We start from the raw sequence: 57671 nt of genomic DNA, 5'->3' as shown, positions 1-57671 counted from the left end.
CTCATTGCGACGATGACCGGGACGATGATGGTCGTGCAGGACAGAAAAGGCTTGCAAGGATGATAAAGACGGTTGCCGGAAAGCGCCTGCTCTACGTTATGGCGGTGGATGCAGAATATGGGCGCCATCTGGCGAAGCTCTTCACGCCGGTCATGATCGGGGTAGGGCCGGTCGAAGCGGCAGCCAATCTCGCATATGCTCTCGGCAGCCTGATCCATGCCGGCGAAAAGCCCGATCTCGTGGTCTCGCTTGGTTCTGCCGGATCAGCCAGATTGCCGCAGGCGGAAGTGTTTCAGGTATCTTCCGTATGCTATCGCGATATCGATGCTTCGCCGCTTGGCTTTGAAAAGGGCGCAACGCCTTTTCTGGATATCCCAAAGGTGATTGAACTTCCGATTTCCGTGCCCGAAATCCCTGCTGCAACGCTTTCAACGGGCGCAAACATTGTTTCCGGCGAGGCTTATACGACAATTGATGCGGATATGGTCGATATGGAGACCTATGCTTGCCTGCGCGCCTGCCAACTTGCAGAAGTGCCGCTTTTCGGGCTGCGCGGTATCTCCGATGGCGCAAACGAGTTGCAGCATGTTGGCGACTGGACGCAATATTTGCACATTATCGATGAAAAACTGGCGGTTGCTGTGGAGCGATTGGAGACTGCTATCGCTGATGGACTCATCTGCTCCTGACAATGGTATGTCAGTATTGATCCTTTTTTAGCAACGCACTTGTTGAGCATGTCGTCTATACCCCATATAGGCATTGCATCCCGGCCACTTTTTAAATAGATGCTGCACATGAGTATCACGGCACATCCCGACACAATCCTTATCATCGACTTTGGCAGCCAGGTCACGCAGCTGATTGCGCGTCGCGTGCGCGAGGCCAATGTCTATTGTGAAATCGTTCCTTTTCAGTCAGCTGAAGAGGCTTTCACACGGTTGAAGCCGAAAGGTGTAATCCTTTCCGGCAGTCCGCATTCGACGACCGACATCGGCTCGCCGCGCGCGCCGCAGGCAGTTTTCGAGGCAGGCATTCCGGTTCTCGGCATCTGCTACGGTGAGCAGACCATCTGCGCCCAACTGGGCGGCAAGGTGGAAAGCGGCCATGACCGCGAGTTCGGTCGCGCCTTCCTGGATGTGCAGGAAGACAGCCCGCTTTTCGAAGGAATCTGGGCCAAGGGCACTCGCCATCAGGTCTGGATGAGCCACGGTGATCGCGTCACGTCGCTTCCTGATGGCTTCACGATTATAGGCACTTCGCCGAATGCGCCTTTTGCAGCCATTGCTGACGAAAAGCGCAAATATTACGGCGTGCAGTTCCATCCAGAAGTCGTCCATACGCCGGATGGGGCGAAGTTGTTGCAGAATTTCGTTCATCGCATCGTCGGCGTAAAGCCGGGCTGGACGATGGGTGCCTACCGTGAACAGGCCGTCGAAGCGATCCGCAAGCAGGTCGGTAGCGGCAAGGTTATCTGCGCGCTCTCCGGTGGTGTAGATTCGTCCGTTGCGGCACTTCTGGCGCATGAAGCCATTGGCGACCAGCTGACCTGCATCCTCGTCGATCATGGTCTTATGCGCAAAAACGAGGCGCAACAGGTCGTGGAAATGTTCCGCGAACATTATAACCTTCCGCTGATCCTCGTGGACGCATCCGACCGCTTCATCGGCGAGCTGGAAGGCGAAACCGATCCGGAAAAGAAGCGCAAGACGATTGGACGCCTCTTCATCGAAGTATTCGAAGAAGAAGCTAAGAAGCTCGGCGGCGCAGATTTCCTGGTGCAGGGCACGCTCTATCCGGACGTTATCGAAAGCGTTTCCTTTACCGGCGGACCTTCGGTCACGATCAAGTCGCACCACAATGTCGGCGGTCTGCCCGAGCGCATGAAGATGCAACTGGTTGAGCCACTGCGCGAACTGTTCAAGGATGAAGTGCGTCTGCTCGGCAAGGAACTCGGCCTGCCGGACAGCTTTATCGGTCGTCACCCGTTCCCGGGACCGGGCCTCGCGATCCGCTGCCCCGGCGGCATCACGCGCGAAAAGCTGGAAATTCTGCGCGAAGCGGATGCGATCTATTTGGACGAAATCCGCAAGGCTGGCCTCTACGATGCCATCTGGCAGGCCTTCGCGGTTCTGCTGCCGGTTCAGACTGTCGGCGTGATGGGCGATGGCCGTACCTACGAATTCGTTTGCGCGCTGCGCGCTGTGACTTCCGTAGACGGCATGACCGCTGATTTCTATCACTACGACATGAACTTCCTCGGCAATGCAGCCACCCGCATCATCAACGAAGTGCGGGGCATTAATCGTGTTGTCTATGACGTGACTTCAAAGCCGCCGGGCACGATTGAGTGGGAGTAAGAGAATCGGACATCGCCCCATTTTGCTTGTACCATGGGGGGATTGGCGCATCCCTGATGCTTAAAGCGGTTTGCTCGTTCGCCAAACGACTGAATATCGAATTTGCCGAGATTATTAGCCTCTCCCTCCGATTTTCGCGCGACCGCTGGGCGGGAGACTAGATCAGAATGTGTGCTTGGTACGTCAATGCTTGATATTTGATCGCTGCTCAATGGTGATGTTTTCAGCTTTTGTGACCGAGTACCGAATACGCCGTTCTTTACGTTGCTCTAGCTATTTGTTCCGGACCTGGGTGAAGTTGGCCTCCATATTGAAACGTTGCGTGACAGAAGGGTCGGCCGCGAGAAGGGTTTTCCCCTTTAACTAGCTTTTCCTCTCAAAAGCCGTGTCCGTGAAAACTGTCAGAAGATCGCGTATGTTCCTGACAGGAGAAAGATGATTACACGGCTGACCGAACAGTTTCTGGCACACGGCGGGCTTACCCGAAGGCGTCTCTGTATCCGCTAAGGGCGGGTCCATCTCTTGTTCTGTGTTTAGAGCGCAGACGCGACGAATTACAATGCTAGTCAGTTTCACGGCTACCAGAATACAAACATTGCGATGGCGGCTGCGGCCATGGCTACGGTCGCAATCCACCCAAACAATCTTGTTGCCAAACCTATTGTGAATTTGCCCATTTCATCGCGTCTGCTTGCGACGATCATCATCGCGGCCATTATGGGAACCGCAACGACGCCGTTGACAACCGCGCTCCAGAACAATGCGGCAATAGGATCGATTGGCGAAATCGCAATTGCCACTCCAACGAGAAACGCCAATGCAATCACGCCGTAAAAACCAATCGCCTCCCAAGGCTTGTTTGCCAAGCCGCATTTCCAACCATGAGCTTCGCCAAAGGCGTAAGCGACCGAGCCCGCAAGCACAGGCAATGACAGGAGACCCGTTCCAATAATTCCTAGGCTGAAAATGAAGAACGCGAAATCTCCTGCCAATGGCCGCAGCGCTTCTGCGACCTCGGCTGCGGAACTGACTTCAGTTTTCCCGGATGCGTGCAAGGTTGCCGCGGTGCTAATGATGATCGCGATTGCGACGATATTGGAAACCGCCATGCCGGCGAGAGTATCGATACGAATACGTCTCAATTCTTTCTTTGCTTCTGCGGGATCCCTGCGAAGCGGCTCCTCATCTTCTGAATTGTCGATTTCTTCGACTTCCTGGGAGCTTTGCCAAAATAGGAGATAGGGGCTTATGGTCGTCCCGAATATGGCGACGATCATCGTGAGACTTTCGCTCCGAAGCGGAAAGCTTGGCCAGAAAATGCCTTTTAAAGCTGCCCGCCAGTCGACATTCGCCACAAACAATACCGCAACGTAGGCAAGCAAAACCAATGTGAGCCACTTAAGATAGCGAGCGTAAGTTTCATAGGTTATGAAGAGTTGCAGAACGAGCGATAAGACACCAAAAGCCAAGGTGAAGATGACAGGAGAGCCGTCTGTCACCAGACTGGCGGCTGCGCCCATGGCGGATAAATTGGCGCCCATATTGATGGTGTTAGCGACAAGAAGGAGAGCCACAAGACAAAGGAGCGCCCAGCGGGGGATGATTTCGCACAGATTTGCAGCCAGCCCCTTACCGGTAACTCTGCCAATCCGGCCGCTGACCAGCTGAATCGCGGTCATAAGCGGAAAGGTGAACAACATGCTCCACAGCATATTGTACCCGAATTGAGCGCCTGCTTGCGAATAGGTTGCTATGCCGCTCGGGTCGTCATCGGCCGCGCCCGTAATGAGACCAGGACCTAGCTGTTTGAATAGCGCCGCACGACGCCAGCGTGGTAAGATCTGGCTGTTGCCTGATGATGAATTATCGCTGTCGTCTTCGGACAATAGCGTATCTCCGTTCCAAGAAAATCGCGTTTACGATCGTCAACGACGATATGCTTAAGCTTCAATCTAATTTACTAACCGTCTGGAACACTTCAAAGCTCTCATAAGAAGACGCCCGTTTCTTTGTCACCTAGCCCGCATTTTGTCGCTGACTTGGTGTAGCCGATGTTTCTCGAAAGCATTCTTCAGCTTCTCATCTGGGCCGCCCGGGCCAGTTTGGGAAGCGTCTTCAGGATATTGCGCTTAGCGTAATAAATGTCTTTCGGAGTATCGTAGAAAAGATCTTCAAGAGTGCCTTGTTTGGTACTGGTCATTTAAGGGCTCCCCTTTGTACTCGTCTGTCGCGCAGGGCGGGAAGTTGCGCGATGCGAAGATTAACCCTCCACCCGGGGTTTTGTTTCATGTACGCTGCAAAAACCTCGACGGTACAATTCAAACATACAACTTGAGATATTGTTTTCCGGTAGCCTGTGCGTTCTTTGCGATCGGTGTTCGGAATGGGCAATAAAAGCTATGGAACGAACGGAAAGGAAAAGCCTTATCTTAGATCCAGGTCGCTAAAGCCCAACGTAGGTTGGCGCCGAAGAGACAGCCTTTTTGACCTCAGCGCATCAACAGTCGTAGTTCACATCGGATGATTGTATGTTTTCATTTCTTTGGCAGGAAATCTTGTTGGTGCTGGCGTTCGGAGTCGGCGTTGTCGCGTTTGCTTTAGAATCAACAATAATGGAAAATGGACCCGCCAGTGCCTTGATCGCGACCTGCTGTCTTATCGCCGCTATCGTTGCGGTCTCCGTGCGGGTCGCTCATCGGGCCGAAGCGATCGCCTCTAGGGTCGGCGATCCGTATGGCACGATGGTGCTGACGATGTCTGCGGTCGGCGTCGAAGTGCTGATTCTTCTCATTCTCATGAACGGAAATAGCGGCTCACCAACGCTTGCACGCGACACGATATTTTCCGCAGTCATGCTGGATATTAACGGAATACTGGGTCTCGCCGCTCTTTTGGGCGGATGGAAATATGGAGAGCAGGCCTATAATGATGATTCCGGTAAGACCTACGGCGTCATGATACTGACCGCAATGGGAATATCCATGGTCGTTCCCGAGTTTATTCCTCACGAGAAATGGCGGCTTTACTCGGTTTTCACGGTGGGTGCGATGGCTATGCTCTACTGGGTATTTCTACGAAACCAGATTGGCCAGCATAGTTATTTTTTCAACTACAGCTATCCAGAAAAGAAAACGCGTGGCGGTCGCGCCCGCGATTACGAACCGTTCGCTCCGTCAATCGCGGTGCTGGTCGTCGGTGTTATACTCATCGGGTTGTTAGCTGAAGTGATGTCGGCGTTTCTGTTGCACGGACTTCAAGCGGTCGGGGCGCCGATAGCGTTGGCAGCGCTTGTGGTCGCCATTATGTCCGCAGCTCCGGAACTCCTAACGGCACTTCGCGCTGCGCTCGCTAACCGCATGCAAGTGGTTATCAATATCGCACTGGGTGCATCATTGTCGACGGTTATCCTGACCGTTCCCGTCATTGAGGGTTTCGCGCTTTTCAACGATCAACCGATCGTCATGGCGATGACTCCAATCCAGACGATGTTGATCGTCATAACACTTATTGCGGCGGCCATAAATCTAAACGACGGCCAGACTAACGCCATCGAGGGCATGACACACTTTGTCTTGTTCGCAACCTTTTTGGCTCTCTCCTTGCTGGGTGTCGCGGGTGGCTGACGCAACCGTTTCGAAAGCCAGTGGGACCACAAGTCTCGTTGCGAACGAATTATAGTTTCGGGTCAGTCACGAGGATATTTGAAAAGCAATAAAACTGGACGAGTGAGCTCGAAAAAATTCCAAGGGGTGGACGAAACCGGAAATCTTGCCAGTGCAACAGCCCCGCGTAACGCCATAATCTGCAGCAACGTTGGTCGTGGATTTGGGCCAAACCTGCTCGTAAAGCTCTTCCCGAGAAGCTGTCGACAGTGCGTAATCAGATGAAGCAGCTATCTGACTAAAACTGGGAGCGTTTCAAGCTTAGAACTGCATAGGGATCGAGAACAATCTCGGTAAATTGAGCGATGCTTACAGTTTGAGGCTGTGAGGTAATGTTCACCAGCCAAAATTCTCGCTCCGTTGCAAAGGCCAAAACGTGGTCAGCCCGCGACGAAACAAGCTGCTGCCATTTTTTCCCCGCCAGCCCAGTCAAAGTCCTTATTGTATTGACGAGCGGACGGTTTCCACCTGCAGCCGTTGGTTCATTTTCGCCCGCAATAAGCCCGAACGGGCCAGTCAAGGCGGAAATCGTCAGGCTGTCGAGACTAGCATCCACCACCGATATGGCGTAGGCCATCGCGAAGCTTTCCGCAAACTTTCCGTTGTGACGTGGATCGCGATTGGCCATCGCAATCCGTTTGCCACTCGGGTTCTCCATGGTTCGGCTGCCATAAGGATTCTGGCGCATGGGGATGGTAGACGGCCCGATGCGATAGGGCTTATCCCCGTAGATGGCACGCACCGAACGGGTGATGAAAGGTAGCGCTTCCAGTGTCTGCATAACACTCAGGTCGTCAGCGGCATGGACTATCGGATTGGTGCAATGGCTGATGAAATCAACAAGATCGCCGGGAACGCGCTTGCGATTAAGTTCGGTGAAATAACTCAGCATTCCACCGCCGAGCCGCACATTCGGGAAGGCGGCTCTTGCTGCCGCATAGACATCTTCAAGTGGCGGGCAGGGCGGCCATTCGCTGCCGGGCGGGGTCGACTGCCGGTCTATGGCCGGGGAAACAATGATTGCATCGGGCGTGAAGCCAGCCGCTTTCATATCGGAAGCGATTGCAGTCGTCTCATCGATAAGGCTTGCCTCGCAAGGCAGTGCGATTTCAAGAGAAATGTGTCCGCTATGTTTCGCAGCTATCGCTGTAAAATCCGCAAAAGCTGAACCCTTGTGTCCGGCCAGCGGATCGTAATGAAATAACAGATCCTGCGGGCCAATTTCCTGCAACAACTCTATTGCAGCGAGGCTCGCTTTGGCTTCCTCGGGTGTGATGATGATACCGATGTTAGGCATTATCCCACTCGCGTCACCGATTGTGATGCTCACCAGTTCCGCATCCGGGGTGGCTCTAGGCGAAGTCACGCGCGTATCGGCAATGTTGAGCACAATGCGCTGATGCTGGGGTTTGGAGACTTCGATCTGGTATGGCCAAGGTAGAGCTAGCGGGCGCGCATAAGTCTTGTAAGATGCATCGGACCAGTTGCGCTGGTCTTCCATCTCAAACGTATCGCCTTCCATGCGGCATTCAGCTGAAACGCCCGGAATAACCTCATGAGAGATGGCACGCATATCCTTGAAGGGCTGCCATGGCTCAATCAGATCGGGCAGACAGGTATTATTGACCGTGCCATCGACATGCTCGACAGTCACCGGTGAACCCGCCAGCCCGACGATTGGATGCAGAATGCAGAAGCCGCAACGGTTGGTTTCAAAGCCCGTCGTTGTGTTGGTCACAGCATCGAACGTCAGCATACCGCCGCGCTCAGCCTGAATGCGGACATCAACGGTAAGTCGGGTAGCACCTGGGCCTTCGTAACGTGCTCGATAGGTGACGAGAAAGCCGGTGCTGTTTTCTTCGACGTTCAGGTCGTGGATTTCCGGATTATAGGTTCCCCAGTCGCGATCCCGCACCAGATAGGACACAGCCCGCAGAACCTCGACGCCGTCATATTTGACGGTTCGCAGATTACCATCGCTCAGATCAACCGAAAGCAAGCCTGCCTTGAGATGCTGCGGCGGGGTTTCAGCCTCACGGGTTCCATAGAGCAGGAAAGGATCGAAGTCGGTCATTGGAGCAGCGCTGTAATATTGACGGGGTGGCCGCGCGCGGCACTGTCATAGGCGGCTTCGACAAGAGCGAAGGTCTTGAGATTATCAGCGCCCGATGTCGAGGTTTCTTTATTGCTCGAGAGCTTATCCACCCAGTGCTGCTGAATGGCAAAGACGCTTTCCTGAATATTGTGCCAGGGTCGCGAGGCCCAGGAGAGCAGTTTTGGCGAAACGTCGGAAACCGTGGTGCCGCGCGGCGTAATCACCTCAAGGCGATAGCCCTGATTCAGCCGTATCGAACCTTCGGTGCCATCCAGCTCGATCAGCGTTTCTGGGAAGGGATCGGTTTCGAGCTTGGTGGCATAGCTAACATCGACAATAGAGGTAGCGCCATTTTCATGGTCCATGAGAATGGTTGCCACATCCTCGCCTTTGATCTTCGGGTTTACACGCTTGGTGCGTGCAACAAGGCTTGTAACGTCACCCAGAATGAAGCGCGCAATATCCAATGTATGAATGCCAAGGTCTTCTATGATGAAGCGCTGGCCTTCCGCCAGATAAGGCTGGCCAGAGAAGACGTCAAAGCCGGAGCGGAAGGAGAAGCGCCCCCAGAACGGTGCGCCGATGACGCCGCTGTCGAGAGCCTCGCGCACCGCCTGAATAGGTGTCTGCCAGCGGAAGTTTTCATGCACCATGAGCGGAATGCCCGCTTCATCACAGGCTTTCACCATGGCTTTAGCGTCATCGAGCGTTTTGGCAAAAGGCTTTTGGCAGATTGCCGGCACCTTGTGAGCGGCTGCAAGTTCCACCAGTGCACGGTGGCTTGAAACCGTGGTGGCGATATCGACAAAATCAATGCCACCATCCGCAAACAGCGCCTCAGCATCCGTGTAGCGGCGTTCGATGCCGAACTGGTCGCCGACAATCTTCAGCCGCTCAGGATCGCGGTCGCAGATTGCCACGATTTTAGCACCTGAAACGTCGTGCCATGCGTGCATCTGGTTGATTGCGAAGAACCCGCAGCCAATCAGAGCGCCTTTCAATTCTGCCATTTTTAACCCGCTTTTGCCATTTGCATGAGTGTTACGCGCTGCTGGAGGCGGCGCTGTGCCTGGTCAACCACCACGGCGATGATGATGACAAGGCCCTTGATGACCATCTGCCAGAAGGACGATACGCCCATCATGACGAGGCCGTCAGAAAGAATACCGATGACGAATGCACCGATGATCGTGCCGCCAATGGTGCCGCGCCCGCCCGACATTGAGGTGCCGCCGAGAACCGCTGCCGCAATGGCATTGAGCTCGAACGAGTTGCCCGTTGCCGGATGCGACGACATCAGTTCGGACGAGATGATAAGGCCGGCAATGGCAGCGCAGAAGCCCGAAAACATATAAACGAACATCTTTACGCGGTCGACGCGGATACCAGACATGCGCGCGGCACGTTCATTGCCGCCGACGGCGAAAATCTGACGGCCAAGCGGTGTGTATCGCGCGATATAGGCTGCGGCCAATGCGACGATAATCAGAATCCAGACCGATACCGGAAGACCGAGAATGCTGCCCGATCCGAGGAATGCGAAGCCGGTTGTTCCCAGATCTTCGCGGCCGACCAAATTGGGGAAGGTTTGGCCGTCTGACGACAGAAGCGCCAGACCGCGTGCCACATAAAGCGTGCCGAGTGTTGCGATGAAGGGCGCGACGTTGAGCTTGGTAATCAATAACCCGTTGATGAAACCGACGGCGACACCAACGGCAAGCGTGATCAGCGATATTTCGATGATGTTGAAATAGATCGTATAGCCGATGCCCAGATCAATACCATAGATCAGCAAACCACCAGCAACCATGCCGCAAAGCCCGACAATGGAGCCGACTGAAAGGTCGATGCCGCCGGTGATGATGACGAAGGTCATGCCCATTGCAAGAAATGCGTTAAGGGCGACGTGCTTGGACATCAGGATGAGGTTGGCGGTCGAAAGGAAGTTCGGTGCCGCGAACGAGAAGAAGATGAACACCGCGAAAAGCGCGATGAAGGTTCTCAGCTTCATCAGCGTCAGCAGGGCGGAGCCGCCGTTGAAGCTTGTGTCAGTGGTGACCGTCGTCGTGTTGGCTGTCATGACGCGCGTTCCCTTGTGTGTTTGTTGTGGTCGTTGTCATGCATATGCCCGTGGCCCTTGGCCGAAGCGGCAACAATGTCGGCTTCCGTCGCTATGTCGCGGTCGAAAATGGCAATCAGCTTTCCGTTGCTCAGCACCGCGATGCGATCAGAGAGCGCCATGACTTCTTCCAGGTCGGAGGTTGAAAAGAGAATGGAAAGACCTTCGGCAGCAAGCCTGCGCATGGTGCGAAAGACATCGGCCTTTGCGCCCACATCAATGCCGCGTGACGGCTCGTCCATCAAAAGGACTTTCGGATTGGTCATAAGCGCCTTGCCGATGACGACCTTTTGCTGGTTGCCGCCTGACATCGAGGTCACTTCGAATTCAGGGTTTGGCGCCTTGATCGAAAGGTCTTTGATGGCTTGTTGGATGGCGTGTTTTTCACGCTTTGGCGTGATGTGGAAAAAGCGCGCCAGACGGTCGAGGCTTGCCAGTGTCAGATTGCTGGCAATCGATAAAATCTGCACCAGACCTTCGCGCTGACGATCTTCTGGGATTAGCGCCAGGCCGCGCCGGATACGGCGGGTCGTGTCGCGTTCCTTTAACTCTTCCCCGTCAATGTAGATTTTGCCGGTAGAATGCACATGTTGCCCCATCACGCATTCGAAAAACTCTGAGCGTCCAGCACCCATGAGGCCGTAAATTCCTAGAACTTCACCGGCTCGCACATCCAGCGATACATTATCAACCGCCAACCCGCCAGTCGGACGCGGCAGGGTGATGTTTTCGGCGCGAAACCGCTCTGCACCGATCTTGTGGGTTACAGGCTTGGCAAAATCCTTGGCATCGGAACCGATCATCGAACGTACGATCCATTGCGTGTCGATATTCTTGATCTCTTCCTGTCCGGTGATTTTTCCGTCGCGCAGAACGGTGATGTAATCGCCAATCCGCATCAGTTCTTCGAGGCGATGCGAAATATAGACGATTGCCACGCCCTGACTTTTCAGCTCAGCAATCACCTTGAACAGAATGTCCACTTCGGCTGCAGAAAGTGCCGATGTCGGTTCATCCATGATGACGATGCGCGCATCGAGCGAGATGGCCTTGGCGATTTCGACAAGCTGCTGCTGCCCGATCGGCAGATCGGCGACATGCGTATTTGCGCTGATGCCCGCATCAAGGCGCTCGAGATATTCGTTGGCCTTTGCAACCTGCGCCTTGTGATCGATACCGCGCAAACCGCGTGTGATCTCCCGTTTGGCAAAGATATTCTCGGCCACTGACATGTTTGAAAACAGGTTCAGTTCCTGAAAGATCATCGCAATGCCGCGCTGCTGCGCGTCTGCGGGACTGTCGAATGACACTTCCTCGCCATCGAGAATGATCTTGCCCATGGTCGGGCGTTCCACGCCGGCGATAATCTTCATCAGCGTCGACTTGCCAGCGCCATTTTCGCCGACAAGCACATTGACCGAACCTCGGCGCAATTCAAGGTTGGCACGTTTGACCGCGACGATGCCCGAATAGACCTTGGAAACATCCTCAAGCTTGAGGACGATATCGTCCTTTGGGTTCATTTCCGTTTCCATGGCTATTTCTCCAGAGAAATGGAAACGGGAGTCACAAGAGGAAGCTGGCCCTTTGACGGTAACGGGAAGGCACCCTCCGCTTTCACCTTCATGCCAACCAGATCTTCACGCGGCAGTTTTGCCAATACCTCGTCGTTGACGCGGGTGTTGAAAGCCTTGCCGAACTGCGCCCAGTCGATCTGGTTGCGAAACTCGTTGAAGTTCACGAAAGAGAGGCTGTCGCGGATTGCAGTACCGCGAACGGTCGGCCCGATTTGTACGCGGGCATCGGCCTTGCCATCGCCATCGCTGTCGACATCGACATAGGCGGCACGCGACTTTGTTTCAGCCGCGATCACCGTACCTTCGAGCTTGGCCGCGAAAGTCCATGGCGCATTGCCCTGCTTTTCGCGATGGCCGTACTTTGCTCCGGCGGCATCGGCGTCGGCATTTGCGGCTTGCATCACTTCATCAAGCGTCGCAGTTTTCTCGGCAAAAAACGGCTTAACTTTTGAATCCCAAATGCCGGCAACCGAACGATCGGGATTGAAATTATCGCCGCGTGCTTCTGCGGCTTCTTCCGCTGTTGGTGTCTTGATGATTTTGCAGCCCGAAAGCGCTACACCGCAGGCCAGCAGGATTATCGAAGCTGACTTCAGCACTGACATGAATCTATCCTCAGTATCAGGAATGTGCCGGGAACGGGACACGTTCCCGGCCTCGCAAGTCGCGGATTAGTCCTTCAAGGCGAAGGTTTCGAGCTTGTCGGCATTGTCAGGATTGATGAGCACGCAATCCATCAGCCGCTTTTCCTCAGCAGGTCCTTTGCCGGTCTTGATGTATTGATCAGCTTGGACAACTGCCATCTGTGCCTGGGCATAGGCCGGCTGAAGAACGGTTGCCTTTATGCCACCGGCCTTAATGGAATCGCGAACATCGTTGGAGCCATCGAAGCCTACAACGATAACATCCTTGCGGCCTGCAGCTTCAAGTGCTGCCCATGCGCCCATGGCCATGGTGTCATTGCCGGAAATCACGCCTTTGATGTCAGGATTTGCCTGCAGGATGCTCTGCATCTTGGAGAAAGCTTCGGTCTGGCTCCAGTTGGCCGATTGCTGAGCAACCATCTTCATGTCCGGATATTCGTCAATGACGTCGTGATAGCCCTTGGAGCGGGTGCCGGCATTCAGATCGGATTCGCGACCAAGCAGTTCGACGTAATTGCCGGCTTCGCCCATCAGCTTGACGAATTCTTCCGCACCGAGCTGCGCGCCCTGATAGTTGTTTGATACGATCTGCGACACCGCAACGCCCGAGGCGTTGATCTCACGGTCGATCAGGAATGAAGGAACTTTGGCGTCCTTTGCCTTCTGAACGGCGGCAATTGATGCTTCCGAACCGGCATTGTCGAGTACGATCGCCTTTGCACCGCGACCGATGGCCGTATCGACGAGCTGCGACTGCTTGGTCGGGTCGTCGTCATGCTGAAGGATCAGCGTCTCGTAGCCAAGTTCCTTGGCCTTGGCCGCGGCGCCGTCAGCTTCGGCCTTGTAGAATGGATTGTCATGCGATGGCGTGATGATCGCGATCAGATCGGCAGCCCATGCCGGCATGACAACGCCGCCTGCCAATGTTGCCGAGACGGCTGCAATCGCGAGACCGCGCGCAATTTTTCTACGTGTGAATTTCATGTAGACCTCCCAATAAGCCCCATTTCCCAAAAGGGCGGAAAAAGGGGAGAGCGTGCGCCGCTCTCCCAAGTGACGTCACGTAATGCGACGGATGCTTTCTGCGATTTCTGCCGGTTCGAAAACGTTCTTCCAGTCGTCGCGCATCAACGCGGGAATTCCGAATTCGATTGCCTTATTGCAGGCATCGGAAAATACGCCCTGGACTTCGCCAAAGATGACAGCGCCGAGAACGTTCATGTGTCCGAGCAGGAAGTCGCGGGCAGCCTCTTCAGGGACGCCGCGACGGACGGTTTCGTCCATCGCCTGCTTCATGACAACCAAGAGCGAAGCTGCAACGGTTTCCGAAAGGCCCGGCTCGAGGATTGCAAGCTGTTCAACGGTTACGCGATGCGAACGCATGACTGGCGCCCAGATGATCTTGGCGATTTCTTCACCAAGCGCATAGGCTTCTTCCGGACCCTGCATGAGAGCCGAAACGATGTGCTGCTTTGCAAACAGACCGCCGAAGTGGTCCTTCTTGGCCTGCATGTCCGTTTCGTCGTTGAAGATCGGCGGATGGCATGGATGGGTCACGAAATAGGTGAGGTCTGCGCGTTCGGGCAGATGACCGGCAAATGGTGCCGCTGCGTCGAGCGCAATAACCATTGTGCCTGGCTTGAGCTTGTCGACGATGCCCGCAGCAACCTTGCCGATGATGGTATCCGGCACCGCCAGAATAACCACCTCAGCACCTTCAAGACCCGCGTCAGCATCAACAGTGTCGATGCCAAGGTCGTTCTTGAGGCGGGCCTTGCCAGCGTCGCTGACTTCGATGTGGCGTACGTCAAAGCGCGAACCCTTGAGGTTCTTGGCCAGACGGTAGCCCATCTTGCCGCCCGCTCCAAACAAAGCGATAGCTGTCATGATTATATTTCCTTCCCGTACTTTTGGTAGCGTAACTGGTATAACCAGTCAATGAGTATTCCAGATCAAGTGGGGGTTCCGTCGCGAATCTGACTAAAGTAATTGTCAGAGCCCACTTGGCCGCCTTTGAGAGCAATCTGCAGGCCGTCGGTGGCGGCGTGTGCGCCATGTGTTGTGCAAAGCGGTGATCCCGGAGTTTGCGGAAGCGGCAAAAGCGTGGTGAGCGCATCAACATGCAATTCGCGCAATGCATGGCTTGAGGTGTCACCGCCTGCAATGACCGCGCGGGTCAGTTGTTCGCGCTCGACAAGGCTTCGGAGAATGAAGCCGAGGCTGCGCGCCAGTTTGTGGCGGCTGCCTGCGACCTTGTCGATTTCCGTGCCGCGATCAGCCGACGGGCCGAGCGCAGTATTAATGATCACGCTATTCCCCAGCTTGAGCGCCTTTTGGCCTTCAGTAATGGCGGTTTCGATGGCCTGGTTGCTGTTTTCGCGAAGAAGATCGAGGGGATTGAGATTAATGCCGGTAAAGCCTGATGCTGTCGCATGGCGGATCTGGCGTTCTGTAGTCGGAGAGACGCTGCTTGAAACGACCGCGATGCGGTCAGCCTTGCCTGGAAGTGGAAATTCCCTTTTCGCACCGATCAGCCCGGCCTTGGTCCACGCGGCCAGCAGTGCATATTCAACACCCGATGACCCCGCAACGAACCAGCCTGTATCGGGGCGTAAGCGCCAGAGCTGTTCACCTGCCTGCAACTGGCTTTCATGGCTATCGACGTCGAACAGCACCATGCCGTCGGCAGTGTTGGCAATGGCGTTTACACGCGCATTTGCATCTTGGGCTGAAAGAGTGACCAGATCAGCAAGCACGGTTTTCAGCGCTGTTTGATGAGCCAGATGCAAACGCAGGTCTGCTTCGTGCATCGGCGTGACCGGATGGCGGCTCATAACCGGATGACGATCAATACGGTAGGTTTCGCCCTGATATGCGGCGAACAGATTGCCGAAAGCGGTGTAGCGCTTGAGCTGCGGTGCGCCAACAATGAGCGGCACATAGGCCTGATCGAAGACCGCTTTGCCGATTTCAACGGCCTTGCCGATGTTGCCGATTTGCGGTGCTGAATCGAACGTCGAACAGACCTTGTAATGGGCAATCGCTGCGTTGAGGCTTTTCAGCCATCTGAAAGCGGGCGTGAGATTCTCCTGCATCCAGTCCGGCGTTTCGCTGCGGCTGGTGCCGGCCAAACCGATAGCTTTGCAGTGCGAGAAGCGTGCAAGCAGCGTTTCATCCGGCACGTTCATGAACAGAACAGTGTCAATGCCGTGGGAAGCAAGTGCCTCCATGACATCGGTTGAGCCGGTTAGGTCGTCGCCGTAATAGGATAGCAGCAGTTCGTAGGAAGCCGTGGTCATTGTTCGCCATCTTTTCCGAATTTTGCGAGCGAGGCTGCGAGTTCAGGATGATCCGCGGCATATGTTTCAAGCGGGATGCCAGCGACTGCTGCTTCCCATGCCTGCTGGACGGCGCGAACACCAGCTGCCGGGCCATCCGGATGGCTGACAATGCCGCCGCCGCATAGATAAAGCAGATCCGTGGTGTTGCCCGTGCGCTCGTAAGTTTCCGGCGCCTGTCCGCCCCACTGGCCGGAACCAGCAACGGGAAGCGGGCAATCAGACGGGTCGAACAGTGGCGTGCTGACAGCCTTGAAAGAGTTGACGAAGCTTTCGTCCGGCTCCCAATATTTCACACGAATACCGTTGATCTGGAACTGATCGACACCGAGCAGACGCCAGAATTGTTGATAGACGCGGAAATCCATACCGGCGCCTGGATTGCGGGTCAGAATATCCCAGCCATTACGATGCGCGTGCAGAACAAGGCCGGAGCGCTTGCGCAGGAAGCTCATGCCGCCAAAGCCAATGGAATTGATGTTGACTACGGCGCAATTACCGCCGGCTTCCAGCACCATGTCATGGTTGCGCATCATCTCCTCGGGATCGGCATGGGAGATTCCGAATGCGTACATGACCTTTTTGCCGGTCTTCTGTTCGTGATCGAGGATGCGCGGCATGATCGCGCCGATGCGTTCTTTAAGGGGCGAATAGGCCGGGCTCATCAGCTTTTCATCATCCTTGATGAAATCGACGCCTGACTCGATGAGTTCGCCGACAAGTTCTGCTGTTTCATGCGGACGTAGGCCGAGAGCGGGCTTGACGATGGTGCCGATAATTGGGCGTCCCTCGACGCCGGTAAGGCGACGGCTTCCGGCGATGCCGAATTGCGGGCCGGGATGCGCCCCGCGGAAGGCTTCCGGCAGCTTCATGTCGACCACGCGGATGCCTGTCATTCCCTTGATCGAATAAACGCCGCCGACCGCGATTGTCATCAGCGCTGCGAGATCGGTGCCGATTGCATCTAGCGGAAAAGCAATATCGACATCGGCGCGCTTGATGGGGCCTTGTCCGGGCTTCAGCTCCGGCCATGCTGGTATCGTTGTATCCTCAAGCGGACGAATTTCGCGTACGCGTGCTGCAACACGCGCCTTCAGTTCTTCCGTTTCACCGGCAAGGGGGACAAAGGTTCCGGTCGACTGGTCGCTCGCAATCTTGGCAGCCATCTGCTCAATGCTGCCGGTGGTCTCGATGCGATAGGTCAGGTTAATGAACATGGTTATTACCGGAACAGGCTGCTGGTTCGTTGCCAGCGAACCTCCGCTGGTTTATAGATATAAACTGGTATAATGAGTATTCCATTATGCGCAAGCGAAAAATTGTGCGGGGCTTGGGCCGCTTGGGGCAAATAACTTCCATCCCGGCAGTCGAAGATGCATAAGAGGGAAAAGCTCCTGAGGGTGAGATGTAATGAACCAGCCATTCGAACCTATTGTTCGTCGCAAATTATCCGACGAAGTTTTTGACCGGCTCGAAAATATGATCACTTCCGGTGAGCTGGAGCCGGGAGATGAAATGCCGTCGGAACGAGTCCTGATGGAACGTTTCGGCGTTGGTCGCCCGGCAATTCGCGAGGCGATGCAGTCTCTTGCCAAAATGGGGCTGGTGAGCATTTCCCATGGAGAACGCGCCAAGGTCCTGAAGCTGACGGCAAGGTCGATTTTTCAACAGGTAGACCCGACCGCAAAGATTATGCTCGCGCAGTCAATGGACACGCTGGAAGATTTGAAGAGCGCGCGCATTTTTTTCGAGCGCGGTATCGTTCGCGGGGCCGCGCAGAAGATAACGGACGGTGACATCGGCGAACTGCGGGAAATCGTCGAACGGCAGCGGGAATCGCTCGGTGACGCAGATGCTTTCATCACCGCGGATATGGAATTTCATGTCCGGATAGCGAGGATTTCCGGTAATCCCATATTGGTGGCAGTGAGCGAAGCCATGCTTGCCTGGCTGAAAGAGTATCACACTCACATGCTCATCTGGACCGGCAAGGAGAAATATACGCTCGTGGAGCACGAGGAAATATTGGATTGCCTTTCTGCAAGGGATGCAGACCGCGCTGAAGCTGCCATGCTTCGCCATCTTGAACGGTCGCGTACGCTTTACAAAAAAGAATAGGGCCGCTCGTCAAACCTATCGCCGCATTATTGGATTAAGATCAGATTGTCGGCACGCTTCAATTGCTGGCAGATTTCCCGAACCCGGCGTAGATATCCGATCTGGTCTGAGGCACAGCAGAAATGCCACGTTTGCGCTTGGAGGCTAGCGTCTGGTTAATCTGGACGGTACCCCGTTCGAATGCCAGCGAACATCCTGCAAGATAGAGCAACCAGAGACGAGCTTTCGGATAACCGATCTCCGCAACGGCTTTGTCGAAATTGGAATAAAGCCTTTCGCACCATAGCCGACAGGTCCGGCCATAATGTTCGCGCAGATTTTCGACATCGTGGACCTCGAATCCGTATCCTTCAAGGTTTTCTACCGTCATGCCGAGATGGTCGAGTTCCCCTCCGGGGAAAATATATTTCACCAAAGCTTTGTGTTCGGCACTTTTGCGTTTGAAGGATTTCTTGTCTTTTTTCATGCGGCGCGTGATCGCGTGATGCATGTAAAGTCCGCCGGGGCGAAGAAGACGGTTCACCGCGCTGAAATAGGTGTCGTAATTGGCGATGCCTACATGTTCGAACATGCCCACAGACGAGATTTTGTCGAATTGACCGTCAAGGTCGGCATAGGATTTGACGTGGATGGTAATCTTTTCCTCAAGACCTGCCATCCTGATCCGCTCGCGGGCAAGTGCGGTTTGGGCTTCCGACAACGAAACACCGGTCCCGATGACGCCAAAATTCTGTACTGCATAGATAAGAAGTGCGCCCCAGCCGCAACCGATATCCAGAAGATGGTCGCCGGGCTTCAGGCGTAATTTTCGGCAAATGAGTTCGAGCTTGTCCTTCTGGGCCTGGTCGATATCGTTCGCCCAATCGGTAAAGTACCCGCAGGTGTAAACCATCCGCTCATCGAGAAACAGGCGGTAAAATTCGTTGGAGACATCGTAGTGATGCGTAATCGCTTCCTTGCTCGATCCGCTGACGAAAGGCTCCTTGCCGTCCAGAATTTCGCGCGTGTTGGTTTTGCCAGCGAATAACAGCGCAGGAAGATCCTTCAGCAATTGCCATTTTGGCAACTCTTTCAGCCTTTTCTTCACGCTCCCGTCGGTTTTGGCTTTTGCAAGATCGAAGATTGTGCCACCGCTGATATCAACGCGGCCGGATGTCCAGATATCTATCAGTGTATCGTAGTTGGGTTTCAGAAGTAGTTGCCGAACGATTGTCGGATCGTTGATCACCAATGACGGGCCGTCGAATGTACCTATGCGCGTACCGTCCCATAACTCTACGTTAAACTGGGGGCGCAATGTTTCAACAACCGTCCGAATGATGCGAACGGGTCTGGATTCAACCATCATGCCACGCCTCTCCACTGAGATTTCCAAGGTAGTATTCCGCGGCGAGCCTAACCTAAGGCATTTGCGATTGCAGTCATAAAATCGTGACAGTTGCAGTCATTCGCGGCCAGGTGTTTCGTCGAATGCGGCATTGATGAGAAGTGTCTGCCGCATTGAACTGTGAAACGATAGAAACAGCGGGTAAGAGTTTGTGATTCGACGAGCCGAAATTTGCTGCGCATTGAATCACGTTAAAAGGCAAACGGCATGGAATTTCCCCATGACATTGTAGATGCGGCCAGAAAATTGTGGCGCGAAGTCTCGGAAGCGAACGAAAAAGTAACGCCTGTCGATGCAATCGCACTTGCTATCCTGAGGGAGAGGCAAAGATGTGCGACAATTGCGCTTTGCGTATTTGATGATGAAGACTGGCCGGACGATTACCGGATGGCAGGCGGACTGGCAGCGGATGCAATACTCGCGGCCAATGGCAATGCGCCAGAATAGAGCGCTTGCATTGCAGTTGAAATCTATCGCTCGTAGAAATGGAACGAAATGGTAATCAGATATCTAGGGGTAGGGGCCGTTTGCCTCCTATTATTGGCCGCGGTCGGATGTACGACATCGCCGCAAAACTATGCTGCTACTCTCTCATCCCAGGACCCCAAATGGCAGTCCCCGCAGTGCGAAGAGATTCGTGCAGAGGCTGTGAACTACGAGGCGAGGGAAAAAAAGGTTTCCGACTTGGCTCCCGGACTTCTTATAGGTCCTTATGGTCTGGGTATTGCAGCAGCCATCAAAGAGAACGACGAGAAGCGGAGAAAACAGTTCGTTCGCGAGATGCATTTACGCTGTTCAAGCTCGCCACTGCCCAGGGAACTCGAAAATATGCAAAGCGAAACGAACCAGTCAAAACAGGCGGATACATTTAGATAGCTTGTACGGTTCTTCGAGCCGTTCTGACTTTGAGAGCCTCTTCAACAGTGAGTTAAGATGTCCGAATTTGTACCCGTAATCGCATTGCACGGCGGCGCCGGCACCATTGTGAAGGCCAATATGACGCCGGAGAAGGAAGCGGCCTATCACGCTGGTCTGCGGGAATGCCTGCAAGCTGGGCTGGATATCCTGCGTGGTGGTGGCAGGGCACTAGATGCCGTGACCGCCTCGGTGATTGCTCTGGAAGAAAACCCTCTCTTCAACGCCGGTCGCGGAGCCGTTTTCACAGCGGATGAAACGCATGAGATGGACGCAGCCATCATGGATGGCGCAACTCGTGCTTGTGGAGCGATTTCTGGAATTTGCGGACCGCGCAATCCTGTGCTGGCGGCACGTGCTGTCATGGAACAGACTGAACACGTGTTTTTGGCTGGCGAAGGAGCCAAGCGTTTTTGCGAAGCAGCCGGTCTGGAAATGATGGCTCGGGAATGGTTCTCCACAGAACAGCGTCGCAAGGCACTGCACGAGGAAATGGCGCGGCGCCGCAGCGGCGCTGCCGACGATGGCGATCCCGCCCGCAAGCACGGCACGGTAGGCGCTGTGGCATTGGATAGCTTCGGACATCTGGCTGCCGCTACCTCTACCGGCGGTATGACGGCCAAGACACCGGGACGCGTGGGTGACAGCCCGGTCATAGGGGCGGGAACCTGGGCGGATGACCAGACAGTCGCGCTTTCAGCCACAGGACACGGAGAATATTTCATTCGCTGGGCCGTGGGTCATGAAATTGATGCGCGGATGCGCTGGGCGGGGCAGTCGTTGGGCGAAGCGGCGGGTGCCGTTGTCCGTGAACTTGGCGAAATTGGCGGTTCTGGCGGTCTTGTTGCGGTGGACCGCAAGGGCAATGTCAGCCTGCCGTTCAACAGTCCCGGCATGTATCGTGCCTGGTGTGGTGTGGACGGAGAGATCCATACAGGCATCTATCGGTAAAGTCGAAGCGCCTGCTGGTACATGTTGCGCTGGTTCAATGCGGACCAGCGTAAAGTGCCCGGTGCGATATGTAGCGCGAGGGGACGATGTAGATGGTTTTCGATCAAACGGTCCATTGTCCTGCCGATCGAGGCAAACAGACAAGTTGGCAGCCTGAGTGCCTACAGGGTGTCGCGAACGCGCTCCCAAGCCTTTGTCAAATGGCGCCCTAATACTTCGGATAGCCGGGTCGCGTCGCGGGCTTCCAGAGCCTCAATCATTTCTTCATGCTCGGACACTGCGGCTGCCCATTTCTCCGCGCCCTCATGTCCTACAAAGCGGATTCGTTTCAATCGCGTCTGCAGCATCTGGTGGATGTCAGCCAGCGTCGGGTTCTTGGCAAGGCGAACGATGGCGAGGTGAATCTGCTGGTTCAATTTGTAATATTGCAGGCGGTCAGAGTGCTTATAGCGCTCGATCATCTCATCATGCAGTCCCCGAACCTCTGCGATTTCCCCGTCGGTCGCCAGTTCGCAGGCGAGCTTTCCGGCAAGCTCTTCCAAGGTGCGCAGGACTGTAAGCATGTCTTTTACATCGGCGGCACTGAACCGTTTCACAACAGCGCCGCGGCTTGGAACAAGTTCCACCAAACCTTCGCTCGCCAGATACTTGATCGCTTCACGCAGCGGTGTGCGGGACACGCCAAGCTGTTCGCCCAGTTGACCTTCATGCAGGCGCGTGCCCGGTTCCAGCTGCCCTTCGATAATCATGTCACGCAGATGGTTGACGAGCATATCGTGCAAAGCAGTCCGGCGGAACGCATGTGAGCCGTTATCGGCTTGCTCGGTTTTCTGAATTTCGTCCATCGGCCTTTTTCTCAAAGAGTGAGCTCGAATCCTTATCTCACCATCTCAGGCGAAGATGGCCGGCCCGCTCTCAACCGTCAATATAAAATGCTGCATACAGAATACAAAATGCTTGCGCCATCCAGACGACTATCTTATGCATGCTGCATACAGAATGCAGACGAGGAGGATGCGAATGACCGCCACTGGCGCTGAACCGAGCGTAATTGCGCTTGCAATGGGAGATCCAGCTGGTGTCAGTCCCGAGCTGACGGCGCGTCTTCTCGCCTTGCCGGAGGTCAAAAGAGAAGCGCATCTTATCGTTTTCGGTGATCGCCGCGTTCTGGATGAGGGTGCGCGTGTCGCGGCTGTCGAGCTTGATCTGCAGGATGCCAATATCGAGAATGCGCCTAACATGCCGTTGGGCAAGCACGTCTTCGTTGACCTGAAGAATCTCGATCCGAAGGATGTCGTGCGTAGCGAGGCGACGTTGGTCGGTGGAACTTTCGCAACCCACAATTTTCGTACCGCATTGAAGTTTGCCGATGCAGGTCACGCGGAGGCTGTGTGCTTTACGCCTTTCAACAAGCAGGCCATGCGGTTTGCCTATCCGGGCTACGACGACGAAATCCGCTTTGTTGCCGATGTGCTGAACTTCACGGGCAAGGTGCGTGAATTCAACGTTCTGGAGAAGGTTTGGAACGCGCGCGTGACGTCGCATATTCCGCTCAAGGATGTAGCATCGACGCTGACTGTCGAAGGAATTCTTGCTGAGCTCGAACTGGCTTGGGCGTGCCTTAAAAAGGCGGGATACGACAACCCGAAGATTGCAGTAGCCGGTCTTAATCCACACGCCGGTGACGGTGGCAGTTTTGGCATGGAAGAAATCGATATCATTGAACCGGCGGTAAAGTCGGCCAAGGCGAAGGGGTTCAATGTGGACGGCCCGTTCCCGGCTGACACGGTGTTTTTGCGTGCTCTGAAAGATGGCTTTCAGGCGGTGCTGACCATGTATCACGATCAGGGCCAGATCGCGATGAAGCTGATGGGATTCGACAAAGGGGTGACAATGATGGGCGGCTTGCCCTTTCCGCTTTGCACGCCGGCCCATGGCACGGCCTACGATATTGCCGGAAAAGGGATTGCCGACGTGGGAGCCACGCGTGAAGCAATCCTGCTTGCGGCGCGGATGACGAAAAGAGCCGCAGCACTTTCGGGTGCTTGCTGATTTTTCGTCACGTTGACATGATCGGCATGGGGGGAGGCCCGTGCCGCCTAACTGGGAGGATACAACATGAAGAAGTCTGTGCATATTGCATGCCTCGCCGCGGGAGTGGCGGTGATTGCATTGCCCGCGCTCGCATTCGAGCCGACGCGTCCTGTGGAATTTGTCGTGACCGCTGGACCGGGCGGAGGGACCGATATTTTTGCGCGTACGATCCAGTCAATCATCGGCAAGTATAAGCTGATGAGCGCGCCCATCGTCGTCACAAACAAGGGGAGTGCAGGCGGGGCCGAGGGTTTTGTCTATACCGCAGGCTACAAGGGCGATCCCTATAAACTCGCTTTCGGCACCAACAACGCTTATCTCTTGCCGGTGCGCGCCAAGGTTCCTTATAAATCGGATGATTTGATCCCCGTTTCGGCGCTTGCTGCGGACGAGTTCATTCTATGGGTCCATGGAAAGTCTGAGTTCAAGACAGCCGCAGAGTTCATCGCGAGGGCGAAGGACGATGCGGGCATGAAGGTTGGCGGAAGCCAGTCCAAGGATGTTGACCAGATTCTCACATCCATGATCAACGAGGCCACGGGCTCAAAGCTCGGCTACATTCCGTTCAAGAGCGGTGGGGAAGCTGCGGTTCAGCTTGCAGGCGAGCATATTGCGGCGAATGTCAACAATCCGAGCGAGAATCTCGGCCAGTGGCAGGCCGGTATGGTGAAGCCGCTTTGTGTCTTCAAGAGCGAAAAGCTCAAGGGGGAAGGCAAGGTCGCTGGCGATATGGGGTGGAGCGACATTCCAACCTGCAAGGAAGCAGGGATCGCAATCGAAAATTACTCCATGCCACGCACCGTCTGGCTGCCAGCAGGGGTCGATCAGGAAGTCGTCGACTATTATGCGGGCGTACTCAAGAAGGTTTCTGAAACACCTGAATGGGCGAAATATCTCACCGATAGTTCGCAATCTGCCGCGTATATGAGCCGAAACGACCTTTCGTCCTTTATCAAGAATGATGAAACGGCGGTAACGGCGGTGCTCAAGCGTGAAGGCTGGTTGGCCAACTGATGTTTGGGCATTTGTGCAGGTGCCGCTGGCGCCTGCATCTTCCATCGAAGGAGCTCATCATATGAGTGAGAATGGCGAAGGCGGAATTTCCCGCTTCACCGTCGAGGCGGGCGTGGCTCTCCTCACGGGCGCGCTGGGGGCTGCGGTTTGTTACGGCTCGCAACAGGCCGGTACGGGCTGGACGGAAATGGGGCCGGATGCGGGTTATTTTCCGTTCTACATCGGCCTGCTGATCCTGTTCGGAAGTGCTGTTAATCTTGTTTCGGCATTTGTAAAACATCGCGATAGCAGAGAAGTCTTCGTTGAGCTCTCCCGGCTGAAACCGGTTCTCGGTTTCACCTTGCCGCTGGTTGCCTTCGCTGCCATATCGACGGTTCTCGGACTTTATGTCGGCACGGCACTCTACATCGCTGGAGCGATGATGCTTCAAGGACGCTACAAGTGGTGGGCTTCCTTGCCAGCCGGTATTGCGGTTTCGCTCTTCTTTTTCATCATTTTTGAAATCGGCTTCAAGGTTCCGCTCCTTAAAGGTCCGGTCGAGGCTTTCTTCGGGATTTATTGATACCGGAAAGTCCGATGTCTTTGGAGGAAAGACATGGAAAACTTCAGTCTCCTGATGGACGGCTTCGCCCACATACTCAGCTTCAATCACGTTCTGCTGATGATGTTGGGGGTGACGCTTGGAATTCTGGTTGGCGTCCTGCCGGGATTGGGCGCGCCCAATGGCGTTTCCCTGCTTTTGCCGCTGACATTCACGATGGACCCGATCTCCGCGATTATTCTGCTCTCGTGCATGTATTGGGGGGCACTGTTCGGCGGGTCGACAACGTCCATTCTGTTCAACATTCCGGGCGAACCTTCGTCCGTAGCCACCACTTTCGACGGCTATCCGATGGCGAAGGCCGGACATGCGAGCCGCGCGCTGACGCTGGCATTCGTCTCGGCTGGGATCGGCGCACTGGCTGGCGTGGTGATGATTACACTGCTCTCAAGCTGGGTCGCCAATTTCGCCCTGCGGTTTTCATCCCCGGAATATTTCGCTGTTTATTTTCTGGCTTTCGCCAGTTTCATATCCATGGGCGCGCAATCGCCGTTCAAGACGCTCGTTTCCATGATGATTGGCTTCGCCTTTGCTTCTGTAGGTATGGACACGATCTCCGGCAATCTGCGCCTGACATTCGACATACCGGAACTCATCAAGGGTATCTCCTTTTTGATCGCAGTAATGGGCCTGTTCGGGATCGGTGAATTGTTGCTGACAACTGAGGAGGGGCTTCGTTTCGACGGTATCAAGGCGCGGGTGCGTCTTGGTGAGATCGGGCGCACTCTTCTCGAAATGCCGCGCTATTGGTTTACGCTCGTTCGTTCCACGCTGATCGGCATCTGGATGGGCATAACGCCTGCCGGACCAACCGCTGCATCCTTCATGAGCTACGGGGTGGCTCGCCGTTCTGCACGCGACAAATCGAAGTTCGGCAAAGGCGATCCTCGCGGTATCGTGGCACCGGAAACCGCCGACCATTCGGCCGGAACATCTGCACTTCTCCCCATGCTTGCACTCGGCGTTCCGGGTTCGGCAACCGCTGCCGTGATGATGGGTGGGCTGATGATATGGGGGCTCACTCCGGGTCCGACATTGTTCACGGATCGTCCGGATTTCGTCTGGGGTCTGATTGCCTCCATGTATCTCGGCAACATTGTCGCCGTCATTCTGGTGATTGCGACCGTGCCGCTTTATGCATCAATCCTGCGCGTGCCGTTCTCGATCATCGGTCCGATCATTGTCGCGGTCATTTTTTCGGGCGCTTATCAGGTTGCCAACTCGATAACCGACGTCTGGCTGGTGATCACATTTGGTGTGCTCGGCTATATCTTCAAGAAGCTCGATTATCCGCTGGCGCCGTTGGTTCTCGCCATGGTTCTCGGAGACAAGGCTGAAGATGCATTCCGCCAATCGATGATGATGTCCGGCGGTGAGCTTTCTGTATTCTGGTCGAATGGTCTCGTTGCTTCACTGATGACGCTCGGCGTCTTTCTGCTGGTCTCGCCAGCCATCTTCTGGGCGATCAGCAAGCTTCGGAACCGGACGCCCGAACTTCCCTCAAACAATGGCAATGCGGCCTGATCTCGATGGATCATGTAAAAGAACAGGAATGTAAGTTGAAACAGACGACTTCCAAATGGACACGGGAAACCTGGCCAATTGCTGCAGCGATGATCCAGCATCCCAACATACTGCCGGATGGCAGCTCCGTGCAGGATCAGTCGTCCGAAGGTTGGGCGCATACTTTATCCGATGTCGCGGATGCAGGCTTTACGGAACTTGACCCGACGGATAGCTGGCTGCGGCTCGCAGATTTGTCACCCGCGCGCCTCGACGAGTTTATGGCCGTTGTTAGATCGCTGGGCTTGACCATTCCGGCAATTTCGACCTCGCGGCGCAGCGTGATCGACGTCCAACGCGGTGATGAATATCTGGCCTATGGGCATCGGGTTATCGACACGGCGAAAGAGATCGGCGCCGGCAGTGTTTCCTTCGGATTGTTTGAACCGCTGACGAATGCACAGAAACAGGCATTGTGGTTCTGGACGGTTGACGGGGCGAAGAACCCGGATGACCCGGCTGTCTGGAAAAAGGCCGTGGAGCGAATTCGCGAACTCGGACGCCATGCGGAGGAGCTCGGTATAGAGCTTTCGCTTGAAATGTATGAGGATACATATCTTGGTACTGCGGACAGTTCGGTTCGTTTTGTTGAGGAAGTTGGTCTCGACAATGTCGGAATCAACGCTGATCTGGGCAATCTCATTCGACTGCACCGTCCGGTCGAGCATTGGCAGCAGATGATGGAGAAGGTGGCGCCTTACGCAAAGTTCTGGCACGTCAAGAACTACATCCGCACCGAAGACCCCGCGTCCGGTGTAATCGTCACGCATCCGGCTCCCCTTGAAAGCGGCATCATCAATTATCGCACGGTGATCAGAATGGCGCTGGATCACGGATTTGCCAGCCCATTTTTATGCGAACATTATGGTGGCGACGGACTTTCCGTTTCGGCTACAAATCGTGACTATCTGCGCCGTATTCTGCCACGCGGCTAATGCCCCAGACCAAGGACTGTTTTAATGACGACTATTTTCGATGCGCCCGAGGAGTTTGCCTCGACCGCTCTCGCCGGCTTTGCCAATATCTATAATCGCTATGTTCGCCATGTCCGCGGCGGCGTCATTCGTTCCACAAAGGTGCCCCAAGGCAAGGTCGCTGTGGTCGTCGGTGGCGGTTCTGGTCATTACCCGGCGTTTGCGGGATATGTGGGGCCCGGCCTGGCGGACGCAGCTGTTGCAGGTGACGTATTTGCTTCGCCATCCACAGCGGCGGTGGCTCGTGTTTGCCGCCAGGCGCACAAAGGTGGCGGTATTCTTCTGGGTTTCGGGAATTATGCTGGCGATGTCCTCAACTTCGGCGTTGCTGCCGAGCGCCTGCGCGCCGAGGGTATTGATGTCCGCATAGTACCGGTAACCGACGACGTGGCCAGTGCCCCGGCAGATATGCATGACAAGCGGCGCGGCATTGCTGGCGATCTGGTCGTGTTCAAGATTGCCGGTGCTGCTGCCGAAGCCGGTCTGTCTCTGGACGAAGTCGAGCGGCTGGCCCGTCATGCCAACGCGAACACCGTTTCATTCGGCGTTGCATTCAAAGGCTGTACGTTGCCAGGAGCACCACATCCGCTCTTTACTGTGCCGGAAGGCCAGATGGCGCTTGGCCTCGGCATTCATGGCGAGCCGGGGATCAAGGAAGAAGCAATCCTGCCTGCCTCCGGTCTGGCGAGCTTGCTGGTGGAGAAACTTCTGGCGGAACGTCCGAAGGGAACGCAAAGAGTCGGGGTTATTCTGAACGGCCTTGGTGCGACAAAATATGAAGAGCTGTTTGTCTTGTGGACGGCGATTGCGTCGCTTCTGGAAAAAGCCGATCTCGATATTGTAGCTCCAGAAGCGGGTGAATTTGTCACCAGCCTTGATATGCAAGGTTGCTCGTTGACCCTCCTTTGGCTCGATGACGAGCTCGAGCGCTATTGGACAGCCGCCTGCGATACGCCGGTTCTTCGTCGCGGGGAAGCGATTGCAGTCGAGCCTGCGGACGATATCGTCACCAGTGAGGATGCAAATCCCGATTTTGCTCAAGCGGATGAGGCAGGACGCGCCGGAGGCGTGTGCATCCAAGCTATTCTGCATGCTATCGCCGACGCACTGGTCGAAGCCGAAGAAGAACTGGGCCGCATCGATGCCTTTGCCGGCGACGGCGATCACGGGCAGGGCATGCGACGGGGCTCCGCGGCTGCAAAAGAGGCTGCGGATCAAGCCGTGAAAGCTGGAGCCGGGGCCGCAAGCGTATTGGCTGTAGCCGGTGACGCATGGGCTGACCGGGCTGGGGGAACATCTGGAGCGCTGTGGGGACTTCTGCTGCGCTCATGGAGCGCGGAACTTTCCGACAATGGCAGCATCGATGATGGTGCGGTCGTCCGTGGCGGCAGGCGCGCGCTTGATGCCGTTACTACGCTTGGCCGGGCAAAACCCGGCGACAAGACGTTGGTGGATGCTTTCGTGCCTTTTGTGGAAACGCTTGAAAGCGAATTTGCATCAGGTGTTCCGCTGGCGGACGCATGGAATAACGCTGCCGACACAGCAAAGGCGGCAGCCGAAGCAACAGCGCCCCTTGCTCCGAAACTTGGTCGCGCCAGACCGCTGGCCGACAAGAGCATTGGTCATCCTGATGCCGGGGCCATTTCGCTGGCGTTGGTCGCAGAAACCATCGGCCGGAAACTGAAGGGCTGAAGATTCAGGCCGACAGGCCGGCTTGAAACTGGTCCGCCTTATATGCTTGGTAATTGCCCGGAAAGCGATCAGCTCGGAAGAATCTGGTAATAAGTATCGAGTTTCCCCGGCTTTGAACGCGCCACCAGCATCACCAGTTTTTCCCGGTCGAACAGGCGAAACCAATCTTCCCACTCGACGATTTCAAGACCGCCCGCATCCAGCGGGCGTTCGACATCGGCGACAAACTCTGGCTCGAAAACAATTCGTAAGACCGGCGCAGCATCTGGATCGGTAGAAGTGCTGACAAAAGCCGGATTTCCGTTGCGAGCAGCCACCCAGTCCCGGATGGCTTCATGTGTGTCGAGGGTGATCATTTCGCTCATGGAGTGCATTCCTCCGGTTGCTGTCATGAAGTACGACGCCATTACGCACGCAAGACAATATTAGCTTTTGTCGCGTGCCAATGACCTATCAATTAGGCCTCCCCGGAGTTCTGGAAAGGTGATCGCCCGTTCACTTTCTTCGTGAATCTGCAATAGGGGTAAAATCTTTCAGTTCATCCTGTTGACGACGGCTTTGCGTTCATTCATGTCGTAAACCGACTATTCGCTGTTACAGCCTGGAAATCCCCAAAATGACTGAACGTCTCTCCCTCGCACGCGACCGCATCAATGTTCTTCTACTGGAAGGCATCAATCAGACGGCCGTAGATTATTTCAAAGCCTCCGGTTACACTAACGTTACGCACTTGCCGAAGGCGCTGGACAAGGCCGATCTGATCGAAGCGATTTCGTCAGCACATATTGTCGGTATTCGTTCCCGGACACAGTTGACCGAAGAGATTTTTGCCGCAGCCAACCGCCTGATCGCTGTCGGTTGCTTCTCCGTCGGGACCAACCAGGTTGAACTTAAAGCTGCCCGTAAGCGCGGAATTCCGGTCTTCAACGCACCATTTTCGAACACCCGTTCGGTGGCGGAACTGGTGATTGGCGAAATCATAATGCTGATGCGCCGGATTTTTCCGCGTTCGGTCTCCGCTCATGCAGGCGGTTGGGATAAGACAGCAATCGGCAGCCGCGAAGTGCGCGGCAAGACACTGGGTATTATCGGCTACGGCAATATCGGTTCGCAGGTAGGCAATCTGGCCGAAAGCCTGGGCATGACGGTCCGCTACTTCGACACCTCCGACAAGTTGCAATATGGCAATGTCAAACCGGCTGCGAGCCTCGACGAGCTGCTCAAGATTTCGGACGTTGTCAGCCTGCACGTGCCGTCCAACAAGTCGACTTCAAAGCTGATTACCGAAGCAAAGCTGCGCAAGATGAAGAAGGGCGCATTCCTCATCAATAATGCACGCGGTACGGTTGTCGATCTGGAGGCTTTGGCAAAAGTCCTGCAGGAAGGTCACCTCGCTGGCGCTGCCATCGACGTGTTTCCGGTTGAACCGGCTTCCAACAATGACAAGTTCGTCTCGCCCATTCAGGGGCTGGAGAATGTCATTCTGACGCCCCACATCGGAGGATCGACGGAAGAAGCACAGGAACGCATCGGCACGGAAGTGACCAGAAAGCTGGTCGAATATTCCGATGTCGGCTCTACCTTGGGTGCTGTCAACTTCCCGCAGGTGCAGTTGCCGCCACGTCCAACCGGCACACGTTTCATGCACGTGCATGAAAACCGCCCGGGCATTCTCAACAGCCTCGTGAATGTTTTCTCGACACATAACATCAATATCGCCAGTCAGTTTCTACAGACCGATGGCGAAGTGGGTTACCTTGTAATGGAAGCTGACGGCGTGGGGGAGGCCAGCGAAACGGTGTTACAGGCCATTCGCGAAATACCGGGCACTATTCGCGCTCGTCTGCTTTATTAAACGAGTATCGCAGTGACGGTTATCTCTGGCGCTGCGATTTCTCATAGCGTTTGATGAGGCGGTCTCGGCGCAATCGCGAAAGGCGTTGAACCCAGAAAATACCGTCAAGCTGATCTATTTCGTGCTGATGGCAGACGGCGAGCAGACCTTCAGATTCCTCGGTTTGCTCGTTCCCGTCGAGGTTCTGATAGCGGATTTTGATGCGGGCGTGGCGTTCGACCTCATCGACAACGCCTGGCATCGAGACACTGCCTTCCTGGTAAAGGATTTTTTCTTCTGAGGCCCAGACGATTTCCGGATTCACATAGAATTTCGGACTCGATTCAGGCAGTTCCAAAACTACCAGACGCTTCAATACGCCGATATGCGGCGCCGTTATGCCGATGCCGGGTGCTGCACGCATCGTGTCGAGAAGATCGGTGCCAAGTTCCTGCAAAGCGCTGTCGAATATGGTGACCGGCGCGGCTAGGGCGCGCAGTCGCTTATCCGGATAGCTTGCAATCGGGCGAACAGCCATCGGGCCTCACATCCTGCATGCGGATATATGCATATCCGCATGCGCTCTTTGGCCGATTTTCATCGTGACTTGCAAACATTATTGCGGAAGGCGGTCACAGTCCTCGCGCAATGACCAGACGCTGCACGTCGCTGGTGCCTTCGTAAATCTGGCAGACGCGAACATCGCGATAAATGCGCTCAACCGGATAATCAGCCAGATAGCCATAGCCGCCATGAATTTGAATCGCAGCGGAGCAGACCTGTTCTGCCATTTCGGAGGCTACAAGCTTAGCCATCGACGCTTCCGTCAGGCAGGGTTTGCCTGCCTCGCGCAACGCGGCTGCGTGCAGGACCATCTGCCGGGCCGTCTCAATCTTTGTTGCCATGTCAGCAAGTCTGAAAGCGACAGCCTGATGTTCGATGATCGGCTTGCCGAATGTAATGCGCTCCTTGGCATAAGCACATGCAGCTTCAAACGCTGCGCGGGCCATGCCGACTGATTGCGCAGCAATGCCGATGCGGCCGCCTTCCAGATTGGCAAGCGCGATTTTGTAGCCCTGGCCCTCTTCGCCCAGACGGTTTTCCGCTGGAATGCGCATATCGGTGAAAGCCAGCGCACAGGTGTCAGACGAATGCTGGCCCAGCTTATGTTCAACGGCCACGACCTCGTAACCCGGTGTATCGGTCGGCACGATGAATGCGGAAATGCCTTTCTTGCCGGCCGATGGATCGGTAACGGCAAACACGATCACCACGCTGCCGTTCTTGCCCGATGTGATGAACTGCTTGGAACCATCAATTACATAGTGATCGCCATCGCGGCGTGCGCGCGTTTTGAGCGCGGAGGCGTCAGATCCGGCCTGGGGTTCGGTCAATGCGAATCCGCCAATCCATTCACCGGATGCCATTTTGGGCAGAAACCGCTGTTTCTGTTCTTCGGTGCCGAAACGCAGGATCGGAACGCAGCCGACCGATGAATGGACCGAAACGATGGTCGAACATGCACCGTCACCAGCCGCAATCTCTTCAAGCGCCAGCGCATAGGCAACCGTGCCGAGATCGGAACCGCCCCATTCTTCCGGCACCAGCATCCCGAGAAAGCCAAGCTCTCCCATTTCGGTGAGCTCCGCGCGCGGAAAAGCGTGTTCTCTGTCGCGTATAGCAGCGCCCGGCGCAAGCCGTTCCTGTGCGAATTGCCGGGCGGCCTCGCGAATCTGCTCCTGCGTATCGTTCAAGAGCATCAAACGATCCTTTCGATGCCGACTGCAGTTGCTTCGCCGCCACCCAGGCAAATGCCGGCTACGCCGCGCTTCAAACCGTGGGTTTCGAGAGCTGAAAGCAGGGTGACGAGGATACGCGCACCCGACGCGCCGATCGGATGGCCAAGCGCGCAGGCACCGCCATGAATATTGACCTTGTCGTGCGGAAGATCGAGATCGCGCATGGCGGCCATGGCGACGACCGCAAAAGCTTCGTTGATCTCAAAGAGATCGACGTCTCCCAGATTCCAGCCAATTTTCTCGGATAGCTTGCTTATCGCCCCGATGGGAGCGGTGGGGTAGAGGTTCGGTTTGTCGGCATGGGTCGCATGGCCGACCAGAATCGCGCGTGGGGTGAGCCCGCGCTTTTCCGCTTCGGATGCGCGCATGAGGACGAGGGCAGCTGCCCCATCCGAGATCGAGGAGGAATTGGCGGCCGTCACCGTGCCGCCGTCGCGAAATGCCGGGCGAAGGGTCGGAATTTTATCGAGCTTAGCCTTGCCGGGCTGCTCATCAATCGAAACTTCAACTTCATTGCGACCAGCCTTCACTGTAACGGGCGTGATTTCTGCGGCGAAAAGCCCGTCCTTGATAGCATTCTGCGCACGCGTTAGCGAGGCAATGGCGAATTCATCCTGAGCTTCACGGGTGAATTGATAGGCTTCCGCGCAATCTTCGGCAAAGGTGCCCATGAGACGGCATTTGTCATAAGCATCTTCAAGTCCATCGAGGAACATATGGTCCAGAATCTGGCCGTGTCCCATACGGTAGCCGCCACGTGCCTTGGGCAGCAGATAGGGGGCGTTAGTCATGCTTTCCATGCCGCCCGATACGATCACATTCGCCGAACCCGCGAGGAGAAGATCGTGGGCAAGCATGGTTGCCTTCATGCCGGAGCCACACATCTTGTTGACGGTCGTTGCGCCAGTGGAAACGGGTATTCCGGCTTTGATCGAAGCCTGACGTGCCGGAGCCTGTCCCTGACCGGCGGGCAGAACGCAGCCCATATAGACGTCTTCGACCGCTTCCGGCGCAAGGCCCGCGCCGGCAAGTGCGCCGCGAACGGCGGCTGCACCGAGGTCCGTCGCCTGGACGCTGGCGAAATCGCCCTGAAAGCCGCCCATGGGAGTACGGGAAGCGCCGACAATGACAATAGGATCGCTGTTGGACATGATTGTTCCTCGCTGGTTCTTTCCGTACGCAATTCCGGACGGAAAACCGGTTTCCACTTTTCCTGGAATTGCTTTATTTCGCTGCCATGCGAAGTGCACCGTCCAGGCGGATGACTTCACCGTTGAGCATCTGGTTTTCCACGATATGGCAGGCAAGAGCCGCATACTCTTCCGGGCGTCCGAGGCGGGGCGGGAAGGGCACTGATGCACCGAGAGCATCCTGCACTTCCTGCGGCATGCCGGCCATCATCGGTGTGGCGAAAATTCCCGGTGCGATGGTCATGACGCGAATGCCGTGACGCGCAAGTTCGCGGGCGACCGGCAAGGTCATTGCAGCAACGCCGCCTTTGGAAGCGGAATAGGCCGCCTGTCCGATCTGGCCATCAAAGGCTGCAACCGATGCGGTGTTGATGATAACGCCGCGCTCCCCGCCTTCGCCGGGTTCGTTCTTTGCCATGGCTTCGGCGGCAAGGCGCAGCATATTGAACGTACCGATGAGATTGATCGAGATTGCCCGCGTGAAGCTTTCCAGCCTATGCGCGCCGTCGCGGCCCAGGACCTTTTCGCCCGGAGCCACTCCGGCGCAATTGACGAGTACATCGACGCGCCCGAACGTCTCCACCGCGGCTGCGATAGCTGCTTTGCCATCCTCGTCACTGGTGACATCTGTGCGGTGAAACTTTGCAGCCGCACCAAGCGCCTTGGCCTGTGCTTCGCCTGCTTCTGCGTTCACATCAAGAAGTACGACCTTGCTGCCGGCGTTGACAGCCAACTTTGCAACCGCAGCCCCGAGGCCAGAACTGGCACCTGTAATTAGAAATACCCGATCCTTAATCTGCATATTCTCGTCCTCAGGCTTTCGTCTGTTGCTGTTTGTCGATTTCCGCCTTGCGCAGGAGAAACCGTTGGATTTTTCCACTTGGCGTCTTGGGAAGTTCGCTCAGGAAGTCAATTTCACGTGGATAGGCGTGGGCAGAGAGACGCTTTTTCACATGCAGCGCCAGTTCCTCTTTCAGTTCCTGCGTACCTTCGAAACCAGGCGCAAGGATAACGAACGCCTTCACAATTTCCGTTCTTTGCAGATCCGGCACGCCGACAACCGCCGCTTCATTGACAGCCGCGTGTTCCAGAAGTGCGCTTTCCACGTCAAATGGTCCAATACGATAACCGGATGATGTTATAACGTCGTCAGCGCGTCCGATGAAGCTGATCGAACCATCCGGCTCAAACTCCACCGTGTCTCCCGTGCGATAGTAACCACCCGCAATGGCTGGCGTTTCCTGATTGTAATAGCCTGAAAACCAGAGAAGCGGCGATCTTGCGATGTCGACGGCGAGGATGCCTGGCTGGTTTGGACCGAGTTCATTGCTTTGTTCGTCCAGAACGGCCACGCGATAGCCAGGCATGGCGTAACCAGCCGACCCGTGCCGAACCGAATGTTCAAGGCCGTGATGATTATTGACCACCATGCCCAGTTCTGTCTGCCCGTAATGATCATAGATGGGCGCGCCGAGATACGCATCGAACCAGCGAATGACTTCCGGATTGAGCGGTTCTCCAGCGCTCGATACTACGCGCAGACGATCCTTGACGCGTTTGGCTGCTTCAGGCCCCGCCGCCATCAGCAAACGGAAAGCTGTCGGCGAACCGGCAAGGCTCGTAACACCGAGGCGCTCAATGATGTCGTAGGTGCTTTCAGCGGTGAAGCCGCCTTCGTAAAGCGTGGTCGCCATGCCAAGCTGCAACGGCCCTGTCACGGCATAATAGAGCCCATAAGCCCAGCCCGGATCGGCAATATTCCAGAAAACATCGTCGGAACGCAGACCGATGGCTTCGCGCATATAGGTGCCGAAAGCCAGCAGCGCATAAAGCGGGACCGGTACGCCTTTGGGCAAGCCCGCAGTGCCGGAGGTCGACATCATCATGAACAGATCGCTGCCTGTGCGAAGCACCGGAGGGCAGTCAGCCGAAGCGGAAGCAGTCGCCTTGCAAAAATCAATGTCCCCGTCCGGCAGGCTTTCACCAGAGGCGAGTACGATTGCGACCTTGGGGGAGTTGTCGATTTCTGTCAGCTTGGCGCGATTGGCGGTGTTTGTGACAACCAGTTTTGCGCCGCTGGTTTTCAGCCGGTGTTCGATTGCCTTCGGACCAAAAGCGGTGAAAAGCGGCTGATAGATCGCGCCAATGCGCCATGTGCCGAGGATGGTCGCAATAAGCTCCGGCGTTCGTGGTAACAGGCCCGCGACCACATCGCCAGGGCTGACGCCTGCATCTTTCAACACGCTGCCGACCCGGGCAGCCATATCGCGCAGGTCTTCGAAGGTGAACTCCGAAAGTTCGCCATTCGCCGTGATTGCGCGCAGGGCGATGCGATTGTCCCCGGTATGCCGGTCGCAGCATTCAACACAGGCATTAATGCCGGTTTCAGGATTGCCGTGAAGCTTTGCGATAGCATCTTCGATGCGAAATTGTGCAACGGCGTCCTCATAACGCGGCAGCCGCGCTGAAACAGACGTTCCAGTCATCCAGTATAATCCTCCCTTGCCGCCACCTCCTCGTGGCCAACCATATCCAAAGGTTAACCCGTCACGCATTGCAAACAATGGCATTAGATGCATAAATGCGTGATCGATTTTGCAATATAGAGAAACCATGGAACGCCATAATATAGCACCGGGTTTTGTCGAGGATGCTCTCGAAAGTGTACGTGTCCGGGGGATAGATACAGCTCCCCTTATGGCGCAGATCGGCCTGCCGGAAACAGTGACAGAACCCGTCACCAACGTGGAATATGGTCGCCTATGGTGGCTGATTGCAGAAACGATCAACGACGAATTCTTTGGGCTGGCTGCAAGGCCGATGCGTCCCGGCAGCTTCAATCTGCTTTGTCACGCCGTGCTGCATGCCGGTACGCTGGAACGAGCTTTGCGGCGGGCCTTGCAGTTTCTCAATGTGGTGCTGGATGATCCGCAAGGCGAATTACGGGTCCGTGATGGCATGGCCCATATCGTTCTGACCGATGCCGGACCTCCTAGACCGGCCTTTGCCTATCGTGCCTATTGGTTGATCTTGATGGGTGTCGCCTGCTGGCTGATTGGGCGGCGCATCCCGCTACGGACGCTCGACTTTGCTTGTCCGGCCCCGGTCCACCGGCACGACTATCATAAATTCTTCGGCGCACCGGTTCTATTCGACCAGCCGGTGACACGACTGGTTTTTTCTTCATCCTATCTGTCGCTGCCGATCATTCGTAGCGATGTGGCGTTGGAAAGTTTTTTGCGCGAGGCCCCCGCCAACATTCTGATCCGCTATCGCCACGATAATGATCTGTCCGCAAGAGTACGCACGCAACTGAATGCCTTGCCAGTCACGGACTGGCCGTCTTTTGCAGAGCTTGCTGGCGGGCTGGGCATGTCCGCACCGACCTTGCGGCGCAGACTGCGCGGGGAAGGGCAGAGCTTCGGCACGATCAAGGACGAATTGCGGTTCGTAATTGCCGAAAGGCTTTTGCAGGAAAACAAGCTAAGTGTGGCAGAAGTGGCTGCCGAACTCGGCTACAGTGAACCGAGTGCCTTCTATCGTGCATTTCATAAATGGATGGGACAAAGCCCGGGACGGTTTCGGACTGTACAGCATGACGAATGAAGATGCCGGGCGACAGTCCTCGCCCTAAAGAGCCTGCATCAAGCGCACGATTATCCTTGCCGAGTCATGCCCGTCTGCAAAAGATCGCGATCAACCTTTTTGATCAATGTACCGCAGCTGAACGCTGACGGCTGATCCAAGCAGCTCCGATATTGCCGTGCAAAAAGCCGTTCGAGAGCGGCACACCGGGATAGATTTTTCGCAAACGCGCTATCCCCTCGCTGGGACTGATGTCCTGTTTCAACACCTCGTCATGGATATGGGCCACTTCCACCATATCGCAGTCCTGCGGTGATAGTCTGAAACGTCTGATCCCTGCATCTTGCAGGTCGGACAGGTCCTCGATCAACGACTGACAGGTATGCGAGAGCGTCTGCACGCCATTGAGAGCCAGGAAGGGTTGGCTATCGAGTGTCTTGACAGGAAGCCCGTCCGGTTCTTCGCCGCATACAAACTGGCAGTTATCCTTTATCTGGCCCTTTGAGCGCGCGTGCGCGCACCGGGCTGAAATAGCCAGCGGTACCCGTCCGAACGTGAATATCTCAAATGCAACCTCAGGCGCGGCTTTGACGATTTCCCGGATCGAGCTGATTGGCAACTCCGGCGGAAGACAGATCGACTGTGCGCCACGCGCAGCGAGAACCTTTGCCGTTGCAGCGTTATAAACATTGACCAAGGGGCCAACTATATGTGGTTCACCCGACAAGAGGCCAAGCGCTGACAGGTCGTTTGCTTCCACTGGGAGCGTTGCTTCCCTAATCAGCTGGCGGGTCTGTTTTTCTTCCCGCTCAAGCATAACGAGCGCCAGCGAACCGAGGCTCACGGTCTTCCCTGCACGCGTCAGTCGCTCGATTACGGTCTCCAGATGAGGAGCCATAAAATGAAACCGTTTGGAGCAGACGATTTCACCGACCGTGACGTTGGCTACTGGAGCTTCGTCGGCAATCCGGAAATAAAAATCGCGCCATTTTGGACCATCCCACAAAAAGAGAACGGGACCAAGGCTGAGGCTGGCTGCCGGCATATCTATCTCCAGCGTTTGTCGTAAGCGCCTGAAGTCGTCTGCTGGCCTTCACTCAGCAGCCGGAGACGCGAAAGGAGGGTTGCACGGTTTTCAGAGGGCGCAGCAAGTGTTCGACGCAGCGTCGAGACGACTTCGCTCACATAAGCTTTGCCGCGCTGACGGCCTTCGATCTTGAGCGCAGAGACGCCCGCCGCTCGCAACTCGTCTATATGGTTCATGACGTCGAGTGAAACGGGGTCTTCGAATGCATAGCCTTGTTCATCTGCAATGTTAAACCGGCCCTTGCAAAGCGTTGGATAGCCGGTGGGTTCGCCTATGGGAAAACGATTGATCGTATAATCTCCGAGTTCGGAAACGAGTTCCTTCCCGTCCTGCCGGTAGCGAACATGACTGGCCGGAGAACAGACACCGTTCATGTTGGGCGATCTACCCGTTGCATAAGAAGACAGGGAGCATCGCCCTTCCGCCATCACGCACAATCCTCCAAAAACGAAGACTTCCATTTCGCAATCGATCTTGCGGCCAAGTTTCGCAATATCCGGAATTGTTAAGACACGTGGCAACACGACACGTTTTGCCTTGAACGCATCGACAAGAAACTGGATTGCGTCTGCATTGGAAGCGGAAGCTTGTACGGATACATGAAGCCGCTGTGTCGGATGCTTCTCGGCGGTATAGGCCATCAGCCCGAAGTCAGCGAGGATAACCGCATCTGCTCCAAGGGAAGATGCATCGTCAACGGCCCGATACCAGACGTGTTCATCTCCTGCGCGCATGAACGTGTTGATCGCAACGAAAACCTGCGTTTTGCGCGCATGGGCAAACTGGATTGCGTCTCGCAGTTCTTCACGAGTGAAGTTGAGACCCGGAAAGTTGCGCGCATTTGTTTCGTCGCGAAAACCGCAATAGACGGCATCTGCTCCGGCATCTACCGCTTCTCGCAAGGCCGATGGCGTACCTGCAGGGCAAATCAGTTCCATCCTGCAGCTTCCTTACTCAGGGCTTTGCTTCGTATGTAATTTGCGATGCCGCGAACCATCGGCGCAAAGGGGCCCGCACTTGTGCCAAGGTCAGATGGCAGATCTATGTTGCAGTCATCCAGCGCATTGCGGAGTGCAAGCATGGCCTCCATGTCACCCGTCACGATGATATCTCTTGAGAAGAACAGCGCGTCTCCATCAAGTCTGCCTTCGAGAAGCGCGAGCAGCATGACCAGCGGCCCTTCAATGCCCGCGTCGACTTCAATCGCCTCGTCTTCACGCACGATTGTTATGCGTGGCTTATCCGGCTCGATCACAAAGGCGAACGGTATGTCGGATGGATGAAAACGGAAACGCTTCGCCGCATAGTCTCCCAGACGCTCGAAGAGACCGGGGTGCGCGCGCATTACCTGGAAGAAAATGCGCGAGACAAATGGGGCGATCAGAAACGGCGGAACAAGCCGGGCTGGAACAGCCACAGCCGGAGGTATCTTCATCATCACTCAGCTCCGATGAGCTTTAAAAGGTGAATTCAGAATTAAGTGATTCAATACAACGAGAGTTTGATTCAGATCAAAGACGGCGGAAGAATTCGATATTCAAAAGTCGGACATGAAATCGGCTCCATCTTCTCCGTTACGCTACGAGTGCCTTCAAAGCTTCTTGTCCGAGCTTGAACGGCGCAAAGATCTTATCCGGATCAAACGTCCGGTATCTCTCGTCCAGGAGATCACGGAAATCCATAAGCGAGTGCTTGAGGCGGATGGTCCGGCACTGATCTTCGAGCAACCGGTCGATGCGGACGGACGTTTGCATTCCATCCCTCTTGTTGCCAATCTCTTTGGTGCCGCGCGGCGTATTGCCTTAGGACTTGGACGGTCGCCTCAAGAAATTTCGGATTTTGCCGAGATGCTGGCGGAATTGCGAGCGCCAAGTCCGCCCCGTTCGGCAGGCGAAATGTGGAGCAAACTGCCTTTGGCGAAGGCCGCATTGAATATGCGTATCCGTCATGTTCGGCGCGCACCGGTACAGGCAAAGATACTGGAAGGCGAGGCCGTCAATCTCGATCTGCTGCCGATCCAGTGGTGCTGGCCGGGAGAACCTGCACCGCTTGTCACTTGGCCGCTGGTTATTACGCAGGCACCCGGCGATCCATCTGACGTTAATGTCGGAATCTACCGGATGCAGAAGCTTGGCCGCGACAAGCTCATCGTGCGTTGGCTTGCGCAACGCGGCGGCGCACGTCACCACCGCTTGTGGCAAGAACTGGGCGAAGATATGCCCGTTGCCGTGGCTATCGGGGCCGATCCGGCGATGATTCTTGCAGCTGTCATGCCCTTGCCAGAAGGGATGAGCGAACTGGGGTTCTCGGGTCTGCTTGCCGGACGCAGATCATCGGTCGTGAATGCACGTACCGTGCCTCTCGTCGTGCCCGCTAATGCCGAAATTATTCTGGAGGGACGAGTTTCCGCTTCGGAAACTGCTCCAGAAGGCCCCTATGGCGATCACACCGGCTACTATAATAGCGTGGAGGAGTTTCCGGTCATGCAGGTGACCGCGATCACCATGCGGAAAAATCCCGTTTATCTTTCGACCTATACCGGACGCCCGCCGGACGAGCCCTCCAGACTTGGCGAAGTGATGAACGAACTGTTCGTGCCAATCGTGAGAAAGCAGTTTCCAGAAATTGCCGATCTGTGGTTGCCTCCTGCGGCATGTTCCTATCGCGCAATGGTCGTTTCAATCGACAAGCGCTATCCCGGTCAGGCGCGGCGAGTGATGATGGGGCTGTGGTCGATGCTGCCGCAGTTCAGTTACACGAAACTCATAATTGCAGTCGATCCGGACATAAGCGTCCGTAACTGGGACGATGTGATGTGGGCGCTCGCAACTCGCTTCGATGCGAGCCGCGACGTCATCACGCTCGGTCATACACCGGTGGATTATCTCGACTTCGCGTCTCCACGCTCTGGCTTGGGCGGAAAGCTTGGCCTTGATGCGACAAACAAGATCGGTGCCGAAACCGAACGGGAATGGGGCGCTGTATTGAAGATGAGCGATGACGTTGTTGCCCGGGTCGATGCGATTTGGGGGGAACTCGGGCTGGATAGGGAAAATATGCGATGAAGCGAGTTGTAGTCGGTATCTCCGGCGCATCGGGCGCCCTCATCCCGCTCAAATTGCTGGAGCAGCTTTCCGCCATGAGCGATATCGAGACCCATTTGGTTGTATCTGACGCTGCACAACAGACCTTGCGCCACGAATTGGGTCCGGATGGTTATGGGCTTTTGCACAGGCTCGCGAACAGAAGCTATTCTGTCAGCGATATAGGTGCTCTGATCGCGAGCGGATCGGTTGTCACCGCTGGCATGATCGTGGCGCCATGCTCCATGCGGACGCTCGCTGCGATCGCTACAGGACACAGCGACAGTCTGTTAACGCGCGCCGCTGATGTTCACCTGAAGGAACGGCGCCGACTGGTTCTGATCGCTCGGGAGACCCCGCTGCACATGGTCCATTTGCGCAATATGTGTACCGTGACGGAAATGGGCGCGATTGTAATGCCGCCGGTTCCGGCCTTTTACTTCAAACCGCAAACGGTCGAGGAAGTGGCCGATCAGATCGCAGCAAGAGCTATCGATCTGATCGGAATTACCGAAAAGCAATCGGAAAGCTGGGCGGGAATACCAGCCGGCCGATAACGGCAAGTGCGGACTTACGCGAAAGGTTCGGTCGGGCCCTTAGCGGGGTGCGTGAACCATTTCGGTCCATTCGCCGTCATATAGATATGATCTTCCAGGCGGATTCCGAACTGGTTCGGAACCACGATCATGGGCTCGTTGGAGAAGCACATGCCTTCAGCGAGCGGGAGTGAATTGCCCCGAACGATGTAAGGAGCCTCATGAATCTCCAAGCCAAGACCATGGCCAGCGCGATGCGGAAGGCCCGGCAATGCATAATCTGGTCCCAATCCGTGCTTTATGAGCGTGGCGCGCGCTGCATCGTCAAGGGTTGAACATGCCGTGCCGAGCTTCGCCGCGTCGAAAACTGCTTGTTGCGCTTCGCGTTCGATTGTCCATATGCGCGAAAACTCTGCTGTAGGCTCTTCCAGCATATAGGTGCGCGTGAGATCGGAATGATAGCCATCGATGCGGCAACCAGTATCCACAAGGATGACATCACCCGGCTGATAAAACTGTTCGCCGTCCGCGCCGTGCGGCAACGACGTTGCTGCCCCGGAAAGAGACGATGCAAAATGTCGAACCGCCCGTGGCGCCAAGGACGCGATGCTGTACATCGATAAAACGCACCACCTCGCTTGCAGCAATGCCGGGCTTTATCAGTCCATGCGCGCGGCGGTGGACTTCGAGTGTCAAATCCATCGCGTACTGAATGATCGCGATTTCTTTGGCTGACTTGCGGCTACGTTGTTCCTGGATCAGCTTTCCGCCATCGATCAAGCGCTCAGGCGAGATTTCGTGCTTTAGAGCGTTATAGACGAACAGCGGGACGGCATCATCGATTGCAATTTTGGCACCTGCCGGAATGAGCGATGCAATCAGCGCCGCAGGGCTCTCTTCTTCCTGCCATGTACGGATTTCACCCGGCAAATGCGGCAGGCTTTCGACCCTGCTCTGTTCAAAACCGGGAACGATATAAATTACTTCCGACGGCGTAACGAGGGCGCCCAGAAAACGTTCGCTGATATGCCAGACAAGCCCGGTATAATAGCGCAAACTTGCCGTCGGTCCGAGCAGAAGCCCGCCGATACCGCGCTCACTCAGCTTACCCTGCAACAATGCCAATCGCTCAAGATGTTCTTCCTGTTCGATCCTTGGAAGACATGACGCTGAAGTCATAATGCATACCTTTTATCTGGTCGTTTCCGTTAAAGTCTGCGCACGCTGCTCGCTTGCGGACAGATATATCAGAGCTTTCGCTGTCTGGTAGTCATATCTCCAGGCACTGGATTCAGATGCTTGTACAATGGAGTTTGGGGCTCGCGGTCCGCGCTCTGCGTTGGACGCCGGAACGCAAAACACTAAGTGGGTCATACTGCGGTAATAAAATTCGGGTAAAAAACCACAGTTTCAAAATGGGTCAGCGTCTGTGAGGCTTTATGTCTGAGCTGTGGCAGTGGGTTTCCGCCTTTGGTTTTTCGGTTGCTGTCATCGTTGCGGCGCTCATCTATCTCAACATGTCCAACCGTGAAACGCCTGGTGACACATTCAATCTCTTCACGAAAGTGGGTGCCGTTGCTGTAGCATTCGTTGCTGCATTTGCGAGCCTCGCCGCCGCCGCTATTATTGATTGATCTTATTGCTCATAGTTTCAACGAAGACACCGCGGCTTCGCTTTTATGAACGTAATCATTGGCATCTGATTGTCGCTGGAACAGCAGGATAAAAAGCAAATCTGTCAGAACCAGCTGTGCGTCGCGTGCTGTTATCGATGACGACCGAACCCTTTCTTCATCAGCTACGGTATACAAGCAAATATCGGCGATTTCATTAAGCGGATTCCTGTTGAGTCCGGTGACTGCGATCACGGTCGCTCCCCATTTCTTGGCTTGTTCCGCGATGCGAAGGGTTTCGATGCTCGTTCCAGAATAGGAAAGGGCGAACAGCACATCACCCTCGTGTAAAGTCGAGACATTGGCCATCTGGATGTGGCTGTCGCTATCGTGCATCACGTTGCGACCAAGTTTCATCAGCTTATAGGAAAAATCGCGCGCAACGAGTGACGAAGCGCCGACGCCAGCAAGGTGAATACGCCGGGCGCTGATCAGAGCTTGCAATGCATCGTCGATATCGTGTTCGTTGTTGGCGGAAATCGTTCGTTGCATCGATTGTAGTTTACTGCCGATAAGTTTCTGTAGAACGATGATATAGCTGTCGCCCGTTTCTATAGTGCCGTGGACCATGCCTGCCGGAGCATGCCATTGCTTGGCACGCGCTTCGCTGACGGCGAGCTTGAGCTGCTGATAACCATCAAAGCCGAATTTTTGACTGAATTTGACGACGCTGGACTGACTGCGTCCGGTCGCTTCTGCAAGGGCCGAGGATGAGAGCTTCAATACCTGCTCGGGATGATCGACGATGAACTGACCGATCTTTCGATCCGCAATGGTCAGTTCGTTCAGTTTGGCATTGATTTTCTGCAGGATCGACATATGTGATCATTCTCCATTCCGGTATCGGAAGGCGCGATATTCGATTGCTCTGATACATAAGACAACCCGAACTGATTTGGAATATTAAATTCCAATCTTTTCAAGGCTATGGAATGAGCTAACAATCTGCAAGAGAGGACATGGTGACGAGACGTGGAACGATTGCGCATTATCGGCGGCATGAATTACAGGGGCGGTCAACATCTCCGGCGCGAAGAATGCTGCTCTGCCTCAGTTGGCGGCTTCACTGCTAAGTTCATACCGGGTTGAGCTTACGAACCTTCCTGTGGTTGGCGATGTCGAAAATATACTCAATGTGGTGCAGTCGCACGGGGCAAAAATATCTGGGACGCCGCATTCGACAACAATAACCGCCACAGACCTAATGGCGCCGGCGGGACCATCCTTGCGCGAAGCTTAGCTAATAAGGAATAATTTATTCCATAATATGATTGACGGACAGAATTTGTAATCTTAAAATTTTTTAACCATAAGGCGGCGCGTTTGAACGCTGCTCGACACGCAGGCAGGGGCATGACGGAACACGCGTTGTTATCTGAACTGGACAGGCTGGTTTCAGAAGAACGAAACCCACGCACGATGGATATCGACCTCTTGTCGAGTCTTGCTATCGTACGTCGGATCAACGACGAGGATCATCTGGTTGCCGCCGCCGTTGAGCAGGTGTTGCCCCAGGTCGCACAGGCAGTTGATAAGATTGTCGAGGCATTTCGCGCCGGCGGTCGGCTGATTTATTTGGGTGCCGGAACCAGTGGGCGTCTTGGCGTTCTTGATGCATCGGAATGCCCGCCGACATTCAGCGTTCCGGAAGGCATGGTGGTCGGGTTGATTGCGGGTGGCGTGAATGCGTTACAACATGCGGTCGAAGGTGCGGAGGACGACCCTTCGCTGGGGGAAGCCGATCTGCGTGATATAAGTCTGGCTTCGCACGATGTCGTTGTGGGAATCGCGGTCAGCGGACGCACGCCGTATGTGATAGGGGGGCTGGCCTACGCCGCATCAATTGGTGCTACGACTGTGGCGCTTTCCTGCAATCCGAACTCCACGATTGCGGCTATGGCTGAAATTGCCATATCGCCGGTTGTCGGACCTGAAATACTGACAGGTTCGACGCGTCTGAAATCCGGCACGGCGCAGAAGCTGGTGCTTAACATGCTTACTACTGCGAGCATGATCCGAATAGGGAAAACATACGAGAATCTCATGGTGGACGTCAGTGCCACCAACCACAAGCTTGTCGCACGTGCCTCGAGAATTGTCATGCAGGCAACCGGTTGCGGGGCGGGGGAGGCAAAACGCGTTCTCGCCCTGACGGATAATGACGTCAAGCTTGCAATCCTCATCACGATTACCGGAATGCCAGTGGATGAGGCAAGAAAGGCATTAAAGAATGTTGGGGGATTTCTTAGACAGGCAATAAATGCCAATAAAGCGTGAGCCGAAGCGGGGAAGCGGTCGGACATCAGCATTGCAGTGATTTGCGAGGGAAGAAAATGGGAGCGATTTTCAAAAGAAGCCTGATTGCGGGCGCCGCCACATTGGCATTGAGCATTGGGAGCTTCAGCGGGCTGGGCCTGTCTACGGCTTCTGCCGCGACGCTTCGTATGGCCTGGTCGCAGGACGCTACCGGTCTCGACCCGCATAAGCAGCCGGCATTTTCATCGATTCGTCTACTTGAACTCATCTACGAGCCGCTCGTCCGTCTTGGTCCGGATCTTCAGATTGCACCTGCCATTGCAAAGAGCTGGGAATTTTCCGACGGTGGAAAGGTCCTCACATTCAAGCTCGACGGGAATGCGAAATTCCAGAACGGTCAGACGGTAACGCCAGCCGATGTGAAAGCATCCTTCGAGCGCATTTTGGATGAAAAGACCGGTGCGGTGGCACGTGCCAATTTCGGATCCATTGCTGCTATTGAAACGCCGGACGACGAAACGGTCGTCTTCAAACTCTCCCAGCCCGACGTTCCCCTATTGGCGGCGATAGCCAGCATCAATGCGGCCGTCGTTCCTGAAAGCGAGATCAAGGCCGGCAATATTGGCACAAAAACCGTTGGATCAGGGCCTTTCGTTCTTGAACGATGGGAACCGAATTCCAAGGAAGTGCTGAAAGCCAACCCCGACTGGTCGGGGGGTAAAGTGGCGGTTGACGGAATCGACATCAGTGTCCTGCCGGACGAAACGGCAATTCTCGCCGCGCTTCGCGCCAAGCAGATCGATTTCGCGCTTCTCAACGATCCGCTGGTCGCAACGATGGTGCCGAACGAAAGCGCTCTTGAACTGGTGCGCACTCCGGCGCTTGCTTATCATGTCCTGCAATTGAACCCGTCGCGCAAGCCCATGACGGAGCTGGCCGTGCGTCAGGCTATTTCCTGCGCAGTTGACCGCCAGGATGTCCTCGACACGGCCTTGCTCGGCGAAGGAAAGGTAACGGGCCCGCTGACAATGCCCGCCTATGCAAGCGACCCTAACACACTCTTCTGCTACAAGCGCGATGTCGAAAAAGCAAAGAAGCTGATGGCGGATGCCGGTTATGCGGATGGGTTTGCGGCAACGATCATCGCCGCAAATGGGGAACCTGCGACCGCTGCGGCTGAAGCCCAGGTTCTCCAGTCGCAACTCGCCGAAATAGGCATCAAGCTCGATATCCGGATGATGGAACTGAATGTCTATGTCGATACGTGGCTAAAGGGCGACTTCGACATGGCGGTGGCGTTGAACGGCGGTTCGGCTGATCCCTATACGATGTATGGCCGATACTGGACCAAGGCGGGCAACCTTCAGAAGGTCGCGCAGTATATCGACGATACGCTTGACGATCTGATGCAGAAGGGGAGAGCCGAAACGGACCCTGAAAAGCGCAAGGTGATTTTTGCCGACTTCGATAAGCACATAACGGAAGTTTCTCCGTGGATATGGCTTTATACCGCCAATACCTATGTTGCGCACCAGAAAAACGTTACCGGTTTCGAGCCTCGCGCCACCGGATCGCTATTCGGCATAACCAAGCTGCAGATCGGGCAGTGATGTCACGAAATCCGCCACGTCTTCCTGCGAAGGCGTGGCTTTCAAGTGCCTTCCAGAACGGCAGGCCGTGAGTAATCTGACATGAATTATGTGACACGTCGGCTGCTGACATTTCCCTTGGTTATGCTGGGGGTGTCGATTCTGGTCTTCGTTGCGATCCGTATGGTTCCAGGCGATTCCATCACTGCCATGCTCGGAACGGAAGCAGGTTTGCTGACGCCCGAGCAGCGGCAGTCGCTGGCACGATATTTCGGTATCGACCAAAGCTGGACAATCCAGTACTGGCGATGGCTGGGTGACGTGCTGCAAGGTAATCTCGGGGTCTCGGTGACCTTCGGAAAGCCGGTTTTGACGGTTATCCTTGAGCGTTTTCCGTTGACGCTGCAACTTGCAATGATGTCGATGTTGATTGCTTTGCTCGTTGGGCTGCCCGCCGGGGTTTATGCTGCAACGCGCAACGAGAAAATGTCCGATCTGGCGGTGCGTATTTTTGCGATGATCGGTCAGTCGACGCCGAGCTTCGTTCTCGGTCTCCTTTTCATTTATATACTGTCGGCGGGGTTTGGGGTTTTGCCTGCGATGGGCGAATTTACACCTTTCTGGGTAAACCCATGGCAGAATTTCTTGCAGATGATTTTGCCCGCCATAACGCTCGGCTTTGCATTCGCGGCATCCGTCACACGCATATCGCGTTCGGCCATGTTGGATGTCCTCCGTGACGATTATGTCCGCACGGCTCGCAGCAAGGGGGCTTCGGCCCGGTCCGTCATCTGGCGGCACGCGCTGCCTAATGCGCTCATTCCTGTGGTGACGTTGAGCGGTGTGGAATTCGGTTACCTTTTGGGCGGAGCCGTGCTGGTTGAGCAGATATATGCCCTGCCGGGCCTTGGACGCATGGTGCTCGACGCCATTCTGCAGCGCGATTATGCTCTGGTGCAGGGCAGCATTCTCTTCATTGCCTTCAATTTCATGATCGTCAATCTGCTGGTTGACCTCCTTTACGTGGCGCTCGATCCGCGCATTCGTCTCGGGGAAAACTGATGCAGATATTGCGTTCCGTTTTTGCTCATCCGAGTGGCCGTATCGGCGGGCTCATCGTATTGATCTATCTGATTGTGGCCTGTCTCGGCTATTTCGGTTTCACGCCGCATGACCCTTTGATGCAGTACCGGATAGACAGGCTGCGTCCCCCAAGCGCCGCGCACTGGATGGGAACAGACCTTTTCGGACGTGACGTCATGAGCCGCCTGATGGCAGGCATCTCACAATCTTTCGTGGTCGGGTTTTTTGCCGTTGGAATTGCTGCTTTTGCAGGGACTGTTCTTGGATTGACGGCAGCATGGTTCGGGCGCTGGTGGGACGGCGCTGTCATGCGTATCATGGACGTGCTCCTGGCGTTTCCGGCTATCTTGCTTGCGCTCCTTATCATTGCCGTTGTCGGACCGGGAACGGGAACAAGTATCGCTGCCATCGCCATCGTCTACACCCCGATTTTCACGCGGGTTGTGCGCGGGCCCGCCTTATCGATCAAAACACGCGAATTCGTTGATGCGGCGCGGACGTTCCACAGCAGCAATCGTTATATCCTTTCGCGCCACCTGCTGCTTAATCTGGTGGCCCCTTTGACTGTGCAGATTACCCTGGCGCTCGCCTGGTCGCTGCTGACCGAAGCAGGCTTGAGCTTTCTTGGTCTTGGCACGCAGCCACCCGCTTCGTCGCTCGGTCTCATGCTGGCCGATGCGCGCAATCTCATGGAAACCGCGCCATGGCTGCTGGCTTTTCCGGGACTTGCGATCATGATCGGTATTCTAGGTTTCAACCTCTTGGGTGATGCCCTGCGCGACATTCTCGATCCCAGAACGGGGGGGATGGCGGCGTGAACAAGCTTCTGTCTGTTTCGGACCTTCGCGTTGGTTTCGGTCGTAATCCTCAAGCCCATGAGATCGTGCGCGGTGTGAGTTTCGACCTCGCCGCGGGGGAAACGCTGGCGATCGTCGGAGAAAGCGGTTCCGGAAAATCTGTAACCGCTCTGTCGATCAACCGCCTGGTGGATTTTGGCGGCGGACGCATCACCGCCGGATCGATCAAACTTAATCGCGCGAACGGCAGCGCAATCGATCTTGTGACTGCGACCGAAGCCGAACTCACAAAAATCCGCGGTGCGGAAATCGGTATGATCTTTCAGGAGCCCATGACATCGCTCAATCCAGTGCTGACGATAGGCACGCAGATTGAGGAATCATTCCGTCTTCATCGCGGGCTTACCGGAAAACAGGCCGCATCTGCCGCAAGGGACGCGCTTGATCGCGTACGCATTCCAGATGCCGCGCGACGACTTAAATATTGTCCGAACCAGCTTTCCGGCGGTATGTTGCAGCGGGTGATGATTGCAACAGCGCTTGCCTGCAATCCGCGCCTCATGATTGCCGACGAGCCAACCACAGCGCTTGATGTCACCGTACAGGCGCAAATCATGGCACTGCTCGCAGAGCTGAAACGCGAAACCGGCATGGCGATGATCTTCATCACCCATGACATAGGGTTGGTCGCAGGCATGGCCGACAAGGTCATGGTGATGCAGCATGGCGAGGCGGTGGAATACGGTCAACTGAGCGCTGTTCTCGACTGCCCGCAGCATCCTTACACGCAACATCTCCTGAAGGCCGTGCCGCATTTTGAAAGCGGGAAAGCAGTGCGAACCGATACCGTACGCACATCGGAATCGGGAACGGAGCCGATACTATCGGTGGAAGGATTGACGGTCCGGTTTCCTGTCAAAGGCGGCTTTCTCGGTCGCAAGGTCGGAGCAGTCCATGCCGTGGAAAGCGTCGATTTCGATCTGGTTCCGGGCGAAACGCTTGCCGTCGTGGGGGAGAGCGGCTCGGGAAAATCCACAACTGTGCGGGCCATCATGGGCCTTGTCAAAGCTTCACGCGGGAAGCTTGCAATCGGTGCGGCTGGTCCTAACGGTGCCAGAAACGCGACTTCGGTACAGATGGTCTTCCAGAATCCGTATGCATCTCTCAATCCACGTCTGCGCATAGACAGTATTCTTGTCGAGCCGGTTATCGCGGCTGGTAGGCGCGACGGGCCGGAGGCACGGCAGAAGATGTTGCAACTGCTTGACCGCGTGGGACTGCCTGCCAACAGCTTGGAGCGCTATCCGCACGAGTTTTCCGGCGGGCAGCGCCAGCGGCTTTGTATCGCTCGGGCCTTGATGCTCAATCCTTCCGTGGTGGTGCTGGATGAAGCCGTTTCAGCCCTCGATGTCTCGGTGCAGGCCAAAGTCTTGGAATTGTTGATCGATCTCCAGAAAGAGCGCGGCCTTGCCTATTTGTTCGTATCGCACGATATGGCAGTGGTGGAGCGCATCGCGCATCGCATAGCTGTCGTCTATGCTGGGCAAATCGTCGAAATCGGTGATGCAGCATCGATTCTATCCGCGCCGAAACATTCCTATACGAAGCGGTTGATTACTGCTGTCCCCAGTATCGACCGACGCAATGAACATTTCGCCCTCGACACACGGCAAGTGCCTTCCCTCGTGCGTCCTTTGGAGTATGAGCCCGCACCGGCAAACTGGCAGACATATGGCCGTGATCACATGGCCCGGACCGAGGCATAATTAACATGGCAGAACCAAATATTCTCCGGGCTGTCGATACCGCATTTACGGCTCGCTTTGAAAAAGCGTTCGGCCTGCTCACCGCTGCATGCGATTCAGGCCGGATTCCAGGCGGTGTGCTTGGAATGATCGACCTCTCTGGTAACAGGGCGGTGAGGGCCACCGGCTATGCGCAGATCGTCCCTGCCCGGCGTGCGATGGCCATCGATACGTGGTTCGATCTCGCTTCGCTGACAAAAGTCATTTTCACCACGCCCCGCATCCTTGCGCTGGCCGAGGAAGGCGTCATCGATCTCGATGCACCATTGATCACCTTGCTTCCCGACCTTCGGCAGTATGATAATGATGCCTGGGAGCGCAAGGTCACGTTCCGCGAGTGCCTTGGCCACCAGACGCCGTTTCCGTCAGTCGAACCGATCTACACCTACGGACGCGATCCGGAACTGTTGCGTGCATTCGTTCTGCAACGCGAATGGCGAAAATCCGACCCGGTTTATTCCGACATCAATTTCATTCTGCTTGGCTTTGCGTTGGAACGGTTTTACGGCAAGACCATTCGCGCGATGGACCCCGGCGAGGGCTTTGCCTTTTCGGCAGAGCCGGAAATGAGCGCGGCCACGGAAAATTGCACATGGCGCCATCGCGTACTGTGCGGCGAAGTGCACGACGATAATTGTTCGGCGTTGCAGGGGGCCGCGCATGCGGGACTGTTTGGTACGGCTGCGTCCATACTCGGTTTCGCGCTTGGCCTGCTTGACGGTACCGGCGCATCAAAAAAAGTGGTCGAGCGGATGCGCCAGCCATTATCCGCCACTCGGACCCATGGCTGGGAATTGCCCTTTGATGGCTGGTCTGGTGGCAACTTCAATTCGAGGGGTACAATCGGGCATACCGGCTTTACGGGAACCGGCTTGTGGATCGATTTTAAAGCGGGCAGGGCATGGACCTTGCTCACCAACCGCATTCATCCAACCCGCCATTTTGACAGCGGCATTCTGGCGCTGCGTCAGGGTGTTGGCGACGCAATTTCATTGGGATAGGAAACGTCTATGCAGCCAATATGGGCCGTCGGCCTGATGACCGGTACCGTTCTCGACGGAAATATCGATGTTGCTCTGTTGAAAACGGATGGCGAGACTGTCACGGAATTCGGAGCGTATGCGCTGAAGCCTTATCCCCGCTGGATTCGGGAACTGCTGGAACAAGCGCAGGCTGAAGCCCGTGTCTGGAATTTTGAAGGTCCGGAGCCTGCTGTTTTTGCCACAGCAGAAGAGGCGCTGACCCGGGCGCAGTCTGCGGCTGTCCGCGAACTGGTAGAGGAAAGTGGGCTGTCGATGGCGGATATCGGCGTGGTCGGCTTCCACGGGCAGACAGTTTTGCACCGCGCGCCGCAAGCCGACCGAATTGGAGATACGAGGCAGCTCGGAGATGGAAGGCTTATGAGCGAACTGCTGGGCACCAAGGTCGCCTATGACTTCCGCACGGCAGACATCCGCGCTGGAGGGCAGGGGGCGCCGCTTGCTGCCATATATCACGCTGCCTTGCTACGCAGTGTCGATGCGACAGGCAATACTGCGATTCTCAATCTTGGCGGTGTGGGTAACATCACCTGGTGGGATGGTGGGGATGCGCTTGTGGCCTTCGACACGGGACCAGCCAATGCGCCTATCAACGATTTCATGAAGGCACGCGGGTTGGGAGAAATGGACCGTGACGGTGCGCTGGCCGCAAAGGGCAAGGTCGACGAGACACGGCTCGCAGAATTGCTCAAGCATCCCTATTTGACAGCGCCTTATCCGAAATCTCTGGATCGGTTCGATTTTACGGACGCAATGGCCGATGGCCTGAATGAGGAAGACGGTGCGGCCACGCTGACCGCGTTTACGACGTCGGCGGTGGGTAAGGCCCTGGATATTCTCCCGCGTCGACCACAACGGCTTGCGGTCAGTGGGGGTGGACGCCGCAACCCGGCAATGATGCGCATGCTGGTCGAGCGCGCGAAAGTGGAGCTAGTTCCTGTCGAAACGCTTGGCTGGCGGGGTGACGCTGTAGAAGCTGAATGTTTTGCTTTCCTCGCGGTACGTGTTTTACGTGGGTTGCCAGTCAGCTTTCCAAGCACAACCGGCGTGCCGGAGGCGATGACAGGTGGGAAACTGGCAGGCTGAAATCAACGATCTCCGTCAACTATTTCTATAGGGCAGCCCATCCACATCCCCCTGTTTGGTTAAAGCGGACCTCCGGCCCCGCATGTTTATCTGTTACGGCGGTTTAAATGCAGCTGTTATATAAAAATCATCTAATATTAGGATGGATCGCTAATTGAAGCAGGTACGTTCGCTGGGGTTGCTTTTGATATTTCATTTTTATTGCAGATGAGCATGAAAAGGTACAAAACTCGTGCAATCTTCACGTTGATTTAGCCAATTCTCTTTAATGGTTTAATTTATCATGGAGAATGCAATGAAACTTATCCGAGTCCTTTTCTGTCTGGTCTTGCCTTTTGCCTGGTTGTCCGGGGCAGTTGCTGAGCCTTTGGCGAAGCCACTTGGCAAGCCGATCCTCGTCATATCTGGCAAAATCTCAAATATGAATGTCGGCGATACTGCCCAATTTGATCGGGATATGCTGGAAGCGGTCGGACTGGTGACCGTGGAAACAGCAAATCCTTGGTACGATGGTCGTGTGCGTTTCGAAGGCGTGTCGATGGACAAGCTCATGACGCTTGTGGGCGCGAAGGGGACGAAGGTGACCGCCGTTGCTTTGAACGACTACGTCAGCTCGTTGCCGATGGAGGACTTCAAGAGGTTCAATGTTATTCTTGCCATGAAGCGAGATGGGAATTACATGCCGGTTCGCGACAAAGGACCATTGTTTATAATCTACCCGTATGACAGCGACCCACAGCTCCAAAGCCAGACCTATTACACACGTTCTGCCTGGCAGGTTGCCAAGCTGATAGTTGAATAGGGGCAGAGTGTGAGAAGAATTCTAGGCGTTATTATCTGTTGTTTCGTGGTGGCAACGGCCTATATCGCCTATGTCATTGCCGAACGACAAACAGCGCTTCAGAAATTCTCCCGTTATAATGACTCCTGGGCCATAGGCCAGACGGTATCCGAATATATGCGGCTTGAGCATGTTCTGGCTGGATATGCCCTGAACATGAATGAGGAAAGCCGCGATGAATTACGGCTTCGTCTTGATATCATGTTGGGTCGACTGGAATTGCTGCAGCAGGGCAATCTGCGATCATTTATTCAGGACGACCCGCAGCGCCGCGATCTGTTTTTGAAACTGAGCGATATTCTGCAGGCGCTTGATGGTCAGTTGGACAAGCTAGATGTAGACAGTATCAAAACGGTCCTGCAATCGATGAGCGCGCTAGATGGCCCGATGACCGCGCTGGCGTCATCGGCCGTCGAATATGATGTTGGACTTATCGATGCTGCACAGGCAGAAGTGCGCCAGTTGCATCTTATCTATACCGGTTTGGCGGCGGGTCTGATCATTTGCGGCGTTGTGCTGGTTATTCTTCTGCTTCGCCACAACAAACTTCTTGATCGGGCGCACGGCAGCATGCAGCGGCTCACGAGCGATCTTCGACAGGCAACGGGTGAACTGCAGTCTCAGAATTTTCGGCTTGAGCATGATGCACATCACGATGCTCTGACCGGTTTGCCCAATCGTGTTCTGTTCCGGCAGGATCTGGAGAAAAGACTTGAAGCCGCCCACGCGGGAGGCCAATCTGCCGTCATTCTTCTTCTGGATCTCGATGGTTTCAAGGACGTCAACGATACACTCGGTCATGATGTCGGCGATGCGCTGCTGCAGGCGGTCGCAAGGCGTCTCACCAAACTTGGCGCGCGAGGCGACATGGTCTGCCGGTTGGGGGGAGACGAGTTCGCCTTGCTTTCCACGGGACTGCGAGAAGAAGACGCTCTGGAACTCGCCGGTCGCCTGATGGAAGCCATCAGCCAACCTTATCATGTAGGTGAACTGGAAATAAAAATCGGAACTTGTGTCGGTGTAGCAATCTCCGAGGGCGAGCCCGACACGGAAGAGCTTTTCAAGCACGCCGATCTTGCGCTTTATGAAGCAAAGGCACTTGGCCCCGGCCACGCGAGTGTGTTCGAATCCCAGATGCAGACACGCTTACGGGAAAAGAAGTCATTCGAAGCCGATCTTCAGAAAGCGCTGGAGAACGGTGAGATGGAGGTCTACTATCAGCCGCAGGCCTGCACTGTAACCCGGGAAATATGTGGTTATGAGGCCCTGCTTCGCTGGACCCACCCGATCCGAGGCTCAGTTTCACCGGTGGAGTTCATCCCGGTCGCCGAAAAGATCGGCTTCATTCATGCTCTTGGAGACTGGGTCCTCAAGACGGCCTGTCTGGAAGCTGCCCATTGGAACAAGCCCCTCAAGATCGCGGTCAATCTCTCTCCCGTTCAGTTCCGCAGCCTGAACCTTATTCAGAGCGTTATTGACGCGTTGGATCGTAGCGGACTTAGTGCAAATCGGCTCGAACTGGAGATCACTGAATCGGTTCTGCTGGATAAGAACGAACAGACCTTGAGCACGCTGCGCCAGTTGAAAGCGCTGGGTATTCAGATCGCGATGGACGACTTCGGGACAGGCTATTCCTCGCTCGGCAGTCTCAGCGGCTTTCCGTTCGACAAAATAAAGATTGACCGTACTTTCGTTAGTGATGTGACATCTCGCCCGGACGCGCTTGCGATCGTTGAACTTGTAACGGGGGTAGGGCGCAGCCTCAGAATGATAACAATTGCGGAAGGCATTGAAACCGAGGAGCAGTTTGAATGCCTGAAACGACTGGGATGTGATCAGGTTCAAGGCTATCTGATAGGCAGGCCAATGCCTGCCTCAAAGCTCAAACATCTCCACGATCGCGCCGGGCTGGACTTGAAGACGGTTGGTCTCACTTCAAATCGTAGATGATATCATAGCGTGACAACTGGCTTCGAAGACGCAAATCAGTCTATGTTCATACGCTAATAGCATCGTAGAGTTACGTTACGATGCGATGTATTCAATCAGTCGGAACTTTTTAGCCGTTCACTCGGACAAAATGTTTCGTGGGGAACCGGGGCTTAGGAAATTGCTGAAAGTACATGGGATTAACGTGCCGATCACTTCCGACGAAGTTTCGCCGATCATTTGGCAGGCTTTGACGAGCGGCAGCTATGAAGCCAAGGAAGCGCGTTCGATTTTCAAGGCAGTCAAACCGGGAGACCGCGTTCTGGAACTCGGTTCAGGCATTGGAATTATCACGTCAATTATTGCCAAGATTGCAGATGTGTCGGTGTGGGCTTTCGAGGCGAATCCGTCGACAGCGGCACTTGCCCGACGTGTTGTCGATGCTAATGGTCTCGAAAATGTCGTGCTTTCGCAAGGAATTCTAACTGCGGGTGAGCCTTGTTCGTTCCGCTTTTATGTCCGGCGCGATCTTTGGATGTCGTCCATGGACGAGAATCAGGGGCCATACGAACGCGTCATAGAGCTGTCCTCGACCAATATTGATGAATTCATCGCTCGAAACGATATCAATGTCCTCGTTATGGATATCGAAGGTGCGGAGCGCGAACTTCTGCAGAGTGCGGATTTGACAGGTGTGGAACGTATTTTCCTCGAATTGCACGATCATCTCTACGGCTTGGCCGGTATCCGAGACATGACACATGCACTTGCGGCCAAAGGCTATGCATATGATCCGCGCGGTTCTCAGGGGCCATGCGTGTTATTTTCCAAGGATGATGGCGCGCGCGAATACGAACCAGAATAGGGTACTGCGTTCCTTGGCTGTGGAAAGAATTTTTGGAAAAAGTTATGATTGGTCGTTGACAGTTTTGTTAGGTGGGGTCTATATGGCGCCACAACGAGGGCGGCGACGCTGCTAGCGGCAGACTGATGCGTCCCTTGGGTTGGTTGAGCGGGTTGGACAGCGATGTCTGATTTGATTAGACCGGCGGCGTTGACGGGGCGGAAGTCCTGTTGATGTTGGAAGAAAAGAGCAGCTTGTAAGTTTGTGATTTTCTTCGAAAAAAGTGGTTGACAGGTTGGTTTGACTGATCTAGAAGCCCGGCACCGCAGACGAGGCGCTGACAGGGATTTGACCTTCGGGTTGGGTGATTGGCAGCGGGCTTTGTGAGCGGATTGAGATTTTTGACGGTTTAGAGACTGTCTGTTCTTTGACAATTTTATACAGAAGAAAGAGAAACGTGGGCGGCATTGTCTGCGGATGGTCCGAGAGATCGGACTGTTGCAATGAACT

51 protein-coding genes and 3 pseudogenes (1 of these 54 running past the window's edge) are annotated in these 57671 nt (G+C 55.3%); 29 read left to right on the top strand and 25 right to left on the bottom strand.

Annotation, left to right across the window (positions count from 1 at the left end; translation table 11 throughout):
• From J9800_RS15200 to guaA, 3 genes are all read left to right on the top strand, one after another.
• A protein-coding gene (locus J9800_RS15200; protein ID WP_100650611.1) for a PaaI family thioesterase crosses the window boundary here: on the top strand, nt 1-63 show its 3' portion. 393 nt of this gene lie to the left of the window's left edge; only the last 63 of its 456 coding nucleotides appear in the window; its start codon lies beyond the left edge, outside the window; the stop codon is at nt 61-63.
• Nucleotides 60-689, top strand: a complete 630-nt coding sequence (locus J9800_RS15195; RefSeq protein ID WP_114215884.1) for a 5'-methylthioadenosine/S-adenosylhomocysteine nucleosidase — start codon at nt 60-62, stop codon at nt 687-689. The genes J9800_RS15200 and J9800_RS15195 overlap by 4 nt, the downstream gene beginning before the upstream one ends.
• Before the next feature lie 108 nt (nt 690-797).
• Nucleotides 798-2360 carry a glutamine-hydrolyzing GMP synthase gene (gene guaA / locus J9800_RS15190; protein ID WP_114216112.1) on the top strand — a complete coding sequence of 521 codons (1563 nt, stop codon included), beginning with the start codon at nt 798-800 and terminating at the stop codon, nt 2358-2360.
• Between the two features lie 578 nt (nt 2361-2938).
• On the opposite strand, the gene J9800_RS15185 is transcribed toward guaA, so the two are convergent.
• On the bottom strand, nt 2939-4246 hold the full coding sequence (locus tag J9800_RS15185; RefSeq protein ID WP_112590776.1) for an Nramp family divalent metal transporter: 1308 nt from the start codon (nt 4244-4246) through the stop codon (nt 2939-2941).
• A gap of 162 nt (nt 4247-4408) precedes the next feature.
• Nucleotides 4409-4560: pseudogene (locus tag J9800_RS15180) on the bottom strand (DUF892 family protein); the annotation flags it as partial.
• Nucleotides 4561-4888: 328 nt separating this feature from the next.
• On the opposite strand from J9800_RS15180, the gene J9800_RS15175 reads away from it, so the two are divergent.
• Nucleotides 4889-5983 (top strand): calcium:cation antiporter, encoded by a 1095-nt coding sequence (locus J9800_RS15175; protein WP_114215797.1) that lies wholly within the window; start codon nt 4889-4891, stop codon nt 5981-5983.
• Between the two features lie 277 nt (nt 5984-6260).
• Here the strand turns inward: J9800_RS15175 and apnL are convergent, their stop codons facing one another.
• The 9 genes from apnL to oiaX all read right to left on the bottom strand — a co-directional run bounded on the left by apnL (nt 6261) and on the right by oiaX (nt 17012).
• Nucleotides 6261-8096, bottom strand: coding sequence for a D-apionate lactonase (gene apnL, locus J9800_RS15170; protein ID WP_114215796.1), 1836 nt, complete (start codon nt 8094-8096; stop codon nt 6261-6263).
• Nucleotides 8093-9127, bottom strand: a complete 1035-nt coding sequence (locus J9800_RS15165) for a Gfo/Idh/MocA family protein (protein WP_114215795.1) — start codon at nt 9125-9127, stop codon at nt 8093-8095. Before J9800_RS15165 ends, apnL begins: the two co-directional genes overlap by 4 nt.
• 2 nt (nt 9128-9129) lie before the next feature.
• Nucleotides 9130-10197: an ABC transporter permease gene (locus tag J9800_RS15160; protein WP_112590783.1), complete on the bottom strand. Its 1068-nt coding sequence runs from the start codon at nt 10195-10197 to the stop codon at nt 9130-9132.
• Nucleotides 10194-11771, bottom strand: coding sequence for a sugar ABC transporter ATP-binding protein (locus J9800_RS15155; RefSeq protein WP_114215794.1), 1578 nt, complete (start codon nt 11769-11771; stop codon nt 10194-10196). Before J9800_RS15155 ends, J9800_RS15160 begins: the two co-directional genes overlap by 4 nt.
• 2 nt (nt 11772-11773) lie before the next feature.
• A complete protein-coding gene (locus J9800_RS15150; protein WP_114215793.1) occupies nt 11774-12418 on the bottom strand; it encodes a DUF2291 family protein in 645 nt (214 codons plus the stop codon).
• A gap of 66 nt (nt 12419-12484) precedes the next feature.
• Nucleotides 12485-13441: a D-ribose ABC transporter substrate-binding protein gene (locus J9800_RS15145; protein ID WP_210845874.1), complete on the bottom strand. Its 957-nt coding sequence runs from the start codon at nt 13439-13441 to the stop codon at nt 12485-12487.
• A 75-nt stretch (nt 13442-13516) separates the two neighbouring features.
• On the bottom strand, nt 13517-14344 hold the full coding sequence (locus J9800_RS15140) for a phosphogluconate dehydrogenase C-terminal domain-containing protein (RefSeq protein ID WP_114215791.1): 828 nt from the start codon (nt 14342-14344) through the stop codon (nt 13517-13519).
• 65 nt (nt 14345-14409) lie between these two features.
• The gene (locus J9800_RS15135) at nt 14410-15756 is read right to left on the bottom strand and encodes a four-carbon acid sugar kinase family protein (protein WP_210845873.1); all 1347 of its coding nucleotides are present in this window, start codon (nt 15754-15756) and stop codon (nt 14410-14412) included.
• On the bottom strand, nt 15753-17012 hold the full coding sequence (gene oiaX, locus J9800_RS15130) for a 3-oxo-isoapionate-4-phosphate decarboxylase OiaX (RefSeq protein ID WP_114215789.1): 1260 nt from the start codon (nt 17010-17012) through the stop codon (nt 15753-15755). The genes J9800_RS15135 and oiaX overlap by 4 nt, the downstream gene beginning before the upstream one ends.
• A gap of 193 nt (nt 17013-17205) precedes the next feature.
• Between oiaX and J9800_RS15125 the strand changes: the two genes are divergently transcribed.
• Nucleotides 17206-17913: a transcriptional regulator NanR gene (locus tag J9800_RS15125; RefSeq protein ID WP_114215788.1), complete on the top strand. Its 708-nt coding sequence runs from the start codon at nt 17206-17208 to the stop codon at nt 17911-17913.
• A gap of 58 nt (nt 17914-17971) precedes the next feature.
• On the opposite strand, the gene J9800_RS15120 is transcribed toward J9800_RS15125, so the two are convergent.
• The gene (locus J9800_RS15120) at nt 17972-19261 is read right to left on the bottom strand and encodes an SAM-dependent methyltransferase (RefSeq protein ID WP_210845872.1); all 1290 of its coding nucleotides are present in this window, start codon (nt 19259-19261) and stop codon (nt 17972-17974) included.
• Between the two features lie 246 nt (nt 19262-19507).
• Between J9800_RS15120 and J9800_RS15115 the strand changes: the two genes are divergently transcribed.
• Together J9800_RS15115 and J9800_RS15110 are read left to right on the top strand one after the other, a co-directional pair.
• Complete coding sequence (locus J9800_RS15115) at nt 19508-19747, top strand: hypothetical protein (protein ID WP_114215786.1); 240 nt, start codon at nt 19508-19510, stop codon at nt 19745-19747.
• Nucleotides 19748-20233: 486 nt separating this feature from the next.
• Nucleotides 20234-21166, top strand: a complete 933-nt coding sequence (locus J9800_RS15110) for an isoaspartyl peptidase/L-asparaginase family protein (protein ID WP_210845871.1) — start codon at nt 20234-20236, stop codon at nt 21164-21166.
• 161 nt (nt 21167-21327) lie between these two features.
• Here the strand turns inward: J9800_RS15110 and J9800_RS15105 are convergent, their stop codons facing one another.
• The gene (locus tag J9800_RS15105) at nt 21328-22011 is read right to left on the bottom strand and encodes a GntR family transcriptional regulator (protein ID WP_114217359.1); all 684 of its coding nucleotides are present in this window, start codon (nt 22009-22011) and stop codon (nt 21328-21330) included.
• Between the two features lie 175 nt (nt 22012-22186).
• Here J9800_RS15105 and J9800_RS15100 point away from each other — a divergent pair, with 175 nt between their 5' ends.
• The 6 genes from J9800_RS15100 to J9800_RS15075 all read left to right on the top strand — a co-directional run bounded on the left by J9800_RS15100 (nt 22187) and on the right by J9800_RS15075 (nt 29104).
• Nucleotides 22187-23218 (top strand): 4-hydroxythreonine-4-phosphate dehydrogenase PdxA, encoded by a 1032-nt coding sequence (locus J9800_RS15100; protein WP_114217358.1) that lies wholly within the window; start codon nt 22187-22189, stop codon nt 23216-23218.
• 66 nt (nt 23219-23284) lie between these two features.
• The gene (locus tag J9800_RS15095) at nt 23285-24274 is read left to right on the top strand and encodes a Bug family tripartite tricarboxylate transporter substrate binding protein (protein ID WP_114217357.1); all 990 of its coding nucleotides are present in this window, start codon (nt 23285-23287) and stop codon (nt 24272-24274) included.
• A gap of 61 nt (nt 24275-24335) precedes the next feature.
• Complete coding sequence (locus J9800_RS15090; protein WP_114217360.1) at nt 24336-24836, top strand: tripartite tricarboxylate transporter TctB family protein; 501 nt, start codon at nt 24336-24338, stop codon at nt 24834-24836.
• 33 nt (nt 24837-24869) lie between these two features.
• The gene (locus tag J9800_RS15085) at nt 24870-26399 is read left to right on the top strand and encodes a tripartite tricarboxylate transporter permease (protein ID WP_114217356.1); all 1530 of its coding nucleotides are present in this window, start codon (nt 24870-24872) and stop codon (nt 26397-26399) included.
• A gap of 5 nt (nt 26400-26404) precedes the next feature.
• Complete coding sequence (locus J9800_RS15080) at nt 26405-27373, top strand: sugar phosphate isomerase/epimerase family protein (RefSeq protein WP_114217355.1); 969 nt, start codon at nt 26405-26407, stop codon at nt 27371-27373.
• Nucleotides 27374-27397: 24 nt separating this feature from the next.
• Complete coding sequence (locus J9800_RS15075) at nt 27398-29104, top strand: dihydroxyacetone kinase family protein (protein ID WP_114217354.1); 1707 nt, start codon at nt 27398-27400, stop codon at nt 29102-29104.
• Nucleotides 29105-29172: 68 nt separating this feature from the next.
• Here J9800_RS15075 and J9800_RS15070 read toward each other — a convergent pair whose 3' ends face one another.
• Nucleotides 29173-29469: a hypothetical protein gene (locus J9800_RS15070; RefSeq protein WP_114217353.1), complete on the bottom strand. Its 297-nt coding sequence runs from the start codon at nt 29467-29469 to the stop codon at nt 29173-29175.
• Between the two features lie 251 nt (nt 29470-29720).
• Here J9800_RS15070 and serA point away from each other — a divergent pair, with 251 nt between their 5' ends.
• Nucleotides 29721-30959 carry a phosphoglycerate dehydrogenase gene (gene serA, locus J9800_RS15065; protein ID WP_112586053.1) on the top strand — a complete coding sequence of 413 codons (1239 nt, stop codon included), beginning with the start codon at nt 29721-29723 and terminating at the stop codon, nt 30957-30959.
• A 19-nt stretch (nt 30960-30978) separates the two neighbouring features.
• On the opposite strand, the gene J9800_RS15060 is transcribed toward serA, so the two are convergent.
• From J9800_RS15060 to J9800_RS15040, 5 genes are all read right to left on the bottom strand, one after another.
• Nucleotides 30979-31476 carry a peptide deformylase gene (locus J9800_RS15060; RefSeq protein ID WP_114217352.1) on the bottom strand — a complete coding sequence of 166 codons (498 nt, stop codon included), beginning with the start codon at nt 31474-31476 and terminating at the stop codon, nt 30979-30981.
• Between the two features lie 94 nt (nt 31477-31570).
• Nucleotides 31571-32698, bottom strand: a complete 1128-nt coding sequence (locus J9800_RS15055; RefSeq protein WP_114217351.1) for an acyl-CoA dehydrogenase family protein — start codon at nt 32696-32698, stop codon at nt 31571-31573.
• Complete coding sequence (locus J9800_RS15050; RefSeq protein ID WP_114217350.1) at nt 32698-33888, bottom strand: acetyl-CoA C-acyltransferase; 1191 nt, start codon at nt 33886-33888, stop codon at nt 32698-32700. The genes J9800_RS15055 and J9800_RS15050 overlap by 1 nt, the downstream gene beginning before the upstream one ends.
• A 73-nt stretch (nt 33889-33961) precedes the next feature.
• Nucleotides 33962-34729, bottom strand: coding sequence for a 3-hydroxyacyl-CoA dehydrogenase (locus J9800_RS15045; protein WP_114217349.1), 768 nt, complete (start codon nt 34727-34729; stop codon nt 33962-33964).
• A 10-nt stretch (nt 34730-34739) separates the two neighbouring features.
• Nucleotides 34740-36413: an acyl-CoA synthetase gene (locus tag J9800_RS15040; protein WP_114217348.1), complete on the bottom strand. Its 1674-nt coding sequence runs from the start codon at nt 36411-36413 to the stop codon at nt 34740-34742.
• 127 nt (nt 36414-36540) lie between these two features.
• On the opposite strand from J9800_RS15040, the gene J9800_RS15035 reads away from it, so the two are divergent.
• Nucleotides 36541-37533, top strand: coding sequence for an AraC family transcriptional regulator (locus J9800_RS15035; protein WP_114217347.1), 993 nt, complete (start codon nt 36541-36543; stop codon nt 37531-37533).
• A gap of 103 nt (nt 37534-37636) precedes the next feature.
• Here J9800_RS15035 and ubiV read toward each other — a convergent pair whose 3' ends face one another.
• Genes ubiV through ubiT form a run of 3 tightly spaced genes read right to left on the bottom strand, consistent with a single transcriptional unit; the run spans nt 37637 to nt 40037 of the window.
• Nucleotides 37637-38557, bottom strand: coding sequence for a ubiquinone anaerobic biosynthesis protein UbiV (gene ubiV / locus J9800_RS15030; RefSeq protein ID WP_114217346.1), 921 nt, complete (start codon nt 38555-38557; stop codon nt 37637-37639).
• Nucleotides 38558-38559: 2 nt separating this feature from the next.
• A complete protein-coding gene (gene ubiU / locus J9800_RS15025) occupies nt 38560-39537 on the bottom strand; it encodes a ubiquinone anaerobic biosynthesis protein UbiU (RefSeq protein ID WP_114217345.1) in 978 nt (325 codons plus the stop codon).
• Nucleotides 39528-40037, bottom strand: a complete 510-nt coding sequence (gene ubiT, locus J9800_RS15020; protein WP_114217344.1) for a ubiquinone anaerobic biosynthesis accessory factor UbiT — start codon at nt 40035-40037, stop codon at nt 39528-39530. The genes ubiU and ubiT overlap by 10 nt, the downstream gene beginning before the upstream one ends.
• A gap of 112 nt (nt 40038-40149) precedes the next feature.
• Here ubiT and J9800_RS15015 point away from each other — a divergent pair, with 112 nt between their 5' ends.
• The gene (locus J9800_RS15015) at nt 40150-41664 is read left to right on the top strand and encodes a UbiD family decarboxylase (protein ID WP_114217343.1); all 1515 of its coding nucleotides are present in this window, start codon (nt 40150-40152) and stop codon (nt 41662-41664) included.
• Entirely contained in the window at nt 41661-42239 is a 579-nt protein-coding gene (locus tag J9800_RS15010; protein WP_114217342.1) for a UbiX family flavin prenyltransferase, read from the top strand. The genes J9800_RS15015 and J9800_RS15010 overlap by 4 nt, the downstream gene beginning before the upstream one ends.
• Before the next feature lie 14 nt (nt 42240-42253).
• Here J9800_RS15010 and J9800_RS15005 read toward each other — a convergent pair.
• Nucleotides 42254-43397, bottom strand: a pseudogene (locus J9800_RS15005) (M24 family metallopeptidase).
• A gap of 260 nt (nt 43398-43657) precedes the next feature.
• Between J9800_RS15005 and J9800_RS15000 the strand changes: the two are divergent.
• Nucleotides 43658-43852 carry a hypothetical protein gene (locus J9800_RS15000; protein WP_114217340.1) on the top strand — a complete coding sequence of 65 codons (195 nt, stop codon included), beginning with the start codon at nt 43658-43660 and terminating at the stop codon, nt 43850-43852.
• 9 nt (nt 43853-43861) lie between these two features.
• On the opposite strand, the gene J9800_RS14995 is transcribed toward J9800_RS15000, so the two are convergent.
• Nucleotides 43862-44710: a MurR/RpiR family transcriptional regulator gene (locus tag J9800_RS14995; protein ID WP_114217339.1), complete on the bottom strand. Its 849-nt coding sequence runs from the start codon at nt 44708-44710 to the stop codon at nt 43862-43864.
• A gap of 235 nt (nt 44711-44945) precedes the next feature.
• Between J9800_RS14995 and J9800_RS14990 the strand changes: the two genes are divergently transcribed.
• The 11 genes from J9800_RS14990 (at nt 44946) to J9800_RS14940 (ending at nt 57182) form a co-directional block, all read left to right on the top strand.
• A complete protein-coding gene (locus tag J9800_RS14990) occupies nt 44946-45131 on the top strand; it encodes a hypothetical protein (protein ID WP_286167677.1) in 186 nt (61 codons plus the stop codon).
• Nucleotides 45132-45244: 113 nt separating this feature from the next.
• On the top strand, nt 45245-46168 hold the full coding sequence (gene murQ, locus J9800_RS14985; RefSeq protein ID WP_114217338.1) for an N-acetylmuramic acid 6-phosphate etherase: 924 nt from the start codon (nt 45245-45247) through the stop codon (nt 46166-46168).
• Nucleotides 46169-46224: 56 nt separating this feature from the next.
• Nucleotides 46225-47757 (top strand): ABC transporter substrate-binding protein, encoded by a 1533-nt coding sequence (locus J9800_RS14980; RefSeq protein WP_114217337.1) that lies wholly within the window; start codon nt 46225-46227, stop codon nt 47755-47757.
• Nucleotides 47758-47838: 81 nt separating this feature from the next.
• Complete coding sequence (locus J9800_RS14975; RefSeq protein ID WP_114217336.1) at nt 47839-48798, top strand: ABC transporter permease; 960 nt, start codon at nt 47839-47841, stop codon at nt 48796-48798.
• The gene (locus J9800_RS14970) at nt 48798-49637 is read left to right on the top strand and encodes an ABC transporter permease (protein ID WP_114217335.1); all 840 of its coding nucleotides are present in this window, start codon (nt 48798-48800) and stop codon (nt 49635-49637) included. Before J9800_RS14975 ends, J9800_RS14970 begins: the two co-directional genes overlap by 1 nt.
• Nucleotides 49634-51382, top strand: a complete 1749-nt coding sequence (locus J9800_RS14965) for an ABC transporter ATP-binding protein (protein WP_114217334.1) — start codon at nt 49634-49636, stop codon at nt 51380-51382. Before J9800_RS14970 ends, J9800_RS14965 begins: the two co-directional genes overlap by 4 nt.
• A 5-nt stretch (nt 51383-51387) precedes the next feature.
• A complete protein-coding gene (locus J9800_RS14960) occupies nt 51388-52422 on the top strand; it encodes a serine hydrolase domain-containing protein (protein WP_114217333.1) in 1035 nt (344 codons plus the stop codon).
• A 9-nt stretch (nt 52423-52431) separates the two neighbouring features.
• Nucleotides 52432-53547 (top strand): anhydro-N-acetylmuramic acid kinase, encoded by a 1116-nt coding sequence (locus tag J9800_RS14955; protein WP_114217332.1) that lies wholly within the window; start codon nt 52432-52434, stop codon nt 53545-53547.
• Nucleotides 53548-53842: 295 nt separating this feature from the next.
• A complete protein-coding gene (locus tag J9800_RS14950) occupies nt 53843-54349 on the top strand; it encodes a putative pterin-binding protein (protein WP_114217331.1) in 507 nt (168 codons plus the stop codon).
• A 9-nt stretch (nt 54350-54358) separates the two neighbouring features.
• Nucleotides 54359-56338, top strand: coding sequence for a putative bifunctional diguanylate cyclase/phosphodiesterase (locus J9800_RS14945; protein ID WP_114217330.1), 1980 nt, complete (start codon nt 54359-54361; stop codon nt 56336-56338).
• A 130-nt stretch (nt 56339-56468) separates the two neighbouring features.
• Nucleotides 56469-57182 carry an FkbM family methyltransferase gene (locus J9800_RS14940; protein ID WP_114217329.1) on the top strand — a complete coding sequence of 238 codons (714 nt, stop codon included), beginning with the start codon at nt 56469-56471 and terminating at the stop codon, nt 57180-57182.
• Between the two features lie 288 nt (nt 57183-57470).
• Here the strand turns inward: J9800_RS14940 and J9800_RS14935 are convergent.
• Nucleotides 57471-57671, bottom strand: a pseudogene (locus J9800_RS14935) (hypothetical protein); the annotation flags it as partial.

This window comes from Ochrobactrum sp. AP1BH01-1, assembly GCF_018066705.1.
GTDB lineage: Bacteria > Pseudomonadota > Alphaproteobacteria > Rhizobiales > Rhizobiaceae > Brucella.
This window is presented reverse-complemented; position numbering and strand designations above follow the sequence as displayed.

Bases quoted from the DNA above. Each gene is read 5' to 3' on its own strand.
- murQ (WP_114217338.1), top strand. From the start codon at position 45,245: ATGACGGAACACGCGTTGTTATCTGAACTGGACAGGCTGGTTTCAGAA.
- J9800_RS15035 (WP_114217347.1), top strand. From the start codon at position 36,541: ATGGAACGCCATAATATAGCACCGGGTTTTGTCGAGGATGCTCTCGAA.
- J9800_RS15165 (WP_114215795.1), bottom strand. From the start codon at position 9,127: ATGGCAGAATTGAAAGGCGCTCTGATTGGCTGCGGGTTCTTCGCAATC.
- J9800_RS15060 (WP_114217352.1), bottom strand. From the start codon at position 31,476: ATGGCTGTTCGCCCGATTGCAAGCTATCCGGATAAGCGACTGCGCGCC.
- ubiT (WP_114217344.1), bottom strand. From the start codon at position 40,037: ATGATGAAGATACCTCCGGCTGTGGCTGTTCCAGCCCGGCTTGTTCCG.
- J9800_RS15075 (WP_114217354.1), top strand. From the start codon at position 27,398: ATGACGACTATTTTCGATGCGCCCGAGGAGTTTGCCTCGACCGCTCTC.
- J9800_RS15115 (WP_114215786.1), top strand. From the start codon at position 19,508: ATGGAATTTCCCCATGACATTGTAGATGCGGCCAGAAAATTGTGGCGC.
- J9800_RS15000 (WP_114217340.1), top strand. From the start codon at position 43,658: ATGTCTGAGCTGTGGCAGTGGGTTTCCGCCTTTGGTTTTTCGGTTGCT.
- J9800_RS15110 (WP_210845871.1), top strand. From the start codon at position 20,234: ATGTCCGAATTTGTACCCGTAATCGCATTGCACGGCGGCGCCGGCACC.
- ubiV (WP_114217346.1), bottom strand. From the start codon at position 38,557: ATGCCGGCAGCCAGCCTCAGCCTTGGTCCCGTTCTCTTTTTGTGGGAT.
- J9800_RS15010 (WP_114217342.1), top strand. From the start codon at position 41,661: ATGAAGCGAGTTGTAGTCGGTATCTCCGGCGCATCGGGCGCCCTCATC.
- J9800_RS15040 (WP_114217348.1), bottom strand. From the start codon at position 36,413: ATGACTGGAACGTCTGTTTCAGCGCGGCTGCCGCGTTATGAGGACGCC.
- J9800_RS15090 (WP_114217360.1), top strand. From the start codon at position 24,336: ATGAGTGAGAATGGCGAAGGCGGAATTTCCCGCTTCACCGTCGAGGCG.
- J9800_RS15125 (WP_114215788.1), top strand. From the start codon at position 17,206: ATGAACCAGCCATTCGAACCTATTGTTCGTCGCAAATTATCCGACGAA.
- J9800_RS14980 (WP_114217337.1), top strand. From the start codon at position 46,225: ATGGGAGCGATTTTCAAAAGAAGCCTGATTGCGGGCGCCGCCACATTG.
- J9800_RS15050 (WP_114217350.1), bottom strand. From the start codon at position 33,888: ATGTCCAACAGCGATCCTATTGTCATTGTCGGCGCTTCCCGTACTCCC.
- J9800_RS15140 (WP_114215791.1), bottom strand. From the start codon at position 14,344: ATGACAGCTATCGCTTTGTTTGGAGCGGGCGGCAAGATGGGCTACCGT.
- ubiU (WP_114217345.1), bottom strand. From the start codon at position 39,537: ATGGAACTGATTTGCCCTGCAGGTACGCCATCGGCCTTGCGAGAAGCG.
- serA (WP_112586053.1), top strand. From the start codon at position 29,721: ATGACTGAACGTCTCTCCCTCGCACGCGACCGCATCAATGTTCTTCTA.
- J9800_RS15100 (WP_114217358.1), top strand. From the start codon at position 22,187: ATGACCGCCACTGGCGCTGAACCGAGCGTAATTGCGCTTGCAATGGGA.
- J9800_RS15120 (WP_210845872.1), bottom strand. From the start codon at position 19,261: ATGATGGTTGAATCCAGACCCGTTCGCATCATTCGGACGGTTGTTGAA.
- J9800_RS14940 (WP_114217329.1), top strand. From the start codon at position 56,469: ATGTTTCGTGGGGAACCGGGGCTTAGGAAATTGCTGAAAGTACATGGG.
- J9800_RS15195 (WP_114215884.1), top strand. From the start codon at position 60: ATGATAAAGACGGTTGCCGGAAAGCGCCTGCTCTACGTTATGGCGGTG.
- apnL (WP_114215796.1), bottom strand. From the start codon at position 8,096: ATGACCGACTTCGATCCTTTCCTGCTCTATGGAACCCGTGAGGCTGAA.
- J9800_RS15070 (WP_114217353.1), bottom strand. From the start codon at position 29,469: ATGAGCGAAATGATCACCCTCGACACACATGAAGCCATCCGGGACTGG.
- J9800_RS15150 (WP_114215793.1), bottom strand. From the start codon at position 12,418: ATGTCAGTGCTGAAGTCAGCTTCGATAATCCTGCTGGCCTGCGGTGTA.
- J9800_RS15155 (WP_114215794.1), bottom strand. From the start codon at position 11,771: ATGGAAACGGAAATGAACCCAAAGGACGATATCGTCCTCAAGCTTGAG.
- J9800_RS15055 (WP_114217351.1), bottom strand. From the start codon at position 32,698: ATGCTCTTGAACGATACGCAGGAGCAGATTCGCGAGGCCGCCCGGCAA.
- J9800_RS15085 (WP_114217356.1), top strand. From the start codon at position 24,870: ATGGAAAACTTCAGTCTCCTGATGGACGGCTTCGCCCACATACTCAGC.
- J9800_RS15175 (WP_114215797.1), top strand. From the start codon at position 4,889: ATGTTTTCATTTCTTTGGCAGGAAATCTTGTTGGTGCTGGCGTTCGGA.
- J9800_RS15095 (WP_114217357.1), top strand. From the start codon at position 23,285: ATGAAGAAGTCTGTGCATATTGCATGCCTCGCCGCGGGAGTGGCGGTG.
- J9800_RS14970 (WP_114217335.1), top strand. From the start codon at position 48,798: ATGCAGATATTGCGTTCCGTTTTTGCTCATCCGAGTGGCCGTATCGGC.
- J9800_RS15160 (WP_112590783.1), bottom strand. From the start codon at position 10,197: ATGACAGCCAACACGACGACGGTCACCACTGACACAAGCTTCAACGGC.
- J9800_RS14995 (WP_114217339.1), bottom strand. From the start codon at position 44,710: ATGTCGATCCTGCAGAAAATCAATGCCAAACTGAACGAACTGACCATT.
- J9800_RS15045 (WP_114217349.1), bottom strand. From the start codon at position 34,729: ATGCAGATTAAGGATCGGGTATTTCTAATTACAGGTGCCAGTTCTGGC.
- J9800_RS15145 (WP_210845874.1), bottom strand. From the start codon at position 13,441: ATGAAATTCACACGTAGAAAAATTGCGCGCGGTCTCGCGATTGCAGCC.
- J9800_RS15015 (WP_114217343.1), top strand. From the start codon at position 40,150: ATGAAATCGGCTCCATCTTCTCCGTTACGCTACGAGTGCCTTCAAAGC.
- J9800_RS14975 (WP_114217336.1), top strand. From the start codon at position 47,839: ATGAATTATGTGACACGTCGGCTGCTGACATTTCCCTTGGTTATGCTG.
- J9800_RS14955 (WP_114217332.1), top strand. From the start codon at position 52,432: ATGCAGCCAATATGGGCCGTCGGCCTGATGACCGGTACCGTTCTCGAC.
- J9800_RS14960 (WP_114217333.1), top strand. From the start codon at position 51,388: ATGGCAGAACCAAATATTCTCCGGGCTGTCGATACCGCATTTACGGCT.
- J9800_RS15135 (WP_210845873.1), bottom strand. From the start codon at position 15,756: ATGACCACGGCTTCCTACGAACTGCTGCTATCCTATTACGGCGACGAC.
- guaA (WP_114216112.1), top strand. From the start codon at position 798: ATGAGTATCACGGCACATCCCGACACAATCCTTATCATCGACTTTGGC.
- J9800_RS14950 (WP_114217331.1), top strand. From the start codon at position 53,843: ATGAAACTTATCCGAGTCCTTTTCTGTCTGGTCTTGCCTTTTGCCTGG.
- J9800_RS15080 (WP_114217355.1), top strand. From the start codon at position 26,405: ATGGATCATGTAAAAGAACAGGAATGTAAGTTGAAACAGACGACTTCC.
- oiaX (WP_114215789.1), bottom strand. From the start codon at position 17,012: ATGTTCATTAACCTGACCTATCGCATCGAGACCACCGGCAGCATTGAG.
- J9800_RS15105 (WP_114217359.1), bottom strand. From the start codon at position 22,011: ATGGACGAAATTCAGAAAACCGAGCAAGCCGATAACGGCTCACATGCG.